The organism is Paenibacillus sp. J22FR5 (assembly GCF_059691975.1).
On record NZ_JCAUAN010000039.1, the window covers coordinates 1 to 57,671 of the forward strand.

Genomic DNA, 57,671 nt, shown 5'->3' on the forward strand with positions numbered 1-57,671 from the left:
TAGTGGACAATTGCTTGTCCGTATATCTGAAAGCTTAATTGCTCATTTACGTTGCTAGCGAGATTTTGCAATCTCTTTTTTGAACGATTTCTCGTTCGTGCTTACTCACTCGTTGTTCAGTTTTCAAAGATCAATTATTTCCTTATTAATCCTCCGCCCCTCAAAGGCGACTTGATTAATATACCACATCGACCTACTCGATTGCAAGAACTTTTTAAAGTTTCTTTCGTTCTTTCGTTCGAGCGCCGAAGCGACAAGGAGTAATATAACAAATCCCTCAAACGATTGCAAGCTTTATTTGCATATTTATTTGAATAGAATTGTCGGAGAAAAAAGAAACCCTCACTCTGAATGAGCAAGAGTTGAAGGTATCCTTTTAAATATGGCCAATCACATCTTGAATGAATAGATTTCTTTCGATGGTTAAGTTCACGATTGTTCCATTTACATTAACCCATGGTCTTGTAGGATGTGAGCGATCAGAGAAGATGATCTCTCCGACACGATTGTCACTTAACTTTACGATCGTTCCGTTACTGATCTGCGTGGATTTGTTCATAAAGACTTGGACGAGTGTAGGATCTACTTTACCGAAAGACTCTGTCAATAACTGCTCTAATACAACGTAAGGAGAAAGGGCAGCTTTGTAATAGCGCTGATTTGTCATCGCATTATAGATATCAGCAATGGCTACAATTTTCGCATACATATGAATTTTGTCAGACTTCACACCTAACGGATAGCCTGAACCATCTTCCCGTTCATGATGCTGAAGAGCCGTTAGTTTCACACCTTCGTTGATACCAGACATATTTTTGAGAATCTGATAGCCGATTAGTGTATGTTGCTTCACTTCATCCATTTCCACCGCAGTTAAAGGATTCTTTTTCTCAAGAAGTGCACGATCCACCTTACTGGTGCCAATATCATGCAATAATCCCGCTAATGCTATTTGGACCAAATCCTTCTGAGGAAGTCCTGCCCATCTGGCTAGTGAATAGGAAGCTAAGCTGACTAAAATACTTTTGTGGTATATGTAATCATGTAGATTTCGATTTTTCGGAGTGAAGGTGAGTACTTTATAAGCGTCAATATGACGAATTAGCGCTTCGAGGCCTGTCCGAATTTCTAAAATAGGAAGCTGCTGTCCACCATTAGCTAGAAGAAAGACTCGTTTGAGCAACTTCACCATATTCTGATATTCCACATAAAACGGATCAACCGCCTCAGCTTCTTTAGGCTTAGGTTCTTCACTCGTTTGTTCAACTTCGTTACCGTTCTTGGATTCAATATAAACAGATGGAATGAGAAATGCTTTCAGAATCTCTACTTCTCTCTCATGGATGACTTTTCCTTTATAAAAAAGAGTATTACCCATCTTGGTTGTTACGTTATCGCCTAATCTTTCACCATATTTTAATTGCGAAACGGCTACTGTCGGCACGCTTATTCACTCACCTTACTATTTCATATACTCCATATTGTAAAGTAAAAGGGATGGGTTTGTAAGCCCCCATCCCTACTTTTTATTCCTCTGATTCTGTGGCTTCAGTTGATTCTTCCCAGTCGCCGTCTTCCTCAGACTCGTTCTGCTCTTCATTCTTCTGAACGCGAGCTAATGTTCCTACTTCATCGTCTTCACGTATATTAATCAGACGAACACCTTGCGTATTACGTCCCATGACAGAAATGCCGTCCATACTTGTACGAATGACTGTTCCCGATGCCGAAATGATCATCAGATCCTCGTCCTCTTGCACCACTTTGAGACCGACAATCGGACCATTTTTCTCCGTGACATTCAAAGTTTTGATACCTTTACCACCACGTGATTGAATCCGATACTCGGACACAGGCGTCCGCTTACCGAAGCCTTTGGATGTTACGATTAGTACGCTATTATCTTCATGGACGACGTCCATATCGATGACAGCATCCTCATCATCCAAGTGTATTCCTTTAACTCCTGTAGCCGATCTACCCATTGAGCGGACATCGCTCTCTGGGAAGTGAATGGACATTCCTAACTTCGTCCCCATAATAATACCCTGGTTACCGTCCGTTAGTTTAACCCCAATGAGATCATCATCTTCTCGTAAATTGATGGCGATTAATCCACCTTTACGAATGTTTGAATAATCATCGATTGGCGTTTTCTTCACAACCCCTTGCTTCGTTGCAAAGAAGAGATACTGCTCTGTTTCAAAGCTTTCAACAGGAATAACCGCATTAACGGTTTCCCCTTGCTCGATTTGAATCAGATTTATAATTGGAGTTCCTCGAGCCGTACGGCTCAAATCTGGAATCTCGTAAGCTTTCAAACGATAGACTTTGCCTTTATTCGTAAAGAACATCAGATAATGATGTGTATTCGTCACGAACAAATGTTCAACGAAGTCATTGTCTTTGGTATCCATACCGACGACACCGCGTCCTCCACGCTTCTGGTTCCGATAAGTCGTAACCGGTAGACGCTTAATGTAGCCCGTGTGTGTAATTGTGATGACGACATCTTCACGTGGGATAAGGTCTTCATCTTCAATGCTTTCTTCACCAACTGTAATCTCAGAACGTCGGTCATCACCGAACTTTTCTTTGATTTCATTTAGTTCTTCGCTAATGATAGCCAGAATGAGCTGCTCATCTGCGAGAATCGCTTTAAGTTCAGCGATTTTCTTCATCAGCTCAGCGTACTCAGCTTCTATCTTCTCGCGCTCCAAGCCAGTTAGACGTTGTAGACGCATATCGAGAATGGCTTGAGCTTGATCCAGGCTCAGACTAAATGTTGTCATGAGTCCTTCTCTAGCTTCATCCGTAGTTCGAGATGAACGAATTAATGCGATTACTTGATCTAGATGATCCAGCGCAATACGTAAACCTTCTAAGATGTGCGCTCTAGCTTCCGCTTTACGCAAATCAAATTCAGTTCTACGACGAATGACTTCTTGCTGATGCTTAAGGTAATAGTGCAGCATCTCACGAAGATTCAAAACCTTTGGTTCTCCGTTGACGAGTGCGAGCATAATAATACCGAAATTTGATTGCATGGCTGTCTGTTTGAACAAGTTGTTCAGAACAACGTTCGGGTTCACGTCGCGTCGCAGTTCGATCACAACACGCATCCCGTTACGGTCTGACTCATCTCGCAGATCCGTGATACCGTCAATCTTCTTCTCACGCACAAGCTCAGCAATTTTCTCTACTAACCTTGCTTTATTTACTTGATAAGGCAGCTCATTCACAATGATTCTTGCCTTATTATTGTTCTCTTCAATGACCGTTCTAGCTCTCATCGTAACAGAGCCTCTACCGGTGGAATAGGCCTGTCTGATGCCTTCACGTCCAAGAATGAATCCAGATGTTGGGAAGTCAGGTCCTTTGATCGCTTGCATCAAGTCCATTGGGGTAACATCTGGATTCTCGATCATCATTTGAATACCCTCAATAACCTCTCTTAGGTTATGTGGGGGAATATTCGTTGCCATACCTACCGCAATTCCTGAACTCCCGTTAACGAGTAAGTTCGGGAAGCGAGAAGGGAGAACGACGGGCTCATTTTCTTCGCCATCGTAGTTGGGCGCATAATCGATCGTCTCTTTGTTAATATCACGAAGAAGCTCCATAGCAATCTTCGATAAACGGGCTTCAGTATAACGCATAGCTGCCGCCATGTCGCCGTCGATGGATCCAAAGTTTCCGTGGCCATCAACAAGCATATAACGCAATGAGAAATCTTGTGCCATCCGAACCATGGTTTCGTAAACAGCGGTGTCACCATGTGGATGGTATTTACCGATAACTTCACCAACGATTCTCGCTGATTTCTTATGTGGCTTATCTGGAGACATGCCTAGTTCAGACATCGCAAACAAGATACGACGATGAACCGGCTTCAGACCGTCTCTAACATCTGGCAGTGCGCGACTGACAATGATACTCATCGCATAGTCTAAGAAGGAAGTACGCATTTCGGTCGAAATGTCAATTTCTTTGACTTGCGAATGTAATTCTTCGCTCATGAATGTTCCTCCTGAAAGCTTACATCGTTTGCAACGTCTCGGACGACGTTAGATATCTAAATTTTTCACGTATTTCGCATGTTCCTCGATGAAGTCCCGTCTAGGCTCTACATTATCGCCCATCAATGAATCAAAAAGTGTGTCCGCTTCTATAGCATCTTCGATCGTCACTTGCAGGAGTGTACGACTTTCCGGATCCATGGTTGTTTCCCATAGTTGTCCCGGATTCATCTCGCCAAGTCCTTTATAACGTTGGACATTGACTTTCGTACCTTCGCCAAACTCTTGCATAATGACTTCACGTTGCTTCTCGTTATACGCATATCGAACGGTTTTATTACGCTCAAGCTTAAAGAGTGGCGGTTGTGCAATATACACATAGCCAGTCTCGATGAGCTTTTTCATGTAACGGTAGAAGAAGGTAAGCAGCAATGTACGAATATGCGCTCCATCCACGTCGGCATCCGTCATGATAATGATTTTGTGGTAACGTGCCTTGGCAATATCGAAATCATCGCTAATTCCTGTGCCGAAGGCTGTAATCATCGCACGAATCTCGGTGTTGGATAAAATACGATCCAAACGCGCTTTTTCTACATTCAAAATCTTACCACGCAGAGGCAGAATCGCTTGGAAGTGACGGTCACGTCCTTGCTTCGCTGAACCACCTGCAGAGTCACCTTCTACGATGTAAATTTCACTGATTGAAGCGTCTTTGGAAGAACAGTCTGCTAGTTTACCTGGCAATGCACTGACTTCTAGTGCGCTTTTACGGCGAGTCAATTCTCTCGCTTTACGCGCTGCTTCTCTTGCTCTAGCTGCCTGAATACCTTTCTCAAGGATTTTCCGAGCTACAGCTGGATTTTCCTCGAGGAATTCTTGCAGTTTCTCTGCGAAAAGGGATTCCACAATACCACGAACTTCACTATTTCCAAGCTTCGTCTTTGTTTGACCTTCGAACTGAGGCTCTGGAATTTTCACGGAAATAATCGCAGCAAGTCCTTCACGCACGTCATCTCCAGAAAGATTAGAATCACTCTCTTTGATGGAGTTGTTCTTACGGGCGTAGTCATTCAGGATACGGGTCAGCGCACTCTTAAATCCGGATTCATGCGTTCCGCCCTCATGCGTATTGATATTATTGGCAAAAGAGTAAATGTTCTCGGTATAGCTATCGTTATACTGGAGAGCAATCTCGATCGAAATGTTATCCTTAGCACCTTCTACATAGATCGGGACTTCATTGACGACTTCACGGTTACGATTCAAATGCTGCACAAAGGACACAATACCGCCCTCATACATATGTGTTGCTACCGTATCCGTACGCTCATCAATCAAGTTAATTTCGATGCCTTTATTCAAGAAAGCAAGCTCTCGAATTCTGGATTGCAGCGTATCGAAATCATATTCGGTCGTTTCTTTAAAAATCTCCGGATCCGGATGGAACGTAACCTTGGTGCCCGTTTCTTCGGTTTCACCTACGACTTTCACATCATATTGCGGCGTTCCGCGGCGGTATTCTTGTTGATGAATTTGGCCTTTATTCTTTACTTGCACAGTTAAGTGCTCAGACAGCGCATTAACCACGGAAATACCTACACCGTGCAGACCACCTGATACTTTGTAACCGGAATCCTCGCCACCGAATTTACCACCTGCGTGGAGTACGGTAAGTACAACCTCGAGTGTTGGTCTTTTCAGCTTCGCATTTTCACCGACAGGAATTCCGCGCCCGTTATCAATAACAGTAACGCTATTATCTTTATGAACGATTACATCAATTTTCGTACAAAATCCGGCCAAAGCCTCATCGATACTATTATCTACAACTTCCCAAACGAGATGGTGCAGTCCTCGGGCACTAGTAGAACCAATATACATACCCGGTCTTTTGCGAACGGCTTCTAAACCTTCCAGAACCTGAATCTGACTGTCATCGTACGCATTTTGATTCACAGACATGCTACTCTTCACCTGCTTTTTTATATTAAAAGAAGTTAATTCGTCAATAACTGGTTGGCTCTTTTCTTGAGCGTTGTTGAGGAAATAGGGGAATAATACACCTTACTTTTCGTCACGACAAGTGATTTGCAATCTTCCTCACCAATTTGCTCGGTTCTTTTATCCTTCAATGCTTGTTGAATGAACTGCTTGGATATTTTGGACGACTTCTCAATCGAGATATCAAATATAGCAATTAATTCGGAGGCTCTAATAATTTTCTCTCCACCCAAATGAATAAACATGCTCCTCAGCTCCTGCCGCTTACATTTCCTTTCAAAACATGAAACACGGAAGCATGATCCAGTTGGTCCAAATGAACACTTTCTAGACCTGTTGTCGTAATAAATGTTTGGACTTTCTGCTGAAACGTGCGAATTAACTGTGTCTGTCTATATTCATCCAACTCGGAAAGGACATCATCAAGCAATAGCAAGGGATATTCGCCCACTTCCTCATGAATGAGTTCAATCTCTGCAAGCTTTAGTGATAGCGCAGTTGTTCGCTGCTGCCCTTGAGAGCCGTACGTTTGGACTTCTTTATCGTTTATATAAAAGAGAAGATCGTCACGATGAGGCCCTACTAAAGTGACACCTCTTCGGAATTCCTGATCTTTCACCAAGGATAACTTTATCATAAATTGGTTTAATAAAACAGATTCATCTTCAAACGGCTCCATGTCAAAAGAAGGGGAGTAACGAATAACCAACGCTTCACTATCATTTGTAATCCCTCTGTGGATGTTCTCTGCCCATTTTTGAAGCTTCTTTATAAAGTTTTGACGCTTTTTCATAATTTTAACACCATACTGTGCTAATTGTTCATTCCAGATGTCCAGCATGGCGTCAGGTGTGCTTTTTCCGGGGTAATTTTGTTTTAAATAATTGTTCCGTTGAACCAAGATTTTCTGATACTGCGACAAATCATGGATATAGGAGGGCTGCACCTGACCGATCTCCATATCAAGAAACCGACGTCTAATCCCCGGTGTTCCTTTGACGATCTCCAAATCTTCTGGCGCAAACATCACAACATTCAGTGCCCCAATAAAATTACTGAGCTTTTTTTGCTCAAGTCCATTAATCTTTGCTTTTTTCCCCTTTGCTGAGATGGAGAGATCCAGTTTGCAATTCCCGTACATTTTCTGGATTTCTGCATGCAGCAGCGTTTGTTCGCCGTTCCAGCCTATTAATTCTTTATCCTGGTGGGTGCGATGTGATTTGGTCATAGCCATAACATAAATGGATTCGAGTAAGTTGGTTTTCCCCTGTGCATTGGGTCCGACGAAAATGTTAACGTTATTCGATGTTGTTAATTCAACCTGATCGTAATTTCTATAGTGACTGAGTACGAGCTTATTAAGAAACATTGTCCGATCATCCTCCTGGTTAATCCGATCAGGAGCTTATGACCTCGAATTGTCCGAAACCTTCCACTTTCACTACATCCTGCGGTACAAGTTTCCGACCTCTGCGATTTTCAGCTTGCCCGTTTACTTCGATGTTGGTTTCCACAACGAAAAATTTAGCTTGTCCACCTGTGGATATACAGTCCGATAATTTCAGAAACTGCCCAAGCGTAATGTATGGCGTGTTGATAACTATTTGCTTCATGCGAGTGCGCTCCCTTAATTCGTTGTTCGATATGGCAAAATCAGTTGCAGAATGTTTGTGGAATCTTGTGGTTTCATGATGATCGGTTGCATGGCCCCTGTAAAGCCAATTTGAATAAACTCAGAATCCAGTACTTTGAGCGCATCTAGCATGTATTTGGAGTTGAACGATATTTTTAGTAAATCACCAACAATATGCTGCAGGGCAATTTGCTCGGTTACTTTACCTAGTTCGGAGGAGCTTGATGAGATCTCGATGGATTTGTCTTCAAGCATCATCATTTTAACGATATTCGTTTTATCTTCTTTGGAGAGAAGGTAGGCACGGTCAATTGCTTCCGCCAGTTCTTTGGTTGGAACAACCATTTCAGTTTGAAAAGATTGCGGAATGAGCTTAGATGTATCCGGGTACGTACCATCCAAAATACGTGAATAAAATAAAATGGATTGAATTTTGAATAAAACTTGGTTGTCTGAAATAACTATATCTATAAGAGTGTTTTGATCCGGCAAAATTTTGCTTAACTCATTCAGGGTACGTCCTGAAATTACGATATTGGGCAGATTTTGTGCGAGATCATTATCTACCGTTACTTCTCGGCTTGCCAGGCGGTGACGATCGCAGGCGATAAATTTCAATTTATCACCGGTAATGTTCCAAAGTACACCTGTCAAAATGGGTGTCGATTCATTCGTGGATACCGCATAAGACGTTTGTTTAATCATCGTTTTAAGCAAATCACTCGGAAGGCGAAGCATTTTGCTTTCTTCGATTTCAGGAAGCAGCGGATATTCATCTGGATCTAAGCCCATAATTTGAATTTCGGAAGAACCTGAACGAATTATGGTTTGAAAATTAGCTTTTACTTCAATCTCAATTAGTTGAGCAGGGAGCTTACGAATAATTTCTACGAAAAATTTAGCGGGAAGTACAACACTCCCAGCTTGGATAAGTTCAATAATTTTAATGGTGCTGTTTTCACTCGCTGTAAAACTTTGAATCGAGATGTCTGTATCGCTGGCGGTTAACGTTACACCGCTTAAGGTTGCATCTATTTTGATCCCTGTGAGAATGGGTATCGTTGTTCGAGAGGATATGGCTTTGGAAACGTGACCAATGGATTCAATTAAATGGTCTTTTAGGATAGTTAATTTCATGACTTCACTCCTGCAGTTCTTTTTTGACGGTGCGTTAGCATAATCATTATATAATATCATTCTTTATTAGTAATAGCAGTAGGGGCTCTGGATATGTGGATATGTGGATGAACCTGAGATAGAGCAAGCCTATCCACATGTGAATAGATTGTGCATAGGCTTATTGAAAATGTGATGTTATTAAGAGGGGTTTTTGATGCGTTCCGTCAGGTTATGGACAATTTTATATAAATCCTGATCGACTTTCAGCTGCTGCACGATTTTCTCATGGGCATGGATGACCGTTGTATGATCACGACCTCCAAAATTATCTCCGATTTTTGGTAATGAGAAGTCTGTGAGCTCCCGTGCTAAGTACATCGCTACTTGCCTAGGGAAAGCCACGGCTTTTGTACGTTTACGCGCTTTGAAATCCTCTAGTTTTAACCCATAGAATTCTCCAACTCGCTGTTGAATATCCTGTATCGTAATGACTCTTGGACGGTTGGATGGAATGATATCTTTCAATGCTTCCGCTGTTAGATGAACGCTAATATCTTGATTTATAAGGGACGAGTAGGCAACAACACGAATTAATGCACCCTCAAGCTCACGAATGTTCGTATCAATTTGGTTGGCGATATAGATCATCGCTTCATTCGGGATCTCTAGATTTTCAGCTTTTGCCTTTTTGCGTAAAATCGCGATACGCGTTTCTAGGTCTGGTGGCTGAATATCAGTGATAAGCCCCCACTCAAAACGTGAGCGTAAGCGATCCTCCAGCGTCGGTATTTCTTTGGGCGGACGGTCACTTGAAATGATAATTTGCTTACCTTCTTCATGAAGCGCGTTAAATGTATGGAAAAACTCTTCCTGCGTTCCTTCTTTCCCCGCAAGGAATTGAATATCATCAATAAGCAGCACATCAATCGTACGATACTTATTACGAAAGCCTTCGCCGCGGTTATCACGGACAGCATTGATGAATTCATTGGTGAATTTTTCGGATGATATATATAGAACCCGAGAACCTGGGTTATGTTCGAGTACATAATGTCCGATCGCATGCATAAGATGTGTCTTACCTAGCCCAACTCCTCCATAAAGAAAGAGGGGATTATACGCTTTGGCCGGCGCTTCAGCTACGGCGAGGGATGCTGCGTGAGCAAATCGGTTGCCAGATCCGATAACGAAGGTATCAAAGGTGTACCTAGCATTCATCATACTTGTAAAGTTCTCTTCACCCGATACGATGGCTGGTCCTTTTGGCGGAATAACTACGGGTTGAATGGCTGTCATTGATTGCGATTTCTGTTCCTCGGTCTCGATCACGAATTTGACGGAGACATGCTTACCCGTAAAATCATAGATCGTACCTTCAATAAGCTTCGTGTATCTACTCTCTAGCCATTCCTGCGCAAAATTATTGGGTGCGCAAATAACGACTGTTGAATCGTTGAATACAGTGGCTTTGGTCGATTTGAGCCAGGTGTCAAAGCTCGGCTTACTAAGCTTCGTTTGAATAATCGTTAAAATTTGTTGCCAAAGGTCCGTAGAATGGCCTTCCACAGTACTTCACTCCTTTTGAATCAAACATGTGGCATAGGCCAGGTGAAACGATGTTTATCATATATGGATAAAACGTAAGAATGAACAACTCACGTTGAAATCTCAATTGAATAGCTAGTTAGCATATATCGTGCCCAAATTTCATCTAAAAGAATCTTATGTCTGGTGGGGTCAAAAAAGGATGACTTTTGTCGGTTTTATCCACACTATTAAGGATTCGCAGAATTGACTTATTCTTGTAGAGGGTAGTTTGTGCACATTGTTATCCACAGGATGTTGATAACTCGGAGGATTAGCGGCGTATATCCACAGCAGAAACATTACTATCTTAACAAAAGATACCTTGTTAATCAACGGATTGTTTCGCATTATCCACAATAACAACAAGTTGTGGGTAGAAATTGTTCACAACACAAGATATTGTTGATATTCTGTTGATTTTCGACAATGTTTGTTCTTTCCCGTCAAAATCTTATGCACAGCTTATTCTTTTGACGGCATTCGCTGTCCACCTCTCACCCAAATACTGCACACATGGGTAGGTTGACTTTCTTCTGTGAAAATGATTTAATGAGTAGTAGAAATTTTGTAGGATGGATATCCTCAGCCAGGTAGGGAGGTGCTATAGATGGGTCCAACATTTAACCCGAATACGAGAAAGCGTAAGAAGAACCATGGTTTCCGTAAAAGAATGAGCACGAAGAACGGTCGTAAAGTTCTACAAGCTCGTCGTCTTAAAGGAAGAAAAGTTCTTAGCGCGTAAGAAGAGGCTCCGAAAGGGGCTTTTTTTTTTGCATTTTGCCTACATAGGAAAGTACAAGTTTTCGGCATCCGAAAACTGCTTTCTTATTGGCGATAAAACCATATATAGGGATCTTTGGTCGGAGACCAAAGTCTCTCTGCTTCAAACGCGGTCGCTCATCATTGAATGGCCTCGATTATAGGTTTTTTCATTTACGGTTTACATTGAACTGGTTTTGTTAAAACTAGATAAGATATGTAGTGATCTTTCAACTAATGAATGGATCTGTCTGGAGTGTACATGGCTGTGGAGAAACAATATCGGTTAGCGAAAAGAGAAGATTTCAGTAAGGTGTATCGCTATGGAAAATCTATGGCCAATCAGCAATTCGTGCTCTATTATTTGCCTCAGCCCAAAGCAGAAGAATTTCGTTTCGGGGTTTCTGTTTCGAAAAAGATCGGAAATGCTGTTGTGCGCAATCGACTGCGACGGATGATGAAAGAAATCATTCGTTTGAAAAAGGAAAATATGACGCCTCAATATGACTACATTTTGCTGGCTAGAAAACCAGTCGTTGATATGGCCTATGCAGACATGGAGAAGAGTATCTGGCACGTCATTAGGAAAGCTTCTTTATATAAAAAAAATGATGTCACAAAAAAGTAACGCAATATTTCCTTGCAGGCTGAAGATGTGTTATAGTTTATCTTGGAAAAGACATTTAGGAGGATCTCATTTTGACTCGTCGAATTTATATGCTAGTAGCACTGTCTTCGGTGATTTTGCTTCTGTCGGGATGTAGTACGTCAAGTGCAGCATCAGCGCCAATCGATCCGAAAACGGCAGGTTTTTTCGTTAAATATTTCGTGTACCCGCTTTCCCAAACGCTGGACTGGTTTGCCGACCATCTATGGGGTCAATATGGTTTATCCATCTTGGTAGTTACCTTGATCATTCGATTGATCATTTTGCCGCTTACACTTAAGCAGTATAAGAGCTCGAAACGGATGCAGGATCTGCAACCTGAAATGAAGAAGCTTAAAGAGAAATATAAAGATGATGCTAAAAAGCAACAAGAAGAGACGATGAAGCTATTTCAACAAAATGGTGTAAATCCGTTAGCAGGTTGTTTTCCTATCATTGTTCAAATGCCAATCCTGATCGCTCTTTACCAAGCGATTATGCGGAATGACCAAATTCGTGAGCATACGTTCCTTTGGTTGAATCTTGGTAAGCCGGATCATTTGTATATCTTACCTTTGATCGCTGCGGCTACAACGTTCGTTCAACAATTGTTTATGTCTTCGCAAATGAATCAACAAATGAAAAGCTTAATGTACATTTTCCCGGTGATGATTTTCGTTATGTCCATGAATTTTGCAGCAGCTCTTCCCCTATACTGGATTTACGGTAACATTTTCACTATCGTTCAGTCTTATTTCATCTATGGTGCTCCTGGTTCACAAAAAAAGCCTGGATCTCAAAATAATAAGGGTGGCCTGTCTAAATGAAGAAAATCGTGGTGACTGGAAAGACAATTGAGCTAGCGGTTAAATCTGGTCTAGATCAATGGCAAGTTTCGGAGGATCGTGTACATATTCATATTTTGGAACAGCCCTCACGAGGGTTGTTCGGGTTTATTGGATCCAGAGTTGCTAAGGTTGAGCTCGAATTGATACCTGATCCACTTGAGGAAGCGATAGCTTTCTTACAAGATATGTTCGAAGCGATGCAAATTTCCATCACCATAGATACACATAAAGATCGTGAAGGCTATGTCTTAAACATGAGTGGCTCGGAATTAGGTATTCTGATCGGCAAAAGAGGACAAACGCTCGATGCGCTTCAATATTTAGTTAATATTGTTGGGAACCGATATGCGAATTCTCATTTCCGCATCATCTTAGATGCTGAAAATTTCCGTGATCGACGGAAGAAAACGTTGGAAGAGCTCGCATTAAGACTGGCTAACCGCGTGATTAAGTCGAAAAAGGAAGTAATTCTTGAGCCGATGAACTCACAAGAGCGTAAAATTATTCATGCTGAATTGCAGGGTCATCCTGTCATCAAAACGTACAGTAAAGGCGAAGAACCGAATCGTCGGGTTGTCATCGCTGTTAAATAACACAGATCGCAATGACTTGGTTCATATGTCATTGCTTTTTCTTTAAGATGAGGTAAATTCGAGGTGCAAATACTATGTTAAATGATACGATTGCTGCTATTTCTACACCGCTTGGTGAGGGTGGGATAGCGGTTATTCGTGTGAGCGGCGAGGATTCTGTCACATACGTTGAACGTATTTTCCGCTCAAAAACGAAATTATCTGTTGCTGACACGCATACGGTACATTATGGATTCATTATAGAACCTGCTTCTACCGAAAAGGTAGAGGAGGTTCTCGTTACGTTAATGAAAGCTCCGCGCTCTTTCACGATGGAGGATATTGTTGAAATTAGCTGTCACGGGGGGATAGTCTCCGTTAAGAAAGTGCTTGATCTACTGCTATCTCAAGGGGTTCGCTTAGCTGAACCTGGCGAATTTACAAAACGAGCATTCTTAAATGGTCGTATTGACTTAACACAAGCGGAAGCGGTCATTGACTTGATTCGTGCCAAATCGGATCGAGCGTTCAAAGTCGCGTTGAAGCAAGTGGAAGGGAACCTATCCAAACAGATTAAACACTTGCGATTTGTTCTCGTTGAATTGATGGCGCATGTTGAGGTTAATATTGATTATCCGGAGCATGATGTCGAAGAAATGACGAATGCTTTTATTAAGACGAAGTGTGATACGGTCATGTTTGAAATTGATCGTTTATTGGTGACCGCAGAGCAAGGGAAAATCTTGCGAGAAGGCATTGAGACGGCGATTGTAGGTAAACCTAATGTTGGTAAGTCATCGCTCTTGAATGAATTAGCTCAGGAAAACAGAGCGATTGTTACGGATATTCCTGGAACAACGAGAGATGTCATCGAAGAGTTCGTGAATATTGGTGGCATTCCATTGAAGTTGCTAGATACAGCGGGTATTCGGGAAACCTCAGATATTGTTGAGCAAATTGGTGTGGAACGATCGAAAACTGCGTTAGCTGAAGCAGATCTTATTCTACTTGTTCTGAATAGTAATGATGAGCTTCAATTCGACGAAATCGCTTTGATGAAGCAGTTAGCTGATAAGCAAACAATCGTTATTTTGAATAAGATTGATTTGGATCGTAAGTTAGATGTGGAACAAGTACTCAGTTTTTTCCCGCAAGAGCGAATTGTGGAGTTATCACTGATTGAGAATAAAGGTATTGAAGATTTGGAAAAGGCCATCGCTGCGATTTTCTTCGAGGGCAAGCTTGAATCCAGTGATCTGACATATGTGAGTAATGTTCGCCATATTTCCTTGTTAAAGCAAGCGAAGCGTTCTTTACAGGATGCTTTGGATGCGAATGAGCAATTTGTTCCGATTGACATGATTCAAATTGATATCCGAGCTGCATGGGAGCAGTTAGGTGAAATAATAGGCGATTCCGTTGGAGAGTCCTTAATCGATCAAATTTTTACACAATTCTGCTTAGGAAAATGAAAATCGACAGCATTTGCGTTTTCATAAAAGAGGGAGGGACGTTTCTATGGAATATCACGCAGGAGATTATGACGTTATTGTTATCGGTGCCGGCCATGCTGGCTGCGAAGCCGCGCTAGCTTCAGCTCGTATGGGTTGCAACACATTGTTATTGACGATCAACTTGGACATGGTTGCTTTCATGCCTTGCAACCCATCTATCGGTGGTCCGGCTAAAGGACACGTTGTTCGGGAGATTGATGCACTTGGCGGTGAAATGGGCCGAAACATTGATAAAACATATATTCAACTTCGTATGTTGAATACAGGCAAAGGGCCAGCGGTTCACGCACTGCGCGCTCAAGCGGATAAGTTTTCGTATCAGCATAAAATGAAAGAAACAATTGAAGCTACACCTAACTTGACACTCCGTCAAGGGATGGCTGAGGAGCTTATTGTTGAAAATGGCGTGTGTAAAGGCCTCATCACAAAAACAGGTGCGGAATATTACGCAAAGTCAGTTGTTCTGACAACCGGTACGTATTTACGTGGGAAAGTGATCATGGGCGAACTGATGTACGAGAGTGGACCTAATAATCAACAGCCTTCCGTGAAATTGTCAGAGTCCTTACGCAAGTTGGGCTTCGACCTTGTTCGTTTCAAAACAGGGACGCCGCCGCGTGTTCATAAAGATACGATTGATTTTACGAAAACAGAAATTCAGCCAGGTGATGAGCAACCGAAGTTTTTCTCTTTTGAAACCAAAACAGGTTCCAATCATAATGAGCAGCTTCCGTGTTGGTTAACGTATACGTCTGAGAAAACGCACCAAATCATTAATGATAATCTGCATCGTGCTCCGATGTTCTCTGGTGCTATTGAAGGAACCGGTCCTAGATACTGTCCTTCTATTGAAGATAAAATTGTACGTTTCAGCGATAAACCGAAGCATCAAATCTTCCTAGAGCCAGAAGGACACAGTACTTCCGAGTATTATGTACAAGGTCTTTCCACAAGTATGCCTGAAGATGTTCAGTTGGGGATTCTTCGTTCGATTCCAGGTTTAGAGAAAGTTGAAATGATGCGTACAGGTTATGCCATCGAATATGATGCGGTTGTTCCTACACAATTGAAGCCTTCTTTGGAAACGAAGCTTGTTAGCGGTCTTTTCACAGCTGGGCAAATTAACGGCACTTCCGGATATGAAGAGGCTGCTGGTCAAGGTGTAATGGCAGGGATTAATGCGGCTCGTAAAGTGCAGGAGAAAGAAGCTATTGTACTGGATCGCTCGGAAGGTTATATCGGCGTTCTTATTGATGATCTAGTTACAAAAGGAACGAGTGAACCTTATCGTTTGCTGACTTCACGTGCAGAATATCGGTTGTTGCTTCGTCATGACAATGCGGATCTACGATTAACGCCTATCGGACATGAAATCGGATTGATTTCTGAAGAGCGATACGCGAAATTTTTAAATAAAAAATCACTAGTTGAGCAGGAAATTGAACGTCTATCCGAAGTTAAAGTTAAACCTGAGCCTCATGTTCAGGAATTACTTCAAAGCTTGGAGAGCGTGCAGTTAACGAATTCAGTTCCAGCAATTTCATTGCTGCGTCGTCCTGAGATTGAGTATAAACATATTGAACAGATGACGATGTCTCCTTTTGACTTAGATGAAGACATGAAGGAGCAAGTTGGTATTCAGGTTAAATATGCTGGGTATATTGAGAAGCAAAGTAATCAAGTTGATCGTTTGCGTAAAATGGAGAAGAAGAAAATTCCGGATGATATCGAGTATAGTGAAATTCACGGTATCGCGACGGAAGCGAAGCAAAAGCTCGCTAAAATTCGCCCAATCTCCATTGGTCAGGCATCGCGTATTAGCGGAGTTACACCATCGGATATTTCCATCTTGCTTGTCTATCTGGAACATTACAATAGAGTCATAGCGGCTAGAGGTTAAGATATGGATGTTATACAGCAACAATTCACTGATTTATTGGCTCAAGAAAATATTACGCTATCCACGAAACAATTGGAGCAGTTCGAACAATATTTCAAGACGCTCGTAGAGTGGAATGAGAAAATGAATCTAACTGGTATCACAGAGAGAGCTCAAGTTTATCTTAAACATTTCTATGATTCTCTTTCTGTGGCTTTTAACTTTGATATGGGGAAAGTCACATCTCTTGCTGATATTGGTTCTGGTGCTGGTTTTCCTAGCATACCACTTAAGATTGCTTTTCCTCATCTTCAAGTTACGATTGTTGATTCTTTGAATAAGCGTATTCTATTTTTAAAAGAAATCGTTTCTCAGCTCGGTCTAACGGATATGGACTGTGTGCATGGTAGGGCAGAGGATGTTGCTAGATTACCTCGTTACCGTGATCACTTTGATCTCGTTACGGCAAGGGCGGTTGCGAAACTGCAAGTTTTGAATGAGTTCTGTCTTCCTTTTGTGAAAAGCGGTGGAACCTTCATCGCAATGAAAGGTTCGGAAATTGATGAGGAGATGAAGGACTCTTCCTTCAGTTTAGTAGAACTTCGAGGCAAAGTTACGAAGGTTAATCGAATGATATTGCCGATTGAAGAGTCAGTAAGACACTTTGTAGAGATCAAAAAAACAGCTTCAACGCCTGCGAAATATCCTCGAAAAGCGGGGGTTCCTTTAAAAGAACCGCTCTTCAAATGAGGCAAATGTTTCACGTGAAACATTTGCTAGCTAGCTCAATAAATAGGAGGATTATTGCCTTCTGTGGAGAATTACTATATAAGGTGAAAGCCCGCCTAGTGCTGGCTTCGCCTTAGATCTTATTTGTGATGTTGTAGTTGGATATGCGCAATTGATAGATTAAATTTACTAGAATCATACAGCATGAATGACATCGTCTCGGAATGGCGAATAGATCTTTTCACCTTGTATAGGACGAACAGGTCCTTTATCTATGAAATAATAGATGGTATGTGTTTCACACATTACATGGGCTATATTTTTAGATAAACGCACCCGTCCTTAAGAGGACGATGTAGCCGTTTATTGTAACTGTACTGATCGCTTAAACTACGGGAAGAGTTGGTGGTAAGTTTTCCTATGAAAGAACAAATATCGAAGCTATTTGGCCTTGCAGATCGTTCGACGACGGATGAGGTCAAAAACATACCCGTAAATAGTATTATTCCAAGTCCCTATCAGCCAAGAACGCTATTCGATGATGATCGAATTGATGAACTATGTCAAACCATTCGTACACATGGTATTATTCAGCCCATCGTTGTTCGAGTCAAAAATAATACATTTGAATTGATTGCAGGCGAACGTCGTTTGCGTGCAGTTAAGAAATTAGGCCTCGATACAATACCTGCAATTGTACGCGATTTTAATGATTCTCAAGCGGCATCTATTGCGCTTATCGAAAATTTACAGCGCGAAGGTCTTACTGCAATTGAAGAGGCTGCTGCCTATCATCAGTTGATAGAAATGCATGATCTTACGCAAGAGAGCCTTGCTCAGCGTCTAGGTAAGAGTCAATCTACGATTGCGAATAAAATTCGACTTCTTCAATTGAGTGAGCCGGTTAAAATGGCTTTGATGGAACGTAAGATCACGGAGCGTCATGCACGAGCTCTTCTAGCTCTCGATCAAGAAGAACAACAAGTGAAATTGCTAGAAGAAATCATCACGAAAGAATTAAATGTGAAACAAACCGAAATTAAAATAAGTTTCCTAAAAGAAGCAGCAAAGATTAAGAAGACGCGTCGAGTTTCTTTTACGAAGGATGTAAGGCTTGCTCTGAATACGATCCGACAATCGGTTGAAATGGTTTCAAGTTCGGGCTTACATATTAATACTTCTGAACAAGATCATGAGGATCATTACGAAATTATAATTAAGATTCCTAAGCGATAATTTAGGCATTTTTGCTACCTAAAACGGCGCAAGCCGTTTTTTTTGCATCTAATGGCATGAAACTATCAAATATTGATAAGGTAACTAGTTGATAGATATGGTAAGATAGTACTACTGCTTGTTAAATAGCATTTTGGAACATAAGCGATTGAGGTGAAATGGTTTTGTCTAAAATTATTGCAATAACGAATCAGAAGGGTGGCGTCGGCAAGACGACGACTTCTGTGAATCTAGGCGCTTCATTAGCTTCGCTTGGTAAAAGAGTTCTTCTGGTCGATATCGACCCACAGGGGAACACGACGAGTGGTATTGGTGTCAACAAAGCTGATGTTACAAATTGCATCTATGATGTACTGATTAATGATGTTCATCCGAAGGATGCAACGGTTGAAACGAATGTTCCAAACCTTAAAATTGTTCCTGCAACAATTCAACTGGCTGGAGCAGAAATTGAATTGGTCCCTACCATTTCAAGAGAAGTTAGATTGAAGAAGTCACTTCAACTTGTCAAACACTTATATGATTACATTTTGATAGATTGCCCTCCGTCACTTGGCCTTTTAACTATTAACTCCTTAACCGCTGCTGATTCCGTAATTATCCCTATTCAATGTGAATATTACGCCTTAGAAGGTCTAAGTCAGTTGTTGAATACCGTACGATTGGTTCAAAAACATCTGAATACAGGACTTCAAATTGAAGGCGTACTATTGACGATGTTTGATGCGAGAACGAACCTTGGTATTCAGGTTATTGAAGAAGTTAAGAAGTACTTCCAAACGAAGGTATATCAAACAATTATTCCTCGTAATGTACGTCTAAGTGAAGCGCCGAGTCATGGTCAATCCATTATTACGTACGATCCTAGATCAAAGGGCGCAGAAGTGTATTTAGAACTTGCTAAGGAAGTGATCTCAGTATGACCAAAGGCCTTTCTAAAGGTTTAGGTAAAGGATTAGATGCGTTAATTACATCCTTGCATATTGATGATAGTGATAAGGTCATTCAAATTCCTCTTGCTCAGCTAAGAGCGAATCCGTATCAGCCTAGAAAGCATTTTAACGAAGATAGCATTAAAGAACTTTCAGAATCGATCAAAGAACATGGCGTTATTCAGCCAATTATTGTTCGTAAGGTTCTAAAGGGCTACGAAATTATTGCGGGTGAGCGTCGCTTCCGCGCATCTCAAGTTGCAGGAACACCAACCATTCCAGCTGTTGAAAGAGTTTTATCTGATCAGCAAGTCATGGAAATTGCTTTAATTGAAAACGTACAGCGTGAGGATCTAAACGCATTGGAGATAGCATTTGCTTATCAAGGGATTATAGATCAATTCTCGCTAACGCAAGAAGAACTGTCAGCCAAGGTTGGAAAGAGTAGATCACACATTGCAAACTTCCTTCGATTGCTTTCTCTACCGGAAGCCATCAAGCAATATGTTTCACGTGGAACATTATCTATGGGTCACGCAAGAGCGATTGTTGGTGTGAAAGATGACAAGATTAAAAAAGAATTAGCGGAATCAACGATCTCTAAACAATGGAGTGTTAGAGAGCTTGAAGAAGCAATTAAAATGATAGAAGAACCGCCTGGTCCTGAGAAAGAAAAGGTGAAACAAAAAGAAAAAAATAAAGATCCGTATATTAGTCAGGCAGAAGAGCAATTGCGAGATATATATCGGACGTCGGTAAAAATTAAAAGCCAGCAGGACAAAGGGAAGATCGAGTTACTCTATTACTCGAAGGACGATCTCAACCGACTGCTAGAGTTGTTGCAAGGTAAAATCTCTTAAAAATTGCTAGCATACCTATGTTTTTCTTTCGAGCAGAAAGAACAAACTAAGGTATGCTATATTTGTGACCACATAAAAAAGCATAAGAGATCAGTTACCGGAATCTTAAACTTTTCTATTGGTGACGAAGTCTATTTTTTGAAAAGCGGTCGCTCAGCATTGCGTGGTAGCGATAGAAATTTTCTCATAAGGGGCTGATAATATGAAGGGTGTTATGTATTTCGATCAAGCGGCTTCCTCGTGGCCGAAGCCACCAACCGTGATGGATGCGATGATGCAATGCATGCAGGAGTATGCAGCCAATCCAGGCAGAGGCAGCCATCAGATGGCAGTGAAGGCAAGCCGGGCATTATTTGAAACGAGAAAAAACCTTGCGAAATTATTCGGGGTTAGAAATCCAAACGATATTTCATTTGCGCTAAATACGACACACGCACTAAATCAGGCGATCAAAGGATTCGTAAAGCCTGGAGATCATGTGATATGTACCAATGTTGAACATAATTCGGTAAGAAGGCCCCTTGAATATTTGAAGGCATCAGCCGGTGTAGAACTTACATATTTACAACACGATGAGCAAGGGAATATGCAATTAGACGATCTGAAAGAAGCGCTTCGTCCGAATACAACGCTCGTTGTAGTCAATCACAGTTCGAATCTTCTCGGCACGATCATGCCGATTGGAGATATCGGAGAGATCTGTAGGAATCACGGGGCAAAGCTGCTCGTAGACGCGGCTCAGAGCGCCGGTATACTGCCTATTCATATAGCAGATATGAATATCGATATGCTTGCTTTTCCTGGCCACAAGGGGCTCCTAGGGCCTCAAGGGACGGGTGGCCTATACATCCATCCGGACATTGATTTGGAGCCGTTGCTGCATGGAGGAACGGGCAGTCAGTCAGAAGCGATCCATCAGCCAACGGTACGTCCTGACCGCTATGAAGCAGGGACCCAGAACACAGTCGGTATCGCTGGGCTGAATGAAGGCGTGAAATTCGTGCTTGCCGAAACCGTGGCTAAGATTCACGAGAAAGAATGGGCACATACGCAACAATTAATGGAAGGGCTACTGGGAATTGAAGGGGTTACGATTCTAGGGCCAAAGCTTGGACAAAATAAAACAGGAATCGTATCCTTTAACATTCGGGATGTGGATTCATCGGAAGTTGCCTTCATACTCGATCAGTCCTTCCAAATCGCCGTACGAGCTGGCTATCATTGTACGCCGCTTGCTCATGAAATCGCAGGGACCTTGGCTAAGGGAGCCGTTCGGGCGAGCATCGGTTATTTTACAACGGATGAAGAAGTGACAGCATTGATTGAAGCCGTAAGAGAGATTCAAGCGCAATATGCAAAGTAGAAAGAGGGATTGGGCATGGGGGAACTGTTTGGCTTGAATGCAGAATATGTGATGATCATTTGCTTCGCATTCATACTAGTTTTGTTTATTTATGTGATTATTATTTCAATTCGATTATCTTCACTTCGAAAACGATATACACGGATGATCAATGGTTCTAGTGCCGATAATATGGAGCAGCTGCTGATCGAGATGCAGAACGCATTGAACGAGCAAAAAGCTGAATCCGTTAAGGCTTCAGCCAGTATCACTACTATTCGTCAAGCGATGATGAAAATGACATCCAATATTGGTATTCGCCGTTACAATGCCTTCAATGAAGGCGGGAGTGATTTAAGCTTCTCAATGGCTCTGCTAAATGAAGAGCAGGATGGCGTGATCCTCACAGGGATACATAGTAGAGAGCAAATGTATGTATATGCAAAGCCTATTGCCAAAGGACAATCCAGCTACACATTAAGTCCGGAAGAGAAAGAGACGATTACTCAAACTTTAAAGCAGTCGTAGCACTCGGTGCAAATGATTGGGTGCGTCTGATCGCAGCATAGAGAGCATCGCCAATGACAGTAGCCATGTTCATAACGAGGCTTAGTCGCGTATTTTGCAAAACGAAATATTCCATGAAGCCGCCAACGTTCACGATCCCCGTGACATGAATATCACCAACTGGAGGCAGGTCTTTATTGACACCAGCACCTGGTTTGAGCGGACCATGCGCAACTTGAATACAGCCAACGCTAGCAACTTGACCTAAACATGCATCTACCGCAACGATAAAGGGGTTCTGGAATTGCTTATGAATTGTATCAACCGTTTCGGCTAAATTCATCGCATGGACAGGCTCATCCAAGGTGCCAAAGAGGTGAAGATTGCGAAGCGAAGTGGTTCGATTCAAATGGGAGCCAACTAAGGGTCCGAGTGCATCCCCGGTTGAACGATCCGTTCCGACGCAGATCACAACGATAGGTTGATAGGTTGGTAGTTTACTGAAAATCGTTTGCAAATGCTTGGCGAGAAGATAAGGTGTATTAGAATCGGTATGTTGAATTTTCAAAGGTTCTTGCACTGGGGTTTTATCGGCATCGAATCCAAAATGGAATTTCATGATATCCCTCCAAAGTAGTAAATCTTTTTTACTAGTATATGGAGAGAGAGGTACATTTATACGTAGAGAGGAGAGCTTTCTCTGGAATTTTCTATCATGTTGCTAGCTTTTGATTCTACACAACAGGCACTACGAGCCGAAATGCTGCTAGAGTACGCCGATATTGAGATAGATATCAGGCCTACGCCGAAAGAGATTACAGCGGGATGCGCCCTTTCTATTGAATTTCCTGGAGCAGATCTTGTTCAAGTTCAAGAGATTATAGAGAGCGAGAACGTGGAAATTCGCGGAATCTATTTTAAAAAAGAAGATGGATATGGTACCATAGTAGAAAATTAAGGAGGTTTGCTAGTGTCTTTTGAAACACATTATTTCAATGATTTGATGCAATGGATTCGTGAACATATCAGTAAACCTGAGATCATTGCCTCGGTATTCTGGATCATTATCAAAATAGCACTTATTTATATCATTGCTAGAATTATCATTAAAATTGCGGATAAAACGATTGCTCATATGGTGATAGCGAGAGAGAAGTCACCACTCAAGATTGATAGACGAAGATCGAATACGATATCTATTCTCATACATAATCTTATCGCGTATACGGTCAATCTAGTTGCTATTATGTTGATCTTGGGTCAAGTTGGTTTGAATTTAGGACCTTTACTCGCTGGAGCGGGCGTTCTCGGTCTAGCCATAGGTTTCGGAGCACAGAGTTTGGTGAAGGATGTTATTACGGGGTTCTTTATCATTTTCGAGGATCAATTCGGGGTTGGCGATGTGATTCAAATTGATCAGTTCAAAGGGACCGTAGAGGAAATAGGCATTCGCGTGACTCGGATCAAAAGTTGGACCGGCGAGGTTCACATCATCCCGAACGGCAACATTAAACAAGTGACGAACTTCTCAACCTACAATTCAATTGCAGTCGTTGATGTATCAATTGCCTATGACGCCGACATTGATCGTGCGATGGACTTGTTGCGGGAAATTGTTACACACGTTCATGAACGCACTGAGAATATGGTAAAAACACCAGAAGTTCTCGGCGTACAAGTGATCGGTAATTCCGAACTCAAAATTCGCGTTATCGCGGAATGTAAGCCTAACACACAGGGAGAAGTCGGACGGATTCTGAACGCAGAAATTAAAAAGCATTTGGATGCGAATGGCATTGAAATTCCATATCCGAAAGTCGTGACCTACGTTAAACAGGAAAAGGTGGAGGGGAACTAAGATGGAGAAGAAGGAATACCAACTTGGCGATGTCGTACAGATGAAAAAGCCCCATCCATGCGGAACGAATGAAATGGAAATTATTCGAATGGGCATGGATATTCGGATCAAGTGCGTAGGCTGTAAGCACAGCGTCCTGGTGCCAAGAACGAAGTTCGAAAGCAAGCTTAAAAAAATATTGCGTAGCAATGCTGTGACAGATGTCGTAATAGACGAAGAGACGAGCTAGCTTTTCCAATAAAATTAGCAAAACACTTGCGAGAGACAGACTTTTTTGATACAATAAGTCCTGTTCTCATTTTCTTGGAAAGGTACCCAAGTGGTCCAAGGGGGCTGACTCGAAATCAGTTAGGCGTCGCGAGGCGTGCGTGGGTTCGACTCCCACTCTTTCCGTACTAGAACACAAAAGATGAAAGCCGTTTGTATCCGTAATGGGTATAGGCGGCTTTTTGTATTTCTAGGATCATATGAAAAAAAGGGATAAAGATACCCAAGTAAGGCAAACTACCAGTTGGGTTATGAAATTAATGTTCAAGGAGGTCAAAATGATGAAAGCATGGATGATCGTTCTCATGATGGTTGCTGTAGTCGCTTCAGGCTGCTCGAAGAAGGATAATACCAGTGTAGCTAGTCCAACAGCAGGTATGGCCGTTTCACCCTCGTCTGGGGCTTCTGCGACGCCTACGAGCGCTACAGGGGCTGTGACTGTAACATCAACACCAACACAAACGCCGAAGGCTGGTACAAATGGAGGAACAGCAGAGGTAACCTCAACAATTACAAAAGAGCAAGTGGAGAAAATTTCAATGACGAGCACCTATGATGATTTGGTCAAGGAAACCGGTTCGAAAGGTAAGCTAGTAAAAGATGAGAATGGGAAACAATCGTATGAATTTGCTATCTCAAATCAACCTGGGTATTATGCGAAGTTCGTCTATTTTGCGGACGGAAAGATTTCAGAGAAAAATGTGTATCGGAAGTAAATATTAATTATATGTAGAGTTTTAAATGTGAGTTGAGGTAGATATTGTGTAGATAGAATGAACACCCCTCAATAAAAAAGCGAGAGGTGTTCATTCTAGTGTTCAATTTAAAAGAAGTTACTGACGCTTGCCGCCTTTTTTATGCCATTTGCGATTATGATTGCTCGTTGCCGGGAAGGTGTCGCCTTTTCTCAGGGTAACCGTCTTGGGATTGTTAATCCCCATATGGAAGGCATTTTCGCCAATCTCCATATATTCGCCGTCGTTAGGAACATGGTCGCCTTCATTAAAATGTGTCCATTCACCCACGATTGAATCACCTCTTCATAAGAATAACGATCATAGTTATGATTGCCCTGGAAGGGATGAAGCATGTACCTAACGGGCTTCCAGCTTCCTCCTGCCGAATCATGTGATAAAAACTTGTAATTTGCCGCATGATTTGCTATAGTATTCAGGTGCGAGTTTTGAATACGAATCCTCGCTCCTTGCTCCTTCGCTTGCCTAGCAAGTTTGAATAGGAGCCGCTTAGTCCAAAAGGAGGTGAAATACATGCGCAAATATGAATTGATGTACATCATTCGTACTGACGTTGAGCAAGAAGTTGTTCAATCTACGGTAGAAAAATTTCAAGGCATCATCACGAACGGTGGGGGAGAAATCTCCAAACATGACCTGATGGGTAAACGCCGTCTTGCGTATGAGATCAAGAAGTTCCGTGACGGGCACTACGTGCTTGTACACTTCAACGCAGAACCTGCTGTTGTAACTGAACTTGATCGCGTACTTAAGATTTCGGACGAAGTTATTCGTCACTTAATCGTAAACGACGTAGCTTAATCAATGCCAGTATTTTCGTCAGGAGGGTTGTTCCATGTTGAACCGTGTCATTCTTATCGGTCGATTGACCAGAGATCCAGAACTTCGTTATACACCAGCTGGGGTAGCAGTTACCCAATTCACGCTTGCTGTGGACCGTCCTTTCACGAGCGGTGGCTCGAAAGAACGTGAAGCGGACTTTATCAATATCGTCACGTGGAGGCAGCTTGCCGAAACATGCGCGAACTACTTGCGTAAAGGTCGTTTAACAGCAGTTGAAGGGCGCATTCAAGTGCGGAACTACGACAACAATGAAGGAAAACGTGTTTACGTGACCGAAATTATTGCCGATAATGTACGCTTCCTTGAATCTAGCGGCGGCGGGAATCGCGAAGAGGGCGGATCATCTAATGCAAACGCGAATGCAGGCTACGGCGGCGGAAGCGGAAGCAGCAATCGTGGCGGTGGATCGCGCGAGCAGCAGGATCCTTTCATAGATGACGGAAAACCGATCGATATTTCCGATGATGATTTGCCATTCTAAACGTAGAAAGGACTGAAGAGACACAATGGCTTTCCAAAAAAGAGACAACAATGGTGATGACCGTGCTGATCGCAAATTTGCTCCTCGTGGCAAAGGCGGTAAAGGTAAACGCCGTAAGGTTTGTTACTTCACAGTAAACAAAATCAAGCATATTGATTATAAAGATATCGAGACTCTTAAAAAGTTCATCAGTGAGCGCGGGAAGATTCTTCCTAGACGTGTAACTGGTACTTCCGCTAAGTACCAACGTGCTTTGACGATTGCGATCAAACGCTCCCGTACAATCGCGTTGCTTCCTTACACAACGGAATAGGTTTTATCAAAAAGGCAGCTGGTCAAACGGCTGTCTTTTTTGTATGCCTGTAAGCTAATGATCGAATACCGATGTTGAGGCTTTCTTTTCTAGTACCTTTTTGTGGTATAATTAATCAATATCGTTCTGGTGAGATGAGGAGAGATGACGGTTGCTGAATAGGGAGAAAGATGTTGACCTAGCCAGACGGGCCAAAGTCATTGAGTGGCTCAAAACAGAAGTCGTAGATCATGTAGCTCATCTGCTCAAAGGCATGTGGGAAGGTAGTCATGCGAAGATGGTCGATGGATTGGCCAGTTTGATTTCGAGCAGTTACATTTTAGGCAGAAGACTGGGGATTTCTTATCGCAGTTTGGACGAAGCTATTGTTGAGAAAATGAAGAAGCACCGCCAAGAGGGCCATCAACTTGAGGATTGGTACGGCGACATTTCATCGCTCGAAGAACATTTACGTAAGAGGTGAGCCCGGTTGGGGAATCGAAGTTGGCAAACTGTCATCTGGAGCGCGGTAACGATTATTTCGTTGCTATCGCTGATGACGCCATTTATTATTTTTACATGTAGTTTTCTATTGGTGCCAGTGCTTATGTTATATGTCAAATCAAGTACGAAGCGCTTCGTAGTAAGCTATGTGCTCAGTCTGCTCGTTATTTACATACTTACACAATGGGTAGGCCTATATTTGATCACGATTTCGTTGTTTATTTTGCCACCCGTGGTAGTGATGGGGAATTTGTATAAACGTAAAGCGGCAGCAAGGTCTGTTCTGACCGCGGGAATCGTTACTATACTAGCAGAGTCGTTGTTAAGTTTAGTTTTAAGCTTTGCTGTAGGTCTTAACCCGGTTGCTAAGTTCAAGCAATTCATGATAGATAGTATCGCAACCATGCCGCAAAGCATTCAGGAGATTTTACCGAAAGATCAAGACTGGTACGTTGGATTCATTGTGCAGGTCATCCCGCTGTATTTGATCTTCATGGCGTTGTTCTTAACCTTCGTGACGCACGGCGTAACGCGCTGGTTTTTGAACAAATCAGGTGAAGGTATCCCAGGTCTGCGACCGATGAGGGAATGGATGCTGCAAAGATCACTGGTTTGGATTTATTTAGTGGCGTTTGTCCTAGATTTATTCACGAAGCCCGACTCGAGTTCACTCATTTCCACGCTTCTCATGAATGCGATGCCGCTGTTGATGCTTGTTTTCGCAATTCAAGCGATAGGATTTCTATTCTTTGTGACTCATTCGAATAAGTGGAAGCCCATCCTGCCGATCGTGGCCATTATTATCCTAGTTTTCATGCCGCCACTCTTTATTGTTTACAGCTTATTAGGGGTATTTGATGTTGCGTTTCCAATCCGTGAACGGTTCAAGAAAAATTTATAGGATTAGGAGCTAGTTCGAATGCCGAAGTTCCTTTTGAAGCGGTGGCACGGTCAACATATCGTGTGGATGTTCATGCTGCTCATCGCCTTGACAGCCATTATATATATGTTCAAATGGTGGCTGGGCCTAACGGCTTTCTTACTCTGCGGAGTGATGGCGTATTATACGCTGCAAGCGGAGACCGCTTTTCGTCGAGAATTGAATACGTACGTCGGAACCATAACCCATAGGGTGAAAAAAGCCGGCAATGAAGTCATGAGCGGCCTGCCTATCGGCATTATTTTATATAATGAAGAGAAACGCATTGAGTGGCACAATCCTTTTGTAGCGAAAATGCTAGGTAATGACTCGGTGATTGGTGAGTCGCTCTTTGAGTATTTCCCTGATCTCAAAAATAAGAAAGACAAAAGCGATAAAATGGAGTTACAAGTAGGCCAATTTATTTATCAAGTCTGGTCCAAACCCGAGGAGAGACTCCTCTATCTACGTGAAATTACGGAGCAAGCGCTCTTGGCGAAGAAATACGAAGATAGCAAAACGGCGATTGGTATTGTCATGATGGATAATTTGGAGGAAGCGACGCAGGGGCTGGATGATCAAACGCGCAGCATTATGCTGGCCAAGGTCACGGGTGAGATTACCGAGTGGGCCCAAAAGCATCAGCTGTATCTACGCCGGACATCGTCAGATCGTTTTCTGATTCTGATGGATCAGAAGGCATTGCGCCAACTGGAACAAACACGCTTTGAGCTCCTGGATGATGTTCGTGACCTAACGATTGAGAACAAATTGCCATTAACACTTAGTATTGGCATTGCATCAGGGGCTGAACAACTGACGGAGCTTGGGCAAATGGCACAAATGGGACTGGATATGTCACTTGGCCGCGGCGGTGATCAGGTGACGGTGAAGGTCGGGCAGCGCTTATCTTTCTACGGTGGGAGAACGAATGCGGTCGAGAAGCGTACACGCGTTAGAGCCAGAGTGATCTCGCATGCGCTGCGTGATCTGATGAAGGACAGCGATAAGGTTATTATCATGGGTCATCGCTTTGCAGATATGGACTCGATTGGCGCGGCGATTGGTGTGCTCAAAGCTGTACAGGTTGTCGGCAAAGAAGGCTACATCGTGCTGGAGGGCGTGAATCCTGCCATTCAGAAGGTGATGGAGACGATTTCGGCTGACGAACGACTGCACCGCTGGTTTATTACACCGGAGCAGGGTATGCAGATTACGACACAGCGTTCGCTAGCGGTAGTTGTTGATACGCACAAAGCTTCCATGGTCGCTGAGCCTAAGCTGCTACAGCTGACTCACAGGGTCGTAGTGGTCGATCATCACCGTAGGAGTGAGGAGTTCATCCATGATGCTACGCTCGTCTATATGGAGCCGTACGCGTCCTCTACGTGTGAGCTGGTGACCGAGCTGCTGCAGTATATCAACGAGAAGTTATCGATGGAGGTACTGGAGGCTACGATGCTGTTGGCGGGCATTGTTGTTGACACGAAGAGCTTCAGCCTTCGGACGGGAGCAAGAACCTTCGAAGCAGCGTCGTACTTGCGACGCAATGGGGCAGACTCTGCCCTCATTCAGAAGCTGCTGAAGGAAGATCTTGATTCTTATATTGAGCGTGCCGAGATTATTAAACACACAGAAACGATTTATGATCATATCGCATTGGCAGTTGCTGAGCCATCACGCAAATATTCTCAGTTGATGATTGCGCAAGTTGCTGATACATTGTTAAATATGACGAATATTATGGCTTCCTTCGTAATTGCCGAACGACCGGACGGATTAATTGGAATTAGCGCGAGATCGCTGGGTCAAATGAACGTTCAAGTGGTCATGGAACGTCTAGGCGGGGGCGGGCATTTAACTAATGCAGCCACACAGACGGATTGTACATTAGAGGAAGCAACGAATCGCTTAAAACAAGTACTAGCCGATATGCAGGAAGAGGAGGGACTTTTCGAATGAAAGTAATTTTACTCAAAGACGTTAAAGGCCAAGGTAAGAAGGGCGAAGTGAAAGAAGTATCCGAGGGATATGCGCAAAATTTCCTAATCGCGCAAGGACTTGCTGCTCCAGCTACACAGGGCACCGTGAAGGTGCTGGATAACCAGAAGAAAGCTGAGCAGCGCCGCAAGGATCAAGAGAAAGCGGACGCGCAGGCATTGGGCGAGAAGCTTGGTGAAATGACGGTTCAAATTAAAGCGAAATCTGGCGAGGGTGGACGTTTATTCGGAGCGATTCCTAGTAAACAAATCGCAGAAGTGCTTGAGAAGCAATATAAGATTGTGATCGATAAGCGCAAAATTGTATTGGAAGAGCCCATTCGTACACTAGGTGTAACGAAGGTTCCCGTTAAGCTGCATGCGGAAGTTACGGCAAGCTTGAACGTTCAAGTGACAGAAGAGAAGTAAGCTCTGGGTAAATAAATCGGAAGACCTTATAACAGTTAGAAGAGAACAAGAGTCCCAATCTGGGGCTCTTCTCTCTTGTAAACACAAATCTATTAAACTATGAAGATGAAGGGCGGGTACAGTAGCATGAGCAATGGAGATAATATGTTTATGGATCGTGTACCGCCTCAAAATATAGAAGCCGAGCAAGCCGTCCTAGGTGCGATTCTGATTAACGGTGAAGCCTTAATTACTGCGATGGAGCGGATATCCAGCGATGACTTCTATCGCGGTACGCATCAACGGATATTCGAGGCGATCGTTGAACTAGCCGAAGATCAAGAGCCAGTCGATCTGATTACATTGACGGCACTTCTCCAAAACAAGCAGCAGCTTGAAGAAATCGGCGGCGTGACGTATTTGTCCGAGCTGGCGAACGCGGTGCCTACCGCAGCCAATATCGACTATTACGCGGCAATCGTCGAGGAGAAATCGATGCTTCGCCGTTTGATCCGGACAGCGACCCAGATCGTCACCAATGGCTACGCCAATGAGGATGATGTCGGGTCGATGCTCAGTGAGGCGGAGGCGAAGATCCTCGAGATCTCACAGCGCCGCAGCTCCAGCGGCTTCGTCGTCATTCGCGACGTGCTCATGGAAGTGTTCGAGAAGGTCGAGCAGCTCTACTCGAACAAGGGCGGGTCAACGGGAATCCCATCGGGCTTCATTGACCTCGATAAGATGACGTCTGGCTTCCAGCGCTCAGACCTTGTCATCCTGGCCGCCCGACCTTCTGTCGGTAAGACCGCGTTCGCACTGAACGTGGCGCAGAATGTCGGCGTCCGGGCTAAAGAGACCGTCGCGATCTTCTCGCTCGAGATGGGTGCTGCGCAGCTCGTACAACGTATGATCTGCGCAGAGGCTAATGTCGATGCGAACCGTATGCGGACGGGTTATCTCGAAGGCGACGACTGGGAGAAGCTGACCATGGCGATCGGTGCCCTGTCCGAGGCGAACATCTACATCGATGATTCACCTTCGATTACCGTCGCGGATATTCGCGCGAAGTGTCGCCGTTTGCAGCAGGAGAAGGGGCTCGGGATGATCCTCATCGACTACCTCCAGCTGATTGCCGGCCGCGGCAAGGGTGACAACCGTCAGCAGGAGGTCTCTGAGATCTCCCGTACGCTGAAACAAATTGCCCGTGAGCTGAATGTACCAGTCATCGCGCTCTCGCAGCTGAGCCGGGGCGTTGAGCAGCGTCAGGACAAGCGTCCGATGATGTCTGACCTTCGGGAATCGGGATCCATTGAGCAAGATGCCGACATCGTAGCATTCTTATACCGGGATGATTACTACGATAAAGAATCCGAGAAGAAGAATATCATCGAGATTATCATTGCCAAACAGCGGAATGGTCCCGTAGGCACCGTTGAGCTGGCTTTCCTGAAGCAATTCAATAAATTCGTGAATATGGATCGTAGTCATCAAGAAGCAGCCGGGCATTGACGGCTGTTTTTTTGCATCAAATACATAGATATTTCAACCGATAGACATAAAATCAGCCTCCGAGAGGCATCTTAGGGAGAAATGAATACCATGATAGCAGGGCAAAGCCAGAGGTTTTTCTTCTTTTAGCGGCAGCAACGAAATAGTTGGCGTAATTTCCGAACAATTATACAGACACCCCTATAATCGTTCGTTTTTCATTGACTTTGGCATGGGGGACTGCTAAACTAAAGACGGTGAAAAAACCTTGATCGAAAAGCCGGCTTCAAGCAGGTAACTCGAAATAAGGTCGTTTTTTCATGCCGAAGGGTAGGTTTCCTTCCTGCAGATTACTGCCGAAGAGACCAGATATTCCTTTGCGGTGAGTAAGTGAGAGTTAGCTCTCTAATCTGTTGCTGTGTGCAGCAGTGAATAGAGGTAGTTGCATCACCAGAATCGCCAGAGGGAAAGTGCAATGGACGCTGAACGCTTTAGCGCTTTAATGAAGTCCAACTTTCCTCTGTGGTCTTACAGCCATAACGGCTCATTATGGGTGACTAGTCACCGTACGGAGGTAAGTGCATATGTCAACGGTTGTTGTTGTCGGTACGCAATGGGGAGATGAAGGAAAAGGTAAAATCACGGATTTCTTAGCGGAATCTGCTGAGGTTGTTGCACGTTATCAAGGTGGTAACAATGCAGGCCACACGATCATTATTAGCGGGAAGAAATATAAGCTGACGATGATTCCTTCCGGTATCTTTTACAGAGATAAGGCTTGTGTAATCGGGAATGGAATGGTTATTAATCCGGCTGCACTCATTGAAGAAATTAATTACATTCATGATAATGGTTTTACAACAACGAACCTAAATATCAGTGATCGCGCGCATGTGATTATGCCGTATCATTTGGTGCTTGACGGTCTGGAAGAAGATCGTAAAGGTGATAGCAAAATCGGTACGACCCGCAAAGGGATTGGCCCTTGTTATATGGATAAAGCAGCGCGTAACGGTATTCGTATCGCTGATTTGATGGATGCAGAAGAGTTCGAATTGAAGCTGCGTCGCATTGTTGCTGAGAAAAACGTATTGATCGAGCAAGTCTACGGTTCGAAAGGTCTTGATGTGGAGCCAATCCTCAAAGAGTACCTGGCCTATGCAGAAATCATTCGCCCTTACGTGAAGGATACATCTGTGATCCTGAATGAATATATCGACCAAGGCCGCAGAGTGTTGTTCGAAGGCGCGCAAGGCGTTATGTTGGATATCGACCAAGGGACATACCCGTATGTCACTTCTTCAAACCCAACAGCTGGTGGTGTTTGTATCGGTTCAGGGGTAGGCCCAACGAAAATCCACAACATCATCGGTGTAGCTAAAGCTTATACAACACGTGTCGGCGATGGCCCGTTCCCAACGGAATTGGACAATGAAATCGGCGCTTGGATTCGTGAAAAAGGTTTTGAATACGGTACGGTAACAGGTCGTCCTCGTCGTGTAGGCTGGTTCGACAGTGTTGTTGTGCGTCACGCAAGACGCGTCAGCGGCATCACGGGCTTGTCCTTGAACTCCATCGACGTTCTAACAGGTCTAGAAACGGTCAAAATTTGCACAGGCTACATGTACCGTGGTGAGTTGATCGAGCACTACCCAGCGAGCTTGAAAGCTATCTCCGAGTGCGAAGCGGTGTACGAAGAGCTTCCAGGCTGGACAGAAGACGTTTCTGAAGCGCGCACGTTGAGTGATCTTCCTGAGAATGCAAGACATTACGTTGAGCGTGTATCTCAGCTGACTGGTATCCCGATCGCGATCTTCTCCGTAGGTCGTAACCGTGAACAAACGAATTTGGTTCGTCCGATTTACGCGTAAAATCATAAAGAACATATACGATCCTCTAGGCTGTTCAGCAGCTTAGAGGATTTTTCTTTTTGCATAGAGGGATATAATGGCAATGTTTTCGTCCATACTGAAGGGAGGAGCATATATCGATGCGTAAGTCATGTTAGGAGTGAAGCAAAGCGAATGAAACTGTTAACTTGGTTAAGTAAAATCGTCATAAGTACCGTCCTTATTACATCAATTACGATGTTTACAACGTGGTATGTCGTAAACATGTACGTGGAGGATATATTTCGACAATATCAGCTACCTGCGATGGGTAAAAAGATTCAATTTGGTGAATTTGCGTCAAGATTGGCGGAAGAGCTGAATATAGTTAAGGGGAAAGACGGGGGGAAGCAGGCCGCACTAGGGGGAAACCCCGTGGCTGTGTCGCCAACTCCTAGTCCCAACCCGTCAGGGGCCTTTCCAAGCCCGAGTTCAAGTCCAAATCCGAAGGATCAACAACCTGTTGGCGGTATTAGTTCGTCAGGCGGTGTAAGCACATCTACAGGCAACCAAGACGATGCGATAGCCGTAATGGGAAGCGCTCGAACGGAGGAGAGCGAGAAGAAGGAGCTTGTCATGTCCACAGAGGATTTTGCGAAAAAGAAAGAAGCGCTCTCGAGTGATGATAAAATGAAAATTTTCTCACTTGTTGTTGCTAAGCTGCCTCAATCTGAGATGCAGACGCTTTCCGCGATCCTAGAAGACGGGATTACAACGCAAGAGCTTGAGCAAGTAAATAAGACACTCGAAAAGTATTTAAGCGAGAAAGAGCTGTCACAATTAACCGATATTTTGAATAAATACTAGCTTTATGGGAAGTTGCTGACAAATGAATCTTGCAAATGCCGCCGCTTCCCTGCTAAGTTTCATGCCTTTTCGCCATTTATTGTAAAATGTGAATAAGGCTATTGGGATTTCGAACAAAAATAGGTGCTAAAAGCGACTTCTTTTGGTAGTGGACACGAATCTATCACATGGTGATCGAGTATTTTGTTGAAATAGGCACAGAAAGTGTGTTAAATTTAACAAAAGAAAGACAACATAATGGATATTATGTCTAATCAAGGTTTATTTATGTATCTACGGAGTAACTACTCAGGTAATTGCATCTGAGTAGCTACTCCACGGATGCAAAACCGTTCAAAGGGAGAAGATCATGACAGGTTTCAGGGGAATGCGTTTTGTCATGGATCTCATTAAGAGATTCACGCCTAAGCGAGAAAGCTTGACCGGAAATGAATCATTATCAGACAAGCAGCTAGACGAAGTTACGACACCAACGACACTAACGGTAATCAAACGACATAAATGGTCTCTTGCACTAGGCGTAGGTGCCATTGCACTTACGGGAGCGATTACGTTCACCGGACATCATTATGTAGAAGCGGGCATGGACAATGTGTACCATGTGATGCTTAACAATCAAGAAATAGGTATCGTGAGCGACAATAAGATAATTGATGAATATAAGCAAAACAAACCGTTAGATGTACAGAAGAATTTTCCAAATGTTCATGTCGTGCTTAAAACAGACGGAATCACCTATACGTCTGAAAGGGCTTACAACGTGAAAACGGATGATTCTGCTGTTATTTCCTCGTTGGATCAGCTGCTCGTACCGCAACCCGTGGGTGTTGCACTGAAAGTAGATGGCAAGACGATAGCGATTGTGAAGGATCAGGCAACAGCCGATCTCATACTTAGCCAAGTCAGCGAACCATTTACACCAAAAGGGAAGAACAATGATAAAGTAGCTGCCTTATCTACTGGTGTAGGTGAGGATATATCTACAGCACCATCCGAGCTTGAGAAGGTGGAGTTCGTTCAAAAGGTCGATAAAGAGGAAGTTCCAATCGAACCTTCAGAATTAGCAAAGCCTGAGGATGTTGTGAAGATTTTGCAAACCGGCAATGTTGCACCTTCCAAATACACGGTTGTCGAAGGCGATTGTGTATCCTGTATTGCGAAGAAATTAGGCATCACGAAGCAATTCATTTATGATAACAATCCAGGTCTTCAAGACGATAAGCTCAAGATCGGCAATCAATTGGATGTTACCGTGCTGAAGCCAACCCTTTCTGTGAAAACGACGGAGAAGATCGTGAAGAATCAGGAGATTCAGTACGATACCGAGTATGTGAAAGACGATTCGATGCGTTTAGGCGTGGTCCAACCGATTTCACCAGGGAAGAATGGTCTCAAGAAAGTAACGATTCAAGTGACGAAGGTCGATGGTTTATTGACCGAAGAGCAGGTAGTCAATGAAGAAATCGTTGATCAACCGGTTGCCGCTAGAGTGAAAAAAGGAACCAAGGTCATTAAGGGTGAAGGTACCGGGAAGTTCGCGTGGCCCGTGATTACGCCTAGTATCACAAGTACATTCGGTTATCGTTGGGGCAAGCTACATAAAGGCATCGACATTGTAGGTAACCAGAATATCATGGCTGCGGATAATGGCAGAGTCGTCGAAACAGGTTACAAATCCGATTACGGCAATTATATTATTATTAATCATTTAAATGGTTATGAAACGCTATACGGCCATTTGAGCCAAATCATTGCGAAGTCAGGCACCATCGTCGAAAAAGGCGATAAGATCGGAATTATGGGGAGCACAGGGGACTCCACTGGTGTGCATTTGCATTTTGAAATTCACAGCAGCGGTAACTTAGAAAATCCTTTGAAATATTTAAATCGGTGAAAAAAGATTGAGGCAAGGCCATTCCGGACAACTCGGGGGGCCTTGTCTCTTTTCTCTTCAATGTATGTTAAAATAAAGAAGTGTATGAAGGAAATTACTGGTTGTAAAGTGGATCTAACTCTGGCAGCTTCGCTCGTTAGGGCCTTGCAGTGCCAGTTACTTTATAGTAGGCGGTGGTCACATGTTTGGGAAAATTCTCGTGGTGGATGACGAACAACCAATTGCAGATATTTTGAAGTTTAACCTGGAGAAAGAAGGCTATCAGGTGATCTGTGCGTACGATGGCGGAAGCGCTGTCGAGCTAGCGTTCTCGGAGCAACCAGACTTGATTCTACTGGATCTCATGCTGCCTGTGAAGGATGGCATGGATGTGTGCCGTGAGGTGCGCTCTAAGCTCAATACGCCGATCATTATGTTGACAGCGAAGGATACGGAGCTGGACAAGGTTCTGGGCTTAGAGATGGGCGCAGACGACTATGTAACGAAGCCGTTCGGCACGAGAGAGCTGCTAGCCCGTGTTAAGGCACATCTGCGCAGACAGACGAAGGTGCAATCGGCAACGAATGAGCCGGAAGCGCAGCGGAATGGGATGCGCATTCATGCGTTGTTCATCGATAACGACATGTACATGGTCTACAAGGATGGAACACCCCTTGACCTCACACATCGGGAGTTCGAGCTTATTCAATATTTGGCCAAAAACTCAGGCAAAGTGATGACGCGCGAGCACCTGCTGCAAGCGGTGTGGGGCTTTGAATATTTCGGCGACGTACGGACCGTCGATGTGACGATTCGCCGTCTGCGCGAGAAGCTGGAGACGGATCCAAGCCGTCCGGAATATATCATGACGCGCAGGGGTCTTGGATATTTGATGCGCAGTCCTAAAGCCGGAGGCTTCTAAGCATGAAGGGCATCCGCTTCTTTCAATCGATTCAAGCGAAGCTAATTATTATCTATGTCCTGCTGATCCTCATTGCGATGCAGTTGATTGGCGTTTATTTCTATAAAACGGTAGAAACTTACTTCAAGAACGATTTCTTAGCGTCGCGCAATAGTCAGGTGACGTTGCTTGCTGGTTTCGTTGAATCGTATTTGACGGGTGATCAGGACAGCAAGAATGCAACCGAGGGTAAGAAGACGTATGCTGATTTAAATGAATTCGTTAGCAATCTTTTCTCCATTAATAACGCAGAAATTCAAATCATTGATGCAAATGGTAATGTGATCAGCACGTCGGTTGCGAGCCATTTGAAGCAAAAAAATACACAGCCGGAGGTTATTCGTGCCCTGCAAGGGATTAAGGATAATCAGCGGATTTTCACAGATGAGGATGGATACCGGAAGGTGATTATCGCCAAACCGGTGGGTAGCGGGGTACGTGTCTTAGGAGCGGTTTACATTATTGCTTCTATGGAAGACGTCTATAAGACGATTCGCTCGATTAACCGTATTCTCATCTCGGGTACGTTGATTGCCTTGGGATTAACGGCGCTTCTTGGCGTCCTTTTAACGAGCACGATAACAAACCCAATTAAAGAGATTACGAGACAGGCGACGGCTGTAGCGGAGGGGAACTTCGATCAACAGGTTGTCATTCAAGGAACCGATGAGATTGGCCAGCTGGGGCAGACCTTTAATTTCATGATGAATCGGCTGAAAGAGGCACTCTCGCTCAATGAAGAAGAGAAGGAGAAGCTTGCTTCGATTCTGACGAATATGAATGATGGTGTCATCGCAACCGATGATCGCGGTCAGGTGATCGTACTGAATCGTCGGGCGAAGCAGATCCTGCAAGTGGAAGAGGTAACGACACTAGGCTTGGATATTTCTGAGGTAATAGGGATTCCCCTAGATACGATTCGTGCCTTAGTTACTGGACAAGTGAATACGACGCTGTTGGACATTCAGCTGCCTGACGATGAGGATGAGCAGCTGTCGGTTCGTATCACGTTCACACCCATTCACCGCCGGGGTGAGGGCCAGCACGGGATCATTGCGGTGCTGCAGGACGTAACGGATCAGGAGAAGCTGGAGCAAGCGCGGCGAGAGTTCGTGGCGAACGTCTCTCATGAGCTGCGTACGCCGCTGACGACGATTAAGAGCTACCTCGAAGCGCTCGATGACGGAGCGATCGAGGAGCCGCAGCTCGCATCGCGCTTCATTAACGTGACGCGGAGCGAAACCGAGCGAATGATCCGCTTGGTGACGGATCTGTTGCACTTATCGCGGTTGGATTCGAAGCAATCCATGATGAGCAAGTCCTCGACGCTCGTAAGCGAAATGTTGGAAGAGGTTGCGGATCGGTTTTCTTTTCAGCTGCAGCAACGGAAAATTCAAATTGTATTACACGTGGAACATGGCGTAACGAGCTTGCTGCTGGATCGTGATAAAATTGATCAGGTGCTCGATAATTTAGTATCCAATGCGATTAAATATACCGGTGATGAGGGAACCATTCGGTTGGAGGCGCGCAAGATAGAGAAAGAGATGCTGGAAATATCCGTTCAAGATAACGGCATGGGAATTCCGAAGAAGGATCTTTCCCGTATTTTCGATCGCTTCTATCGGGTAGATAAAGCACGCTCTCGCAACATGGGAGGCACAGGCCTCGGCCTGTCCATTGCCCGGGAAATAGTGAAAGCGCACGGAGGAACGATTGCGCTAGAGTCCGAACTGGGACAAGGAACACGTGTCCTATTTACGCTGCCGATTCAGCAGGAAGAGGAGGATGGGGTATGATTGAGAGTTTGAAATCGATCTTTCTTGTCCTATTGATTGGAACGAGCTTGTATCAGAGCTTTATTCTCGCCTCCTACAGCCCGCCGAAGATAGAGCCGATTCAACAGAGCAATTATGTTCAGACCGAGACGCTGGGTAAGCAATCGGAGCTGGCGGATATGCTTTTTCCGGATCAGCTCATCATTCACTTGGGCAATCAACAGCACTCCGTGCTTTATCCGAACAATTACTACTACACCCGATTGCTAGATAATATTAAACAACGGAGCTTCAGAGGTTTTCGCAAAACGTCGATGTACCTCGTCAATGTGAACTGGGAAGAAGTCCGTACCAAGCAGCTTGGTGTGGAGATTCGATTCCGCGATGGGATACCGTTTACGATCTTACAACAGTTGTTCCGAATCGAGGGAGAAATCCCTGTTGATAACGATAAAATCACGAAAATTTGGATTTACTCCAAGGGGACAAATGATGAGGTTCGTGCGTTCTTTTTCACGGATTCGCCAGGTGTTGGGTATGAGGTCATCGGGGCGGATTTTACGAGTAAGGACGTAGAGAATTTCGTTGCTTATGGGGAACCGACTAACTTATATAAAACAACAAATAGCGGCGATTACTATCTGCCATTGAAGCCATTACATTTGCCTAGCTATACGTTCACGTATACGCAGCTTACGGCGGACCAGCTGAAGCAAAGCTTGTTCGTGGATCCAGGTATTACACGTTATCTGAGAGAGCGCGATGGTTCGGAGATCTACACCGATAGCAAACGCGGCTTCCAGCTCAATCGAGATCAACGGTGGGTCACGTATTCCGATCCGGTAGCGCCTGCGGCTAGCAAAACAGAGGTATTGGATGATTTGCTGGCAGGCATTAAATTTATCAATCAGCATATCGGTTGGGATGGGAAATATATGGTGTCTCGCACACCACAGAAGCAGCTGTTGGACAATCAGACGTTTACATTCCGCCAGTATTATGAGTCACTGCCGATTGTAACGGCGCAGCCTGAAGGTTTTGGTATGATGAAAATGCTAGTGCAGAAGGGCGTCATTTCAGGTTTCGAGAGATCAATGGTAATCCCTGATCTGAAGTCGGGACAACGTCGCGAGAATGAGTTGATGTCGGGTGAGGCTGTAGAAGAAAGATTGCAGTATTACCAACGTCGATCCAGTATTGTTTCTATTTTCCCAGCGTATCGTCCCGTTATCTCAGATAAAACGTTAACCTTAACGAGTGCGTGGGCACTGGAGCTGCGTGATGGTACGTATGATTTTATTGAATAGACAAGATGTCAGGGAAGGGTTGGTGAGATTATGAATTGGAGTAGGGCCAAGACGATTTTGATTGCTTCTTTTTTACTGTTGAATATGATTCTCGGCTTCCAGCTGTGGTCCACCAATCGTTCAAATAAGACGGAGATTTCATCGGAGGCATCGAGTAATGTAGAGGATTTGAATCGTGCACTCCGCAATAAAAATATTCGTCTTACAGACGAGCTGCCTACGGATCCGCCGAAGTTGAAGGTCATCTCGGTCAAATACGATGATAACATTAAGCCTGGTGAGGAGAAGACGCTGAAAACGCCACTCTACATGAGCACGCTGCTCGGCAAAGGAGCTAGTAAGGAAGTTCAGTCACTTTCGGAAATTCCAAACTTCGGGATGTATCAACTGGATTCGGTCATAAGCCGAAACGGTATTTATGTGTTCTCCCAATTGTATGGGAAGATTCCACTTTTTGATGTGACAGTCGAGCTCAATGAGAAAAATGGAGAAATTACCAGTTACCGTCAAGCTTTCGTTGAAGTAGAATCAGAAGTAGAACAGACGGAGCAGAAGTTGATTTCGGCCCAATTAGCGGTTCGCAGCTTAGTGGACAATTATTTAAGCGATGGCTCGATTATTACCGAGGTTCGCTTGGGGTATCACGGACAACCTTATAATTCGCAAACACAGCCGATGTTTCCGCAGTGGCGGATTACGATCGATAACGGATATGTGTATTATGTGCAAGCGTTCAATGGCGCGGTGGAGTCGCCGCAAAATGGGTCTGAGCTTGCGCCATTTGGCACCGAAGGAGGTGGAGGAGCTTCAACAGCTTCTCCAGCACCAGGTGATAAGAACACGACTAAGAAATAACAACGAGTAACCAACTGGCACACAGGTAGGCATAGAGGAGCAGGGAAGATGGGAATTCGATTTACGGTGTTATCAAGTGGTTCTACGGGGAATGCAACGGTCGTAGATAACGGTGAGGTTAAGCTGCTGATCGACGTAGGCTTTAGTGCGAAGAAGATGGAGCTGTTAATGAAGGAGCGGGAGCTCGCGGCGAGCAGTATTGATGGCATTCTCGTCACACACGAGCATTCCGATCATATCAAAGGACTCGGTGCGTTCGCACGGAAATATGATGTGCCGATATACGCGAATGAGAAGACGTGGGTGGAGTTAGATCGCCAAATTGGCGTGATCGCCGAAGGTAATAAGCGTGTGATGGATACCGGTGGCGTAGAGGAGTTCGGCGCGTTGAAGGTGGAATCCTTCGGAATCTCGCATGATGCGGCGGAGCCGGTGGGGTACGTCTTTTATGAAGGGGATCAAAAGTTAAGCGTGGTGACGGATCTAGGGTATATGAGTGAAAAGGTAAAGGAAAAGATTTCGGATTCAGATAGCCTGGTCCTAGAGACGAACCATGATGTGGACATGCTGCGCGTGGGGCATTACCCGTGGAGCATTAAGCGACGCATTCTCGGTGACAAGGGACATTTATCCAACGAAGCCGCAGGGGAAGCGCTCTGTGATATCATGACGAATAAGACGAAATCTGTTTATATGGCGCACCTTAGCCGTGATCATAACTTAATGGATTTGGCCAGGCTGACCGTGAATAATATCGTACAAGAGCGGGCCCCCGAGGCGAAACAGCTGCGGCTGATGGATACGTATTTTGACCGTTCTACGAAATGGGATGTATTGGATTCGGAGTAAGTGCAGCGTCGAGTTCTTGCGACTTGAGCTGAATTTCTTGCGCGGTGACAAGACCTTTATCAATTAACACTTGAATGAGAGATGAGAGGACGAGGGACTGGTGATAGTGGCTATCCTTGAGGTCAGCTAGCTTACCAATCATATTAATTTCTTCAAAATGGGAAGGAATACGGTTCATCGTGGCATTCTCCTTTAGATAATGTTCTAGTAAAGTTTCTAAACACTCTAGTAATTCGGTAAGAGATTTGGTTTACTATTATTGTAGGCAAGAAGCGAGCGAAACATTCCTATTATTTGCAAAATACCAATCGCAAGATGGCTCCTAACCATCCGTTGATTGAAATAAACCAAAGCGAGTGCAGCGTTAGCCCTGTCAGCGAGGAGGGACCTGAAATGAGTTTGTTTGATGATGATTTTTATTCGACCAAAAGGCCCAGAAAGCGCGAGCCGGTATGGCGTCCCAAAAGGACAGGGAATTTCACAAGTTTTACGAGCTTTGCTGGTCGAAGACGGTATGTCGCCCTCATCGCAGGGTTCGTCGGGGCCTTAGGAATGCTTGTTGTGGTAGGGATTGTTCACGCTATTGGAGGTAGTGATTCAACAGGGAAGGAACTTGCGATTCCTGTGGTGGCCAAAGCCGATGTACATCCCATGAATAGCAATGACTCCGTTGTTGCGGCGACGGACAAAATAAAGCCAGCCGTTGTTAGTGTGATCTCCTCCAAGAAGGATGATGCTGGGCAAGAAACGGGCATTGGCATCGGATCCGGTGTGATGTTCGCACGGAGCGGGGATAAAGTTCGCATCGTGACGAATAGCCACGTTGTGGAGAATGGGAATCAGTTCGAAATCGTGAATTTCGAAGGCGAGCATCGCAAGGCAACATTGGTCGGCCGTGACCGGATTACAGATTTGGCTGTGCTGGAGGCGGATGGTAAAGACGTTAAAGTACTCGCCGAATTCGGGGACTCTGAAACGCTGCGCGCTGGCGAAATGGCGATTGCCGTAGGTAATCCACTTGGACTTGGCTTCTCACCAACCGTGACGCAAGGCATCGTTTCTTCACCGAAACGGACCATACCAGTCTCGCTTTCACGTGAAGGCACCGATTATGACTGGGAAATGGACGTCATCCAGACGGATGCCGCGATCAACCAAGGCAACAGCGGGGGACCGCTTGTTAATATCGAGGGCAAAGTAATCGGCATCAATTCGATGAAGATTGCCGACACCGGTGTGGAAGGCTTGGGCTTTGCAATTCCGATTAATAGTGTGAAACCGATTATTGATAGTCTCATTAAGGACCACAAAGTGAAACGGCCGTTAATTGGGGTGTCGACGCAGGAGCTGCAAGCTTTTAAAGGGACGGATGTATTAAAGCTTCCTGCAGATGTTAAAACTGGAGTTATCGTCTTCGACGTCTCAGGACCTGCGAAGGAAGCGGGACTGAAGGCGCAGGATGTGATCGTACAGCTGGATGATCGCAAGATTGATAGCACGATCTCCTTGCGGAAGTATCTCTACAACGAGAAGAAGATCGGCGATAAGATCAACGTGGTGTACTATCGCGGCGGGAAGAAACTGACGACGGTACTGACGCTGGTGGAGGCGACGGATAAGTAGTAGGGACGAGTTAGTGTAAAGAGGAAATAGAAGGTCAAGATCGAGTGAAAAGATCGGGTCAACATCAAAAGAGAATCGAAAGAAAAGATCAGATCAGGATCAAGTTACAAGATCAAGTGATAGATAAAAATCTACAGAACCGTTGCGGATGAGAGGTACTTACATGCATGTCGTTTGTAAAGATCATGTGGAAATAGCCATAGATGAATTTGTTGATGAGTATGAGGAAGCACCAGACGTTGTGGATTTGCAGAAAACCCACTTCGCCCAGTGGGCACCGCCTGAGCATTGCGAGCATTGCCAGTCATTATCACGTTTTCTAATTGTTTGAGGGAGGCCTTGGGGCCTCTTTTTTCTTTGTCTTCATGCGGACTGACTACCTCTTGAAGTTGTAAAATGTACAGGCCTGTTGATCTACCAATAAATGGGACATTTGGAGTTGTTCCAAATAGAGTGGGTACATTCAGATGCTGCTTAATCCAACGAAAAACACTTCAATCTGCCACCGCTTTTTATACATGTCAGCGATTTTCTCGGCAGAGGGTCTGTGTAAATTGGTTGCGAGAATAACGGGATTGCCTTGCGGATCCTTTAGGATAACAACACGAAATCGATGCTTTGAGAGCGTCGAAGTTGTCCCTAACTGACACGTTAAGTCTTGTTCAAGAGTCCCTGCATAAGGACGTTTACGTGTTCTCAGTTCAGGTTCATGAAAATGTGTGTTATCCCTAAGCCGAATCACGAAATATTGTTTTTGTTCAAATGCAACTTTCCTGTATCCGCAATAAGCGAAACATGAAGTTTAATTCCAGCTTTCTCCCCTTTTAGTGGTGCCCAAGGCAATCGCCCTATCCCAACAGTTACCTTGGTTGAATCGACGACTAGTAATTCTTTAGGGATACGAATGATCCACAGTGGCTAGACCAAAAGATGACATTCGTTTTTCTCCATCCCGGTAACCGTCCCATTGCTGAAGCGCGGCTTGGGACAAAAATAGAAAAAGATCGTAAACTGTGAATTTCCGTGCAGAGTCAAAGTATCCAGCCTCATTGATGAGAGGGAGAAATTCTTCTTTCGGTATAATTGTTTGCAGAATGTTCGAGAACATAGTAGACTTTTTCATGAGGTCGCCTTCTTTCGGATGTTTGTAGGGGTACAAACAGTTTACCGAATGAGCGGCCTTTTTGCCTGCTATTTTGTCGATAATCAACAGGCCTGTACAACATACAACATGAGTGGAGAAGGAGATAGTGACTATGGAATCAATTTGGTTCACGAATGCAACGAATGGTATGATGGGAAGATCGATTGAGAAGAAAAGGGGCACGTTATGCACATACAGATACTGACCGTTGGGAAATTAAAAGAGCGCTATCTTGTGGACGGGATCGCGGAGTACATGAAGCGTCTTGGCCCGTATGCCAAGATGCAAATGATAGAGGTGCCGGATGAGAAGGCACCGGAGAACATGAGTCCTGCTGAGGAGCAGCAGGTGCGGGTTAAGGAGGGCGAGCGGCTGCTAGCCAAGCTCGGCGCGGACGTGTACGTCGTGGCGCTGGCCATCGACGGTGAGATGTGGACGAGCGAGCAGCTGGCGGGCTCGCTCGATAAATTAGCCACCTATGGGCGGAGCCAGGTGGCCTTCGTTATTGGCGGCTCGCTCGGGCTGTCGAGCGAGCTGCTGCGCCGTGCGGATATGCGGCTGTCTTTTGGCCGCATGACGCTGCCGCATCAGCTGATGCGGCTGGTGCTGGTGGAGCAGATTTATCGCGCGATGCGGATAAATCGGGGGGAACCATATCATAAGTGAGTCGAAACTTTTGATATTAACCGCTCACGGGGCGTGGAAAGTTGCCCATCAGGGGGAAGTGTGGATGAGGCTGCCCGAGGGTAAAGGGTAAGAAAGCGCTTTGGTGGCTTCGTGCGGTCTGCTGGTTGCTAAATCGTGAGGCTTTAGACCTGCATAATTGCATCGAGAAGTATGGATTGTATGGTGACTGGACGTAATGTTTGTTCAATGGATGTAAAATAAATAGCAAAAAATAGAGGGTTTCTTTTGTACTTTCAAGTTACTGGAAATCGATTCGTTGTCGAGTCGGATCGCAATCCGGTCTTTGGATTTGAGATACTTGCGAAAGTTTAATTAAAAAATAGCATTCCTCTCTGGACATATGCTGTGTGATTAACGGAAATAAGGTTCCCAAGACTTCACCGCTAATCTCCATATCCTCAAGCTCTTTCAAAAATTTAATAAACATATGCATTTCCAAATCCACTTGACGGTTGAACCTGCTTAAGGCGGGAAAATGCTGCAGATTCGCACGCATATAACCCGCAAGTTCAACAGCTTTAAGATAAAGATCTTTAAAATGATTCGAATATATGTAGCACCCGTTCTTAAGCATTGCTTCGGACAGATCAAGCTTGTCGTGGAGAATATTGGCATGCCCGTATGCATCCAACAGCCATATCTGGTGGTAATGGACGGCCGGTAGCAGCGGCGGTAACTGCATGGCCACTAAAGCGTTAAGGACGATCACGTATTCTTCCAACTCGTTGACCATATGGCTGATAAAAGTCGGAGAGAGATCGATGCTTATTTTCCCGATCAACAATCGGCGCAGTAAATGAAGTTTAAATGCCTTAATATCTTGTGTGGATTGATAAGCTTTTTGGTTCAAGACAATGATTTCCTCTGTCGACAAGTCGCGGCGCGCATCATACAGCAGCGAATCGAAGACATTCATAAAGTACTTTGTTGTTTGTATTTCCGTTGGTTCGTTCGCCGGTAACGATAGAAAAATAAATCGGGCGTGATCGCCCAATACTTGCAACCAAAAGCGGTGTTCAAACAAGGCCGCACTCCGATACTTGTCTTGGTCCAACGTAATTCCCCTCCGCATCAAGATTGGCTTACGGACTTACCCGGTTATTTGAACTGACTGATAATATGATCAGCAGTACGAATGGCTAGGGCGATGGTGGTTAGGGTCGGATTGGCAGCCCCGCTCGTCGGAATGACACTATTGTCAGCAACATAGAGACTGGATATGCCGTGAATTTGGCCGTACGGATCGGCTGCCGATGTGGATGGATCACGGCCAATGCGGCATGTTCCCATTTCATGAAGGTCTTTTCCAGGGTACCTCAGGCACATGTCCGAATTGCCGTTCATTGAAATAAATGGGGATTAAATGACTTGTGGAATCTGTTTCATCCCTTCGCTCATTTGACGAATGATATCTTTGTCTTGTTCGCTGTACGAGAAATGGACGTTAATCTCTGGTACCCCGTATTCATCTCTCTTATAGAGGTCAAGAGCGATGTAATTGTCAAATCGCGATTGAACAGCACCAGAGCCGTAAAAGTCGACTCCCCAGTGGCTGCGCAAAGGTATTTCTCTGTACTTGTTCCAAAAGTATGTTCCCGGTCCATATAACTGTACTTGGTAATCCCGGGTATCTGTTCGAGGGATCAAAACCGTGAGAGAACCTAAATTCTCAGGAAAATCGTTACGGTTAACCAGCCCTTTGGAAATGATTCGAGAGTGATTCACCAAATAATGCCCGATCACATTCCCGGAAATCCCTGATTGGAGCAAAAGTCGCGGGGGCTCGAACGTACTTGCCGATAAGACAACCGTCTTTGCTTTCAGATAATGGGTTTTCTTGTCTGGGCCGATGACCTTGACGCCACTTATTTTCTTATTATCCGTATAAACCTGAACAGCCCTCGCTTTTACCGATAAATCGACAGGGCGGCGGTTCATTGCCATTACTAGAAAAGAGATGGAACTGAAAAATGCATTGGAAAAAATCTGCCCATTCCCTGATGATTGCCGATCAATGGCTTGTGTCATTTCGACCGATTCAGGAAAGCCATTATCGCGAAGAAGCTCCAACACCTTTTGCGTCATTAAAGATTGCTGGCTATAATCATGCGTGACTTTGATGATTGTTTCGGCAATATTATAATATTTCTCCATTTCTACAGTGGAGACAGGCCAATCGACCGTATCGGCGGCATGCATGCGAGGACTGCATCCATACCAGAGTAAAGTTCTCCCGCCTAACCCCACAAATTGCTCGAAATCGAGCGGAATCTCAGATGGAAGGCCGCTAAAGTCGGAATCGCCGCTCAGTTCACCAATTTTTTTCCAAAATTTTGGATTCTGCCAAAATTGAGAATATTGCTCAAAATTTATTGTCGAGATATTGAGTATATTGGTCGGCAAAAAAAGATCTCCGGCTTCAATAATGCCGATACGCTTCCCATTTCTTCCCCATTTCTCGCATAATCTCCAGAGAACCGCTCCCCCGCCGGCGCCTGTACCGACAATAAGGACATCATAATCAACTTGTTCCATTTCTTCTAACGAAGTTAGGGGTATCCATGTATCGAGGTACTGTGGCAGAGGAGTTTCAGGACAAATTGGGACATGGCAGCTTGATTTACCAGACATGGCTGAGGCAGGAAGTTTGATGGGCTTTCCGGCAATATTCAGGTTCGAATCAGGGATGTGCGGATTAAGGAAAATTAATTCCTTTAGCTCTGCCCCATATTTCCTAGCTAAGTCAATCAAGCTTTCACCTTCGTCAGGGATACATATCCTCAATATTTTCACTCCCCTACCCACAAGGCTATATATCCATAAGCTACTTTTATGTGTTGATGTCAAGAAATATACTCTCATATTGTCGTAGAAAATTCCCTGCCTCTAGAGAAAAATAGTCGACTTCAGCAGTCAAAGTAGCTCCCCAATAATTGGTCCCCGAAATATTTTTTGCATAACCCAAAGGAGACCTAATTGTTACAGGTCGAAACACCGTTATGGCAACAGTTGAATCGAATAGCTAGGCCAATTGTAGAACAGGCATGAAATTTGTAAATCTTTTGGGAGCATTACGTTATGTGTTAGTATACGGATGGGGGGATCCACTTTTGATAGGTCGAAGCGGCAATCCAACATTCGCTTAAATTGCAAGTGGTCTGCTGTTTTGATAAAAAGAGGAGGAAAGCCACGTGATCAATATTCTTGTTGTGGAAGATGATATAAAGCTAAATAAAATTGTATGTGCTTATCTGAACGATAATGGCTACCGTGCTATCGGATGCAACACCGCTTCGGAGGCGTTTGATGCGATGGTTGACAACATGGTGGACTTGATTGTTTCGGATATTATGATGCCTGAGATGGATGGATTTGAGTTTGCGACCCATATAAGGAATCAAGATAAAACGATACCGATTTTGTTCATGACCGCCCGTGACGATATTTCCTCCAAGCAAAAGGGGTTCCGAATCGGCATTGACGATTATATGGTCAAACCGATTGATATGGATGAATTGGTGTTGCGTGTTGGTGCTCTGCTACGCCGAGCTAACATTGCCAATGAAAAGAAGATGTGCATAGGAAGCCTTCTGATGGACGCGGATGAAATGTCGGCTTATTTGGACGAAGTGGTAATTCCGCTTACCGTCAGGGAGTTTAACATCCTTTTCAAGCTCCTGTCTTATCCTAAGCGGACATTTACCCGAAACCAGTTGATGAATGAGTTTTGGGGTATGGAATCAGAAAGTACACCTAGGACGGTGGACGTATATATTACCAAGCTGCGTGACAAATTTGGGGACTGCAAGGACTTTGAAATCGTTACGGTTCATGGGTTGGGATACAAGGCGGTATTGAAATGAAACTTAAGCGGAAGAAACGGGATGAGCGGGTCAATGTCCGCTACACATGGGTCAAAGATTTTATTGGTTTATTCCTAATACTGATAGTCATCAATAGCGGTCATATCCTTATTTTTATGGCAATCTTCAACATAGAGCCTACAGTCTCCAATATATTAGTACCGGATCTGATGGCTTATTTAATTTTTGCCACACTGATATTATGTACGATCACTACCATGTTGCGAAGCTCCTCATTGAATCTTCCCATGCAGCGGCTAAGTGAAGCCGCAAAAAGAATCGCCGAGGGAGATTTTTTTGTCCGTGTAGCCCCATTGCGCAAGGATGGAAAGAAAGACTACGTTGAAGTGATGTTTGATGATTTTAATAAAATGGCGGAGGAACTTTCCAGTATTGAAACCTTGAAAAATGACTTTATCGCCAATGTATCTCACGAGATCAAAACGCCGCTTTCCGTTATCCAGAGCTATGCTTCAGCCATTCAGCGTGATACGCTGCCGCTGGAAAAACGAGAAGAATATGCTGAAACCATCCTGACTTCCTCACATAAGCTGACCGCATTGGTCACCAATATTCTGAAACTCAACAAGCTGGAAAATCAGGGAATTACGCCGGCCGCCGAGCCATTTGACCTGAGCGAGCAGCTGCGCTGCTGCGCCCTTGCTTTTGAGGATTTATGGGAAAACAAAGGTATTGCGTTTACTGCCGATATAGCGGACGATGTGACCGTAAGCTATGACGAAAGTATGCTGGAGATCGTATGGAACAACCTGCTTTCCAATGCTATCAAATTTACTGATCCGGGCGGTTCCATTGCATTGACGCTGAAAAGCGAGGATGGCTTTGCTGTGGTTTCGGTAACAGATAACGGCTGCGGTATGGACGAAGCAACAAGAAGTCGTATCTTTGATAAATTCTATCAGGGAGACACCTCACATTCGCAGGAAGGAAACGGATTGGGGCTTGCTCTTGTAAAAAAGGTCATTGAAATTATTGATGGTGGAATAACGATTGACAGTAAAGTGGGTCTCGGTACAACTTTTATTATCCGATTTAAAAAAGTATAACCTGTCATATCTAAAAGCCTTTCTTGACTTGAATGTCAGGGAAGGCTTTTTATGTTCGCATTATTTCACATTAATATTTCTTTAACAATTGTTTGACAACTTAAAACCAACTGCCCTATAAAGTAAGGGCATCAAGAGGTTCACCAAACTGGTAACCAAGGAGTGATAAAAAATAAGTGTTGGTCGATCACAAGGGTGAGCTAAATTAGCAATTTACTTTCTTTTTATTAATTTGACGATAGGTGGGAACATAAATGAGTGCAGAAACATTATACACATGGTGGCCTGCTATACTACTCTGGTTAGTATTGCATATTCTAGGGGTTATTATTTTTATCAAAAAAATGAAAAGAAAGAGGGAGGCTTCTCTCTTTAATAATAAAAAAGCCACTCAGAAAAAGTATTCATAAATGACAAAAAATGCAGCTTGTCCTCCCATCAAATAATGTAATTAAAAGGAGTGAACCGATATGATGAAAGCAGCTATTTATTATGGAAAAAATGACATTCGTGTAGAAGAAAAACCGATTCCTACAGTAAGCCCCAAAGATGTATTAGTTCGTAACTTGCGAGGCGGCATATGCGGCACGGATATTAATATCGTGAAAGCCGGCGGAGGGGATATAGGCATTAGTCTCGGCTCCGAGTTTGGACATGAAATGGTCGGCGAAGTTGTTCAGGTTGGAGCGGACGTATCTGCCGATATTAAAGTCGGTATGCGCGTCGGCATTAACCCGATTACAGCGAAACGAGTTGGGCGTCGCAAATCGCTGGAATGCGCGGGTTTTTCTCAATATGTCCTCATCGAGGATGCGGCGTTAAATTATAACTTATATGAAATGGATCGGAATGTTCCTTTAGAAACGGCTGTATTAATGGAGCCTGTAAGCGTCGGGCGGCATGGCGCTTTCCGTGTAAACCCGCAGCCAACAGATAAAGTCGTTGTATTAGGCGCGGGTCCGATTGGCCTTTCGGCTGCGGCAAGCTTGATTGCGGAAGGCATTACGAACGTTTGCGTCGTTGATATCGATGATTGGCGTTTGCAAAAAGCGACAGAACTAGGTGCGGTAACAGTGAACTCCATGAAGGAGAATTTAGCCGAAGGTTTGTCCAAACAATTCGGTGAAGTAAACGTTTATGGTCAAATCGTCCCGGATATCGATATTTTTATCGATGCAGCCGGCGCGCCTGTTCTATTCGAAAACGTAATGAAAATGGTAAAACCGCAAGCGAAAATTTCGATTATCGCGGTTTATAAAAATGAAGTACCCGTCCGCTTAGCCCAAATCATGTCCAAAGAACTGCAAATTCAAGGTGCAAGCAGTTATACGCATGAAGATATTTCGAAGGTAATTGAACACCTGACCCATAAAAAAACGAATATCGCGAATATCGTCACACAGATCTATAAACTGGACGATATCCAGGAAGCATTCAACGTAGCAATCGCAGCCAAAGGGGCTATCAAGGTTGTCGTTGATTTATCGTAACACTGAGGCGGTCAGTTTATATAAGAGAAGTTTCCGCGGCACACAACAAAACGGTAGAGCAACTACGATAACAAATTGAAATGTTGAACAGCCCTTTCAGCTACATCATGTAAGCTCGAAATAAACCTATAAAAATAACAAACAGGCTGTCGATTAAGCAGCCTGTTTGTGTTTTAACTCCACTAGTAAGGCATGGAGCTGTTCTGTGGCGAGCCCATGAAGAACTAATCGAAATCCAGCGCGAAGCGTAGAGAGCGGGACCATCGGGTGCTTATTGTTGATCAATGCCAGCCTGTCATTGCTGCCGATCACTTTGGAGGCCAGAATCCCTATCGTTTCGTCGAGTTGCAAGGAATTCGTGGCCCGCCAAAAATCGTTATCTGTCAGAAAAAACTGGTAGACAGGGGTAAAACACTCGATAGCTGTCATGAGATCGAGAAAATTGGACCATCGATCAGGCATTTTTTCAATAGGGAGGGGGCTTGAAGTAATGGCATCAAAATTAAGCCGCTCCTGCTTGGTGACTTCGATGTTTTTCTCACGGATTTGTATATTCAAATTTATTACAAAATTATATAAATTGAGGTCATGAATGAGAAACAAATCGTTTTTAACGGGTTCAAGATTCGTCGGTTTCAGAGGATTCATCTCTACATGGACACCCGGAATGTTATCGCGGATGAATTGCAGTACTTCAGAACCAAGATAAAAGTGCCGAAGAATCATATAATTGGCCTCTGGACTCACAAACGTTTTCATGCCCCAAAACAAGAAACGATGCAGTACTTTAGATGAAGTGAATGCTTTCGGGAAAATGATTTTGTATAGCTGGAAGAGTATAATCAGCAGCCGAGAAACTGGCCTCAAAACCGGAAGCAGAAATTGTCTGGATTTACTCGAGCAGTCCTTTAAGTATGATGCCTTCGCTTCTTCGTTAAATGGAATGCTTTGATCAAGGTAAATGGCAAGGAACGGATTAGGGTCTTGCTTATCATGCGGCATGTTCTTAAAATAATCGGCCTGGTTCATATGTTCCCCAACTCCTCTAATTGTAATAAATACAATCGTGCTGTAGTTTTAGCGGTTTTTACAATCCGCTCGGCAATTTCCATCGTAAGCATCGGATGCTGAATGCCAGCTTCTAGACGCTCGAAATGTTTTTCATCCGAGTCGCTATGATAGAGTAAAAATGATACTTGGTCGTCATTTAAACGGAGTTGATCACGGATCGCCTCCCCCCAGTACCTCGCCATACGACATCCAAGACCTTCAATAATCCACATCGCACCCATCAGATCAACAGGATTTTCTCGGCTTGCCCGCTGAAACAAATAGGCGGACAGTGCTTCGCTGCCGATATTTTTCTCACCGGATTGAATATCTGCAAGATTTCCTCCGACGGCCACGTAATTGCGTTCCAATAGTTGAAAGTCGCGGTGCTCGTCGCGGGCATGGGCGATAAACATGGAGCGCAGCTCGATATGCTCAATCGCAATGTAAGAGGCTGCGCGTGCAATCCACTGCGACCCATCAATCACCTGCTGACGAATGTTTTCCATGAGCAGCATGTAATCTTCAAGTGTAAATTTGCCCCTGTACAGTTTATGAATGATCGGAACGTGAGCAAGCTTTTGTTCAAAATCAATCCATATGTTGACTAACTGCCTTACTAAATGGGACTGAACCAAATTGGCATTATCAAATTCCAAATGTGGCGCTTCTGGCTGTCGCTCCATGTACTCGGTGACCGTCCTGTTACCTGTGCCGACTACAGTTAATAACATATACGAGGTCTGAAATCTTCCGCTCTCTGGAACCATGCAAAGCACTTTTTCGCCTGGTTTCAGATGCCCTTCGTTGAACAGTTCCTCCAGCATAATATATATAGAGGCGGCTCCTGTGTTGCCTTTCGTATATAGGTTTGTAAACCATCTGTCTGCAGGAATGGTCATCCCGCCAAGCTGCATGAGACGGAAAATTTCGTCACGGAAATAATGGGAGGAGTAGTGACACACCATCCAATCGATAGCAGAAGGATTCACTTTTCCTTCGTCCACGAGTTCAAAAAAACGTTTCACACCGACTTTCGGCATTTCGCCCACAAGGCGAATATCCTGTTTCAAATTAATTACCCCATCATCGGCCGCTTCATGGATGGAAGAATAATCAAGCCAACCGTTTTGCTTTTCCTTAGAACCCTCTTTATTCATGCCTGCATACATACAAGTGTCGTATAGATTGGCGTAAGATTTATTGTCTATCCATTCAATTTTGAGGGATAATCCATGATCGCTTGGCTTATGCTGAAGCACGGCGGCACCCGCGCCATCAGACAACATGAACCGAAGGAAATCAGTATCAAAAGGAATCGGATGATCCATAAATTTGGCCTGCGCTTCAAAGCGAGTATGTTTGAATACACGGCTTGGAAACTCGCTGGCACAGGAAATGGCGGCTTTTTTCTCGCCAGACTGTACCTGCAGGTAGGCATTTTTGATCGCTTGCATACCGCTGCCGCAGACGCCATGATGTGTCGCAATTTCCATGACGGGCAGGCCGGTTTCGGCATGAACCATACTGGCAAAACCGGGCACCAACAGGTCGCCTTGGGTCGTGCCAACAGCTAGAAAGTCTATTTGGTTAAATAAATCGTCGTGATTCCGCTCAAGCGCATCGCGAATTGCATTGTTTGCCATTTCTGCATTAGAATAAAGACTTTTTTGATCTTTATCTATGGCGTAATGACGATATCGAATTTTGTTTTGCTCAAGAATGCGCCGCATAGATTTCGAGCTTTTTCCACCTATTCTACCGAGGTATTCCTCCATTTCCTCGTTATCGATGGGCATACCCGGCAAGAACTTTCCGATACTTGTTATATAAACGGAATTCATGGGAACTCTCCTTTGTGGAAAATTTTATAATATAACCTATCATCGTCTATATCAGGTCAATTTTATAGTACTAAGTTATTCTAGTACCTTACAGAAGGGGAATCAGGAAATAGGTCCTGTCGTTCTGGCTAGTAGTAGATATCAAATACTCCTACCTCAATGGTATAATGAAGTTATTTTTCAATAGATTGCTTCATGAAATTTTAAAGAAATAAGGATATTAAAGCTGATCACAGAAGGGTTATCGAACAAGGATATCGCAATACGCCTATTCGTAATGGATGAAACAAAATTTGTATAGAAAGCTTAGAGTAAACAATCGAGTGCAAGCGTTGCAGCGGGCAAAAGAATTAAACGTATTTGAAAGCTTAGAAAACACTGATATAGTACCACAATAGTAAAGTTGACTTTGGAAAAATCGGCTGTCCTGAAAGATTGGTATATAAAATCCAGTGCAAGCACTGCTTCTCCCCCAAATGGGGGATTCTTTTTTTGTCGAAATAGTCTTATAGTTATAATAGAATGTCAAAATTCGACAAGAAGGAGTGGGACTTTCGACGTTTGTCGTGAACACTTTATCATAAAAATAAAATAATTTCGGGAGGGCATTAACATGGAAACAATTCCAACAAATCGAAAGCGTAATTTGGCAAAATCAATTTTACTTGCCGTCACGCTTAGCGTAGCAACTGTTTTTTCACTTAGTACTGTAATTTTCCCTCAAGCAGCGATTGCCGCAACAACTCCAGTTACAACTGGAGGGGTAGAGTTTACCGTTGTTAACGGAGAAGGAACGGAAGAGTTTGTTGACTACATATCTGTAAGCTCAGTGAAAGAGGGAGAGCTCGCTATACTTTCCGGCGGCTACACCTCAGACAGAGTGGGTAATGTAACAACGATTGCAGGACTTAAGAATGCCGGTGACTACATATTTACATTTGTCAAAGGAAATGATGCTCAAACCATTAAGCTTCCGGTTACCTTAGGGCCGAACAAGAAAGTAACCGTAACCTTCATCAGCTCTGCTAACGCATCGAAGCTGGCTGACGATCTTCAAGCCGGAACTGTAAAAACAGCCAAATACGGCTCGATTGCCGGACACCTCATAGCCGCTTCAGGCGCCGTGAAGGACGCCGTCGTAACTGCGTACAATGGAACATCCGCGAACACTTCTACTCAATCGTGGGAGACAAAGGCGGACGTTAACGGCAACTATCGCATTTACTTGCCTGCAGGCAAGTACTTTTTAGTGGTTAAAGGCACCGATATTGCGAATTCAACCACAGCTGAATTCTATCAAAATACGCTCGACACCGTAACTGTAGCCGCAGCTCAGACGGTAGGTACATTTACGGATCGAAGTATAACTCAGGCTTGGGCTAACGCAGATGCGTACAAGCTAGGCTATAGCTTAAGTACCCCCCTTGCGTCGGATACTACTGAAATTAAAGGAACTATTGGCTCAGATGCAACTATCGTGACCGCTTACGAGGTAAATAATGGCATAAGAAAACTGCTAGGCTCAAGCAAAGGAACCAAAGCAACCGCTCCGACAACTGGTTTTACGTTCAGTATTAAGCTCACGGCACCCTTGGCTGGCAAGAAGGTGGTTATCGTGGTGCAAGATTCGGCCATGAATGTTTACGAGGATACGACTGCGGAGAACAGTGCGCTTAACACCATAAGCACCATTACCTTGGTAGCCGATACGACATTAGCTATCGTTGGAAATCCGATCGATATTACCTACTCAGATACATTCAAGAACTACGGTAGCAATATTTCGAAGGTAGAAGTAGAAGCTAGTGACGTTCCGAAGGTAGCGCTGGCCAGCACAAACTACACACTTTCCGCCGGTAAAATTACAATTAACTCGGGCGTTCTGGCAGCAAAAACATACACGATCAGCGTTACATCCACCGGTTATGATCTAGAGACTGTTACGCAAACCATCGGAGCGGCAACAGCAAGTGCACCGGCATTAACGGCGACAGCAGCGGTAGGCACTAATGATTTATCGAGCAAAGTTACATCGACAGTTGCTAATGGCAACCATCTGGTCGTGAAGAAATCTTCGGAAGTGATTACGGCACCTAAAATTTACGATACGGCTCCGACAGGAACGGATGTATTTTCTTATACGTCTGGCGGTGATATTACCGGAATGACGAAGAAATATTTGGGCGTATATGAAGTGGACAGCCAAAATAGAGTTGTAAAATTTGTACAGCTTACCATAACAGCGGCACAAGTTAAAGGTGCTGTCGCTCCGCTTACAGGTGTTACACAGAGGGGCTTCGATGATAAAAGCGTTGTGTTCACATTTGGTAGAGACATCAGCGCAGTTTCAGCAACAACGCTTAAAGCGGCTGTAACAATATCTGCAAGCGGTGGAACAACGTTTACAGCATTAGCTGCCGGGGATACCGTAACGGTCAATGGCAATCAATTAATTGTTGCGTTCGCAGCTTTTCCCGCTTCGACAATGAAATTTAAAGTTGCTGCAGGTACGGTACAAGATCTATTTGGCAACAAAAACGTGGCGATTGCAACAACCGGATTGCGAACTGATTTACCATACCTTCCTTTCCCGGATGCTCCAAA

At 44.2% G+C, this 57,671-nt stretch carries 59 protein-coding genes, 1 tRNA gene and 1 pseudogene (1 of these 61 running past the window's edge); 42 read left to right on the forward strand and 19 right to left on the reverse strand.

The window, feature by feature from the left end; all coding sequences use genetic code 11:
* Window positions 1-376: 376 nt before the first annotated feature.
* The 8 genes from AC58P7_RS29650 to dnaA form a co-directional block, all read right to left on the reverse strand.
* Complete coding sequence (locus AC58P7_RS29650; RefSeq protein WP_497349468.1) at window positions 377-1,444, reverse strand: HD-GYP domain-containing protein; 1,068 nt, start codon at window positions 1,442-1,444, stop codon at window positions 377-379.
* Between the two features lie 82 nt (window positions 1,445-1,526).
* Complete coding sequence (gene gyrA, locus AC58P7_RS29655) at window positions 1,527-4,019, reverse strand: DNA gyrase subunit A (protein ID WP_497349470.1); 2,493 nt, start codon at window positions 4,017-4,019, stop codon at window positions 1,527-1,529.
* 48 nt (window positions 4,020-4,067) lie between these two features.
* Window positions 4,068-5,984, reverse strand: a complete 1,917-nt coding sequence (gene gyrB, locus AC58P7_RS29660; RefSeq protein WP_497349472.1) for a DNA topoisomerase (ATP-hydrolyzing) subunit B — start codon at window positions 5,982-5,984, stop codon at window positions 4,068-4,070.
* A gap of 35 nt (window positions 5,985-6,019) precedes the next feature.
* Window positions 6,020-6,268, reverse strand: coding sequence for an extracellular matrix regulator RemB (remB, locus tag AC58P7_RS29665; protein WP_173117070.1), 249 nt, complete (start codon window positions 6,266-6,268; stop codon window positions 6,020-6,022).
* Between the two features lie 5 nt (window positions 6,269-6,273).
* Complete coding sequence (gene recF / locus AC58P7_RS29670) at window positions 6,274-7,392, reverse strand: DNA replication/repair protein RecF (protein ID WP_497349474.1); 1,119 nt, start codon at window positions 7,390-7,392, stop codon at window positions 6,274-6,276.
* Window positions 7,393-7,420: 28 nt separating this feature from the next.
* Window positions 7,421-7,636 carry a S4 domain-containing protein YaaA gene (gene yaaA / locus AC58P7_RS29675; RefSeq protein WP_497349476.1) on the reverse strand — a complete coding sequence of 72 codons (216 nt, stop codon included), beginning with the start codon at window positions 7,634-7,636 and terminating at the stop codon, window positions 7,421-7,423.
* Between the two features lie 14 nt (window positions 7,637-7,650).
* Window positions 7,651-8,793 (reverse strand): DNA polymerase III subunit beta, encoded by a 1,143-nt coding sequence (dnaN, locus tag AC58P7_RS29680; RefSeq protein WP_497349478.1) that lies wholly within the window; start codon window positions 8,791-8,793, stop codon window positions 7,651-7,653.
* A gap of 180 nt (window positions 8,794-8,973) precedes the next feature.
* On the reverse strand, window positions 8,974-10,341 hold the full coding sequence (dnaA, locus tag AC58P7_RS29685) for a chromosomal replication initiator protein DnaA (RefSeq protein WP_497349480.1): 1,368 nt from the start codon (window positions 10,339-10,341) through the stop codon (window positions 8,974-8,976).
* Window positions 10,342-10,969: 628 nt separating this feature from the next.
* Here dnaA and rpmH point away from each other — a divergent pair.
* From rpmH to AC58P7_RS29745, 12 genes are all read left to right on the forward strand, one after another.
* On the forward strand, window positions 10,970-11,104 hold the full coding sequence (gene rpmH / locus AC58P7_RS29690) for a 50S ribosomal protein L34 (protein ID WP_028557239.1): 135 nt from the start codon (window positions 10,970-10,972) through the stop codon (window positions 11,102-11,104).
* Between the two features lie 285 nt (window positions 11,105-11,389).
* Window positions 11,390-11,749, forward strand: coding sequence for a ribonuclease P protein component (gene rnpA, locus AC58P7_RS29695; RefSeq protein ID WP_497349568.1), 360 nt, complete (start codon window positions 11,390-11,392; stop codon window positions 11,747-11,749).
* A gap of 71 nt (window positions 11,750-11,820) precedes the next feature.
* A complete protein-coding gene (gene yidC / locus AC58P7_RS29700; protein WP_497349482.1) occupies window positions 11,821-12,594 on the forward strand; it encodes a membrane protein insertase YidC in 774 nt (257 codons plus the stop codon).
* Window positions 12,591-13,208, forward strand: coding sequence for an RNA-binding cell elongation regulator Jag/EloR (gene jag, locus AC58P7_RS29705; RefSeq protein ID WP_497349484.1), 618 nt, complete (start codon window positions 12,591-12,593; stop codon window positions 13,206-13,208). Before yidC ends, jag begins: the two co-directional genes overlap by 4 nt.
* A 74-nt stretch (window positions 13,209-13,282) precedes the next feature.
* Window positions 13,283-14,659 (forward strand): tRNA uridine-5-carboxymethylaminomethyl(34) synthesis GTPase MnmE, encoded by a 1,377-nt coding sequence (gene mnmE / locus AC58P7_RS29710; protein WP_497349486.1) that lies wholly within the window; start codon window positions 13,283-13,285, stop codon window positions 14,657-14,659.
* 46 nt (window positions 14,660-14,705) lie between these two features.
* The gene (gene mnmG / locus AC58P7_RS29715; protein WP_497349488.1) at window positions 14,706-16,601 is read left to right on the forward strand and encodes a tRNA uridine-5-carboxymethylaminomethyl(34) synthesis enzyme MnmG; all 1,896 of its coding nucleotides are present in this window, start codon (window positions 14,706-14,708) and stop codon (window positions 16,599-16,601) included.
* A 3-nt stretch (window positions 16,602-16,604) separates the two neighbouring features.
* Window positions 16,605-17,330 carry a 16S rRNA (guanine(527)-N(7))-methyltransferase RsmG gene (gene rsmG / locus AC58P7_RS29720; protein WP_497349490.1) on the forward strand — a complete coding sequence of 242 codons (726 nt, stop codon included), beginning with the start codon at window positions 16,605-16,607 and terminating at the stop codon, window positions 17,328-17,330.
* A 399-nt stretch (window positions 17,331-17,729) separates the two neighbouring features.
* Entirely contained in the window at window positions 17,730-18,545 is an 816-nt protein-coding gene (gene noc / locus AC58P7_RS29725) for a nucleoid occlusion protein (RefSeq protein ID WP_497349492.1), read from the forward strand.
* A 164-nt stretch (window positions 18,546-18,709) separates the two neighbouring features.
* A complete protein-coding gene (locus AC58P7_RS29730; protein WP_056622827.1) occupies window positions 18,710-19,468 on the forward strand; it encodes a ParA family protein in 759 nt (252 codons plus the stop codon).
* Complete coding sequence (locus tag AC58P7_RS29735) at window positions 19,465-20,337, forward strand: ParB/RepB/Spo0J family partition protein (RefSeq protein ID WP_497349494.1); 873 nt, start codon at window positions 19,465-19,467, stop codon at window positions 20,335-20,337. The genes AC58P7_RS29730 and AC58P7_RS29735 overlap by 4 nt, the downstream gene beginning before the upstream one ends.
* A 202-nt stretch (window positions 20,338-20,539) precedes the next feature.
* On the forward strand, window positions 20,540-21,700 hold the full coding sequence (locus AC58P7_RS29740) for an aminotransferase class V-fold PLP-dependent enzyme (RefSeq protein ID WP_497349496.1): 1,161 nt from the start codon (window positions 20,540-20,542) through the stop codon (window positions 21,698-21,700).
* Window positions 21,701-21,715: 15 nt separating this feature from the next.
* Window positions 21,716-22,207, forward strand: coding sequence for a DUF4446 family protein (locus AC58P7_RS29745; RefSeq protein WP_497349498.1), 492 nt, complete (start codon window positions 21,716-21,718; stop codon window positions 22,205-22,207).
* On the opposite strand, the gene yyaC is transcribed toward AC58P7_RS29745, so the two are convergent.
* Window positions 22,182-22,805 carry a spore protease YyaC gene (gene yyaC, locus AC58P7_RS29750; RefSeq protein WP_497349500.1) on the reverse strand — a complete coding sequence of 208 codons (624 nt, stop codon included), beginning with the start codon at window positions 22,803-22,805 and terminating at the stop codon, window positions 22,182-22,184. The genes AC58P7_RS29745 and yyaC overlap by 26 nt on opposite strands.
* A gap of 96 nt (window positions 22,806-22,901) precedes the next feature.
* Here yyaC and AC58P7_RS29755 point away from each other — a divergent pair, with 96 nt between their 5' ends.
* From AC58P7_RS29755 to AC58P7_RS29775, 5 genes are all read left to right on the forward strand, one after another.
* Window positions 22,902-23,144: a putative Se/S carrier protein gene (locus tag AC58P7_RS29755; protein WP_497349502.1), complete on the forward strand. Its 243-nt coding sequence runs from the start codon at window positions 22,902-22,904 to the stop codon at window positions 23,142-23,144.
* A 12-nt stretch (window positions 23,145-23,156) separates the two neighbouring features.
* Window positions 23,157-24,044, forward strand: a complete 888-nt coding sequence (locus AC58P7_RS29760; protein WP_497349504.1) for a mechanosensitive ion channel family protein — start codon at window positions 23,157-23,159, stop codon at window positions 24,042-24,044.
* Window position 24,045: 1 nt separating this feature from the next.
* Window positions 24,046-24,273: a DUF951 domain-containing protein gene (locus AC58P7_RS29765; RefSeq protein WP_497349506.1), complete on the forward strand. Its 228-nt coding sequence runs from the start codon at window positions 24,046-24,048 to the stop codon at window positions 24,271-24,273.
* A gap of 76 nt (window positions 24,274-24,349) precedes the next feature.
* Window positions 24,350-24,437: transfer RNA gene (locus tag AC58P7_RS29770), tRNA-Ser, on the forward strand.
* A gap of 155 nt (window positions 24,438-24,592) precedes the next feature.
* Window positions 24,593-25,027: a hypothetical protein gene (locus AC58P7_RS29775; RefSeq protein ID WP_497349508.1), complete on the forward strand. Its 435-nt coding sequence runs from the start codon at window positions 24,593-24,595 to the stop codon at window positions 25,025-25,027.
* Between the two features lie 117 nt (window positions 25,028-25,144).
* Here the strand turns inward: AC58P7_RS29775 and AC58P7_RS29780 are convergent, their stop codons facing one another.
* Entirely contained in the window at window positions 25,145-25,336 is a 192-nt protein-coding gene (locus tag AC58P7_RS29780; protein WP_497349510.1) for a YjzC family protein, read from the reverse strand.
* A 243-nt stretch (window positions 25,337-25,579) separates the two neighbouring features.
* Between AC58P7_RS29780 and rpsF the strand changes: the two genes are divergently transcribed.
* The 16 genes from rpsF (at window position 25,580) to AC58P7_RS29860 (ending at window position 42,299) form a co-directional block, all read left to right on the forward strand.
* Window positions 25,580-25,867: a 30S ribosomal protein S6 gene (gene rpsF, locus AC58P7_RS29785; RefSeq protein WP_028557223.1), complete on the forward strand. Its 288-nt coding sequence runs from the start codon at window positions 25,580-25,582 to the stop codon at window positions 25,865-25,867.
* 34 nt (window positions 25,868-25,901) lie between these two features.
* Window positions 25,902-26,390, forward strand: coding sequence for a single-stranded DNA-binding protein (gene ssb, locus AC58P7_RS29790; RefSeq protein WP_171636291.1), 489 nt, complete (start codon window positions 25,902-25,904; stop codon window positions 26,388-26,390).
* 25 nt (window positions 26,391-26,415) lie between these two features.
* Window positions 26,416-26,703 (forward strand): 30S ribosomal protein S18, encoded by a 288-nt coding sequence (gene rpsR, locus AC58P7_RS29795; RefSeq protein WP_028557221.1) that lies wholly within the window; start codon window positions 26,416-26,418, stop codon window positions 26,701-26,703.
* 151 nt (window positions 26,704-26,854) lie between these two features.
* Window positions 26,855-27,166 (forward strand): MazG-like family protein, encoded by a 312-nt coding sequence (locus tag AC58P7_RS29800; protein WP_497349512.1) that lies wholly within the window; start codon window positions 26,855-26,857, stop codon window positions 27,164-27,166.
* Window positions 27,167-27,172: 6 nt separating this feature from the next.
* Window positions 27,173-28,087: a DUF2232 domain-containing protein gene (locus tag AC58P7_RS29805; protein ID WP_497349514.1), complete on the forward strand. Its 915-nt coding sequence runs from the start codon at window positions 27,173-27,175 to the stop codon at window positions 28,085-28,087.
* Between the two features lie 18 nt (window positions 28,088-28,105).
* Window positions 28,106-30,067, forward strand: coding sequence for a DHH family phosphoesterase (locus tag AC58P7_RS29810; protein ID WP_497349516.1), 1,962 nt, complete (start codon window positions 28,106-28,108; stop codon window positions 30,065-30,067).
* Entirely contained in the window at window positions 30,064-30,513 is a 450-nt protein-coding gene (rplI, locus tag AC58P7_RS29815; protein WP_065851200.1) for a 50S ribosomal protein L9, read from the forward strand. Before AC58P7_RS29810 ends, rplI begins: the two co-directional genes overlap by 4 nt.
* A gap of 126 nt (window positions 30,514-30,639) precedes the next feature.
* Window positions 30,640-32,001: a replicative DNA helicase gene (gene dnaB, locus AC58P7_RS29820; protein ID WP_497349518.1), complete on the forward strand. Its 1,362-nt coding sequence runs from the start codon at window positions 30,640-30,642 to the stop codon at window positions 31,999-32,001.
* A gap of 563 nt (window positions 32,002-32,564) precedes the next feature.
* Window positions 32,565-33,851 (forward strand): adenylosuccinate synthase, encoded by a 1,287-nt coding sequence (locus AC58P7_RS29825; RefSeq protein WP_497349520.1) that lies wholly within the window; start codon window positions 32,565-32,567, stop codon window positions 33,849-33,851.
* 153 nt (window positions 33,852-34,004) lie between these two features.
* Complete coding sequence (locus AC58P7_RS29830; protein ID WP_497349522.1) at window positions 34,005-34,676, forward strand: hypothetical protein; 672 nt, start codon at window positions 34,005-34,007, stop codon at window positions 34,674-34,676.
* 349 nt (window positions 34,677-35,025) lie between these two features.
* A complete protein-coding gene (locus AC58P7_RS29835; protein ID WP_497349524.1) occupies window positions 35,026-36,570 on the forward strand; it encodes a peptidoglycan DD-metalloendopeptidase family protein in 1,545 nt (514 codons plus the stop codon).
* A gap of 181 nt (window positions 36,571-36,751) precedes the next feature.
* Entirely contained in the window at window positions 36,752-37,471 is a 720-nt protein-coding gene (gene yycF, locus AC58P7_RS29840) for a response regulator YycF (protein ID WP_497244977.1), read from the forward strand.
* Window positions 37,472-37,473: 2 nt separating this feature from the next.
* Complete coding sequence (gene walK / locus AC58P7_RS29845) at window positions 37,474-39,309, forward strand: cell wall metabolism sensor histidine kinase WalK (protein WP_497349526.1); 1,836 nt, start codon at window positions 37,474-37,476, stop codon at window positions 39,307-39,309.
* On the forward strand, window positions 39,306-40,595 hold the full coding sequence (locus AC58P7_RS29850; RefSeq protein ID WP_497349528.1) for a YycH family regulatory protein: 1,290 nt from the start codon (window positions 39,306-39,308) through the stop codon (window positions 40,593-40,595). Before walK ends, AC58P7_RS29850 begins: the two co-directional genes overlap by 4 nt.
* 30 nt (window positions 40,596-40,625) lie before the next feature.
* Window positions 40,626-41,450, forward strand: a complete 825-nt coding sequence (gene yycI / locus AC58P7_RS29855) for a two-component system regulatory protein YycI (RefSeq protein WP_497349530.1) — start codon at window positions 40,626-40,628, stop codon at window positions 41,448-41,450.
* 48 nt (window positions 41,451-41,498) lie between these two features.
* A complete protein-coding gene (locus tag AC58P7_RS29860; protein WP_497349532.1) occupies window positions 41,499-42,299 on the forward strand; it encodes an MBL fold metallo-hydrolase in 801 nt (266 codons plus the stop codon).
* Here AC58P7_RS29860 and AC58P7_RS29865 read toward each other — a convergent pair.
* A complete protein-coding gene (locus AC58P7_RS29865) occupies window positions 42,268-42,477 on the reverse strand; it encodes a hypothetical protein (RefSeq protein ID WP_497349534.1) in 210 nt (69 codons plus the stop codon). The genes AC58P7_RS29860 and AC58P7_RS29865 overlap by 32 nt on opposite strands.
* A 215-nt stretch (window positions 42,478-42,692) precedes the next feature.
* Here AC58P7_RS29865 and AC58P7_RS29870 point away from each other — a divergent pair, with 215 nt between their 5' ends.
* The gene (locus AC58P7_RS29870) at window positions 42,693-43,922 is read left to right on the forward strand and encodes a S1C family serine protease (protein ID WP_497349536.1); all 1,230 of its coding nucleotides are present in this window, start codon (window positions 42,693-42,695) and stop codon (window positions 43,920-43,922) included.
* A 163-nt stretch (window positions 43,923-44,085) separates the two neighbouring features.
* Complete coding sequence (locus tag AC58P7_RS29875; protein WP_497349538.1) at window positions 44,086-44,253, forward strand: CxxH/CxxC protein; 168 nt, start codon at window positions 44,086-44,088, stop codon at window positions 44,251-44,253.
* Window positions 44,254-44,385: 132 nt separating this feature from the next.
* On the opposite strand, the gene AC58P7_RS29880 is transcribed toward AC58P7_RS29875, so the two are convergent.
* The 3 genes and pseudogenes from AC58P7_RS29880 to AC58P7_RS29890 all read right to left on the reverse strand — a co-directional run bounded on the left by AC58P7_RS29880 (window position 44,386) and on the right by AC58P7_RS29890 (window position 45,045).
* On the reverse strand, window positions 44,386-44,664 hold the full coding sequence (locus AC58P7_RS29880; RefSeq protein WP_497349570.1) for a transposase: 279 nt from the start codon (window positions 44,662-44,664) through the stop codon (window positions 44,386-44,388).
* A 42-nt stretch (window positions 44,665-44,706) separates the two neighbouring features.
* Window positions 44,707-44,828 (reverse strand): annotated as a pseudogene (locus tag AC58P7_RS29885) (IS4 family transposase); the annotation flags it as partial.
* Complete coding sequence (locus AC58P7_RS29890; protein ID WP_497349540.1) at window positions 44,815-45,045, reverse strand: hypothetical protein; 231 nt, start codon at window positions 45,043-45,045, stop codon at window positions 44,815-44,817. The pseudogene AC58P7_RS29885 and the gene AC58P7_RS29890, both read right to left, overlap by 14 nt.
* Before the next feature lie 207 nt (window positions 45,046-45,252).
* On the opposite strand from AC58P7_RS29890, the gene rlmH reads away from it, so the two are divergent.
* Window positions 45,253-45,732 carry a 23S rRNA (pseudouridine(1915)-N(3))-methyltransferase RlmH gene (gene rlmH, locus AC58P7_RS29895; protein WP_497349542.1) on the forward strand — a complete coding sequence of 160 codons (480 nt, stop codon included), beginning with the start codon at window positions 45,253-45,255 and terminating at the stop codon, window positions 45,730-45,732.
* A 259-nt stretch (window positions 45,733-45,991) separates the two neighbouring features.
* Here rlmH and AC58P7_RS29900 read toward each other — a convergent pair whose 3' ends face one another.
* From AC58P7_RS29900 to AC58P7_RS29910, 3 genes are read right to left on the reverse strand one after another with little or no spacing between them, the layout of a single operon-like run.
* A complete protein-coding gene (locus AC58P7_RS29900; RefSeq protein ID WP_497349544.1) occupies window positions 45,992-46,807 on the reverse strand; it encodes a DUF2935 domain-containing protein in 816 nt (271 codons plus the stop codon).
* 44 nt (window positions 46,808-46,851) lie between these two features.
* The gene (locus AC58P7_RS29905; protein ID WP_497349546.1) at window positions 46,852-47,097 is read right to left on the reverse strand and encodes a GMC oxidoreductase; all 246 of its coding nucleotides are present in this window, start codon (window positions 47,095-47,097) and stop codon (window positions 46,852-46,854) included.
* A gap of 15 nt (window positions 47,098-47,112) precedes the next feature.
* Window positions 47,113-48,537: a GMC family oxidoreductase N-terminal domain-containing protein gene (locus AC58P7_RS29910; protein WP_497349548.1), complete on the reverse strand. Its 1,425-nt coding sequence runs from the start codon at window positions 48,535-48,537 to the stop codon at window positions 47,113-47,115.
* Window positions 48,538-48,944: 407 nt separating this feature from the next.
* Between AC58P7_RS29910 and AC58P7_RS29915 the strand changes: the two genes are divergently transcribed.
* The 4 genes from AC58P7_RS29915 to AC58P7_RS29930 all read left to right on the forward strand — a co-directional run bounded on the left by AC58P7_RS29915 (window position 48,945) and on the right by AC58P7_RS29930 (window position 52,173).
* Window positions 48,945-49,616: a response regulator transcription factor gene (locus AC58P7_RS29915; protein WP_497349550.1), complete on the forward strand. Its 672-nt coding sequence runs from the start codon at window positions 48,945-48,947 to the stop codon at window positions 49,614-49,616.
* 248 nt (window positions 49,617-49,864) lie between these two features.
* Entirely contained in the window at window positions 49,865-50,683 is an 819-nt protein-coding gene (locus tag AC58P7_RS29920) for a HAMP domain-containing sensor histidine kinase (RefSeq protein WP_497349552.1), read from the forward strand.
* A 254-nt stretch (window positions 50,684-50,937) separates the two neighbouring features.
* Window positions 50,938-51,093 (forward strand): hypothetical protein, encoded by a 156-nt coding sequence (locus AC58P7_RS29925; RefSeq protein WP_497349554.1) that lies wholly within the window; start codon window positions 50,938-50,940, stop codon window positions 51,091-51,093.
* 60 nt (window positions 51,094-51,153) lie between these two features.
* The gene (locus AC58P7_RS29930; RefSeq protein ID WP_497349556.1) at window positions 51,154-52,173 is read left to right on the forward strand and encodes a zinc-dependent alcohol dehydrogenase; all 1,020 of its coding nucleotides are present in this window, start codon (window positions 51,154-51,156) and stop codon (window positions 52,171-52,173) included.
* A gap of 153 nt (window positions 52,174-52,326) precedes the next feature.
* On the opposite strand, the gene AC58P7_RS29935 is transcribed toward AC58P7_RS29930, so the two are convergent.
* Window positions 52,327-53,202: a DUF6999 family protein gene (locus AC58P7_RS29935; RefSeq protein WP_497349558.1), complete on the reverse strand. Its 876-nt coding sequence runs from the start codon at window positions 53,200-53,202 to the stop codon at window positions 52,327-52,329.
* Entirely contained in the window at window positions 53,199-55,067 is a 1,869-nt protein-coding gene (locus AC58P7_RS29940) for a 3-oxoacyl-[acyl-carrier-protein] synthase III C-terminal domain-containing protein (protein WP_497349560.1), read from the reverse strand. The genes AC58P7_RS29935 and AC58P7_RS29940 overlap by 4 nt, the downstream gene beginning before the upstream one ends.
* Before the next feature lie 217 nt (window positions 55,068-55,284).
* On the opposite strand from AC58P7_RS29940, the gene AC58P7_RS29945 reads away from it, so the two are divergent.
* Both AC58P7_RS29945 and AC58P7_RS29950 read left to right on the forward strand, forming a co-directional pair.
* Window positions 55,285-55,368 carry a hypothetical protein gene (locus AC58P7_RS29945; RefSeq protein WP_497349572.1) on the forward strand — a complete coding sequence of 28 codons (84 nt, stop codon included), beginning with the start codon at window positions 55,285-55,287 and terminating at the stop codon, window positions 55,366-55,368.
* A gap of 312 nt (window positions 55,369-55,680) precedes the next feature.
* Window positions 55,681-57,671, forward strand: partial view of a hemoblobin-interacting domain-containing protein gene (locus tag AC58P7_RS29950; RefSeq protein ID WP_497349562.1) — the 5' portion only. It continues 217 nt past the right edge of the window; 1,991 of the gene's 2,208 nt are visible here — the first part of the coding sequence; its start codon is at window positions 55,681-55,683; its stop codon lies beyond the right edge, outside the window.

Excerpts from the sequence above, each read along its gene's own strand:
- gyrA (WP_497349470.1), bottom strand. The coding sequence starts at position 4,019 with ATGAGCGAAGAATTACATTCGCAAGTCAAAGAAATTGACATTTCGACC.
- gyrB (WP_497349472.1), bottom strand. The coding sequence starts at position 5,984 with ATGTCTGTGAATCAAAATGCGTACGATGACAGTCAGATTCAGGTTCTG.
- remB (WP_173117070.1), bottom strand. The coding sequence starts at position 6,268 with ATGTTTATTCATTTGGGTGGAGAGAAAATTATTAGAGCCTCCGAATTA.
- recF (WP_497349474.1), bottom strand. The coding sequence starts at position 7,392 with ATGTTTCTTAATAAGCTCGTACTCAGTCACTATAGAAATTACGATCAG.
- yaaA (WP_497349476.1), bottom strand. The coding sequence starts at position 7,636 with ATGAAGCAAATAGTTATCAACACGCCATACATTACGCTTGGGCAGTTT.
- dnaN (WP_497349478.1), bottom strand. The coding sequence starts at position 8,793 with ATGAAATTAACTATCCTAAAAGACCATTTAATTGAATCCATTGGTCAC.
- rpmH (WP_028557239.1), top strand. The coding sequence starts at position 10,970 with ATGGGTCCAACATTTAACCCGAATACGAGAAAGCGTAAGAAGAACCAT.
- jag (WP_497349484.1), top strand. The coding sequence starts at position 12,591 with ATGAAGAAAATCGTGGTGACTGGAAAGACAATTGAGCTAGCGGTTAAA.
- mnmE (WP_497349486.1), top strand. The coding sequence starts at position 13,283 with ATGTTAAATGATACGATTGCTGCTATTTCTACACCGCTTGGTGAGGGT.
- mnmG (WP_497349488.1), top strand. The coding sequence starts at position 14,706 with ATGGAATATCACGCAGGAGATTATGACGTTATTGTTATCGGTGCCGGC.
- rsmG (WP_497349490.1), top strand. The coding sequence starts at position 16,605 with ATGGATGTTATACAGCAACAATTCACTGATTTATTGGCTCAAGAAAAT.
- noc (WP_497349492.1), top strand. The coding sequence starts at position 17,730 with ATGAAAGAACAAATATCGAAGCTATTTGGCCTTGCAGATCGTTCGACG.
- AC58P7_RS29735 (WP_497349494.1), top strand. The coding sequence starts at position 19,465 with ATGACCAAAGGCCTTTCTAAAGGTTTAGGTAAAGGATTAGATGCGTTA.
- AC58P7_RS29740 (WP_497349496.1), top strand. The coding sequence starts at position 20,540 with ATGAAGGGTGTTATGTATTTCGATCAAGCGGCTTCCTCGTGGCCGAAG.
- AC58P7_RS29745 (WP_497349498.1), top strand. The coding sequence starts at position 21,716 with ATGGGGGAACTGTTTGGCTTGAATGCAGAATATGTGATGATCATTTGC.
- yyaC (WP_497349500.1), bottom strand. The coding sequence starts at position 22,805 with ATGAAATTCCATTTTGGATTCGATGCCGATAAAACCCCAGTGCAAGAA.
- AC58P7_RS29755 (WP_497349502.1), top strand. The coding sequence starts at position 22,902 with ATGTTGCTAGCTTTTGATTCTACACAACAGGCACTACGAGCCGAAATG.
- AC58P7_RS29765 (WP_497349506.1), top strand. The coding sequence starts at position 24,046 with ATGGAGAAGAAGGAATACCAACTTGGCGATGTCGTACAGATGAAAAAG.
- AC58P7_RS29775 (WP_497349508.1), top strand. The coding sequence starts at position 24,593 with ATGAAAGCATGGATGATCGTTCTCATGATGGTTGCTGTAGTCGCTTCA.
- rpsF (WP_028557223.1), top strand. The coding sequence starts at position 25,580 with ATGCGCAAATATGAATTGATGTACATCATTCGTACTGACGTTGAGCAA.
- ssb (WP_171636291.1), top strand. The coding sequence starts at position 25,902 with ATGTTGAACCGTGTCATTCTTATCGGTCGATTGACCAGAGATCCAGAA.
- rpsR (WP_028557221.1), top strand. The coding sequence starts at position 26,416 with ATGGCTTTCCAAAAAAGAGACAACAATGGTGATGACCGTGCTGATCGC.
- AC58P7_RS29810 (WP_497349516.1), top strand. The coding sequence starts at position 28,106 with ATGCCGAAGTTCCTTTTGAAGCGGTGGCACGGTCAACATATCGTGTGG.
- rplI (WP_065851200.1), top strand. The coding sequence starts at position 30,064 with ATGAAAGTAATTTTACTCAAAGACGTTAAAGGCCAAGGTAAGAAGGGC.
- dnaB (WP_497349518.1), top strand. The coding sequence starts at position 30,640 with ATGAGCAATGGAGATAATATGTTTATGGATCGTGTACCGCCTCAAAAT.
- AC58P7_RS29825 (WP_497349520.1), top strand. The coding sequence starts at position 32,565 with ATGTCAACGGTTGTTGTTGTCGGTACGCAATGGGGAGATGAAGGAAAA.
- AC58P7_RS29830 (WP_497349522.1), top strand. The coding sequence starts at position 34,005 with ATGAAACTGTTAACTTGGTTAAGTAAAATCGTCATAAGTACCGTCCTT.
- AC58P7_RS29835 (WP_497349524.1), top strand. The coding sequence starts at position 35,026 with ATGACAGGTTTCAGGGGAATGCGTTTTGTCATGGATCTCATTAAGAGA.
- yycF (WP_497244977.1), top strand. The coding sequence starts at position 36,752 with ATGTTTGGGAAAATTCTCGTGGTGGATGACGAACAACCAATTGCAGAT.
- walK (WP_497349526.1), top strand. The coding sequence starts at position 37,474 with ATGAAGGGCATCCGCTTCTTTCAATCGATTCAAGCGAAGCTAATTATT.
- AC58P7_RS29850 (WP_497349528.1), top strand. The coding sequence starts at position 39,306 with ATGATTGAGAGTTTGAAATCGATCTTTCTTGTCCTATTGATTGGAACG.
- yycI (WP_497349530.1), top strand. The coding sequence starts at position 40,626 with ATGAATTGGAGTAGGGCCAAGACGATTTTGATTGCTTCTTTTTTACTG.
- AC58P7_RS29860 (WP_497349532.1), top strand. The coding sequence starts at position 41,499 with ATGGGAATTCGATTTACGGTGTTATCAAGTGGTTCTACGGGGAATGCA.
- AC58P7_RS29865 (WP_497349534.1), bottom strand. The coding sequence starts at position 42,477 with ATGAACCGTATTCCTTCCCATTTTGAAGAAATTAATATGATTGGTAAG.
- AC58P7_RS29870 (WP_497349536.1), top strand. The coding sequence starts at position 42,693 with ATGAGTTTGTTTGATGATGATTTTTATTCGACCAAAAGGCCCAGAAAG.
- AC58P7_RS29875 (WP_497349538.1), top strand. The coding sequence starts at position 44,086 with ATGCATGTCGTTTGTAAAGATCATGTGGAAATAGCCATAGATGAATTT.
- AC58P7_RS29890 (WP_497349540.1), bottom strand. The coding sequence starts at position 45,045 with ATGAAAAAGTCTACTATGTTCTCGAACATTCTGCAAACAATTATACCG.
- rlmH (WP_497349542.1), top strand. The coding sequence starts at position 45,253 with ATGCACATACAGATACTGACCGTTGGGAAATTAAAAGAGCGCTATCTT.
- AC58P7_RS29905 (WP_497349546.1), bottom strand. The coding sequence starts at position 47,097 with ATGAACGGCAATTCGGACATGTGCCTGAGGTACCCTGGAAAAGACCTT.
- AC58P7_RS29920 (WP_497349552.1), top strand. The coding sequence starts at position 49,865 with ATGCAGCGGCTAAGTGAAGCCGCAAAAAGAATCGCCGAGGGAGATTTT.
- AC58P7_RS29925 (WP_497349554.1), top strand. The coding sequence starts at position 50,938 with ATGAGTGCAGAAACATTATACACATGGTGGCCTGCTATACTACTCTGG.
- AC58P7_RS29930 (WP_497349556.1), top strand. The coding sequence starts at position 51,154 with ATGATGAAAGCAGCTATTTATTATGGAAAAAATGACATTCGTGTAGAA.
- AC58P7_RS29935 (WP_497349558.1), bottom strand. The coding sequence starts at position 53,202 with ATGAACCAGGCCGATTATTTTAAGAACATGCCGCATGATAAGCAAGAC.
- AC58P7_RS29940 (WP_497349560.1), bottom strand. The coding sequence starts at position 55,067 with ATGAATTCCGTTTATATAACAAGTATCGGAAAGTTCTTGCCGGGTATG.